This is a genomic window from Cohnella sp. GCM10012308, from assembly GCF_042649185.1.
In the GTDB taxonomy this organism is placed as follows: domain Bacteria; phylum Bacillota; class Bacilli; order Paenibacillales; family Paenibacillaceae; genus Cohnella.
In genome coordinates, this window is record NZ_JBHRYU010000048.1 from 1 (window position 1) to 47,353 (window position 47,353).

31 protein-coding genes are annotated in these 47,353 nt (G+C 56.1%); 29 read left to right on the top strand and 2 right to left on the bottom strand.

The genetic code is table 11. The features are described from left to right. Positions 1-385 precede the first annotated feature (385 nt). The 3 genes from ACFOTD_RS31845 (at position 386) to ACFOTD_RS31855 (ending at position 7,185) form a co-directional block, all read left to right on the top strand. The gene (locus tag ACFOTD_RS31845) at positions 386-5,572 is read left to right on the top strand and encodes an Ig-like domain-containing protein (RefSeq protein ID WP_378124002.1); all 5,187 of its coding nucleotides are present in this window, start codon (positions 386-388) and stop codon (positions 5,570-5,572) included. Positions 5,573-6,456: 884 nt separating this feature from the next. Next, on the top strand, positions 6,457-6,828 hold the full coding sequence (locus ACFOTD_RS31850; protein ID WP_378124004.1) for an iron chaperone: 372 nt from the start codon (positions 6,457-6,459) through the stop codon (positions 6,826-6,828). A gap of 144 nt (positions 6,829-6,972) precedes the next feature. Next, a complete protein-coding gene (locus tag ACFOTD_RS31855) occupies positions 6,973-7,185 on the top strand; it encodes a hypothetical protein (protein ID WP_378124005.1) in 213 nt (70 codons plus the stop codon). A gap of 96 nt (positions 7,186-7,281) precedes the next feature. On the opposite strand, the gene ACFOTD_RS31860 is transcribed toward ACFOTD_RS31855, so the two are convergent. Further along, a complete protein-coding gene (locus tag ACFOTD_RS31860) occupies positions 7,282-7,629 on the bottom strand; it encodes a hypothetical protein (RefSeq protein ID WP_378124006.1) in 348 nt (115 codons plus the stop codon). Between the two features lie 175 nt (positions 7,630-7,804). Continuing rightward, a complete protein-coding gene (gene gdhA, locus ACFOTD_RS31865; RefSeq protein ID WP_378124007.1) occupies positions 7,805-9,184 on the bottom strand; it encodes an NADP-specific glutamate dehydrogenase in 1,380 nt (459 codons plus the stop codon). Between the two features lie 154 nt (positions 9,185-9,338). Between gdhA and gltC the strand changes: the two genes are divergently transcribed. The 26 genes from gltC to ACFOTD_RS31995 all read left to right on the top strand — a co-directional run bounded on the left by gltC (position 9,339) and on the right by ACFOTD_RS31995 (position 47,087). Next, positions 9,339-10,241: a glutamate biosynthesis transcriptional regulator GltC gene (gltC, locus tag ACFOTD_RS31870; RefSeq protein WP_378124037.1), complete on the top strand. Its 903-nt coding sequence runs from the start codon at positions 9,339-9,341 to the stop codon at positions 10,239-10,241. 69 nt (positions 10,242-10,310) lie between these two features. After that, positions 10,311-12,119 (top strand): cache domain-containing sensor histidine kinase, encoded by a 1,809-nt coding sequence (locus ACFOTD_RS31875; protein WP_378124009.1) that lies wholly within the window; start codon positions 10,311-10,313, stop codon positions 12,117-12,119. Then, entirely contained in the window at positions 12,116-13,204 is a 1,089-nt protein-coding gene (locus ACFOTD_RS31880; protein ID WP_378124010.1) for a response regulator, read from the top strand. Before ACFOTD_RS31875 ends, ACFOTD_RS31880 begins: the two co-directional genes overlap by 4 nt. A 97-nt stretch (positions 13,205-13,301) precedes the next feature. Then, on the top strand, positions 13,302-14,291 hold the full coding sequence (locus ACFOTD_RS31885) for an ABC transporter permease (protein ID WP_378124011.1): 990 nt from the start codon (positions 13,302-13,304) through the stop codon (positions 14,289-14,291). Between the two features lie 10 nt (positions 14,292-14,301). Then, complete coding sequence (locus ACFOTD_RS31890) at positions 14,302-15,183, top strand: carbohydrate ABC transporter permease (RefSeq protein ID WP_378124013.1); 882 nt, start codon at positions 14,302-14,304, stop codon at positions 15,181-15,183. Between the two features lie 66 nt (positions 15,184-15,249). Beyond that, positions 15,250-16,839, top strand: coding sequence for an extracellular solute-binding protein (locus ACFOTD_RS31895; protein ID WP_378124015.1), 1,590 nt, complete (start codon positions 15,250-15,252; stop codon positions 16,837-16,839). A gap of 135 nt (positions 16,840-16,974) precedes the next feature. Beyond that, the gene (locus ACFOTD_RS31900; protein WP_378124016.1) at positions 16,975-21,645 is read left to right on the top strand and encodes a polysaccharide lyase family 8 super-sandwich domain-containing protein; all 4,671 of its coding nucleotides are present in this window, start codon (positions 16,975-16,977) and stop codon (positions 21,643-21,645) included. A gap of 310 nt (positions 21,646-21,955) precedes the next feature. Continuing rightward, positions 21,956-22,633 carry a response regulator transcription factor gene (locus ACFOTD_RS31905; RefSeq protein WP_378124017.1) on the top strand — a complete coding sequence of 226 codons (678 nt, stop codon included), beginning with the start codon at positions 21,956-21,958 and terminating at the stop codon, positions 22,631-22,633. Further along, a complete protein-coding gene (locus ACFOTD_RS31910; RefSeq protein WP_378124018.1) occupies positions 22,630-24,009 on the top strand; it encodes a sensor histidine kinase in 1,380 nt (459 codons plus the stop codon). The genes ACFOTD_RS31905 and ACFOTD_RS31910 overlap by 4 nt, the downstream gene beginning before the upstream one ends. A 316-nt stretch (positions 24,010-24,325) precedes the next feature. Further along, positions 24,326-24,730 carry a hypothetical protein gene (locus ACFOTD_RS31915; protein ID WP_378124019.1) on the top strand — a complete coding sequence of 135 codons (405 nt, stop codon included), beginning with the start codon at positions 24,326-24,328 and terminating at the stop codon, positions 24,728-24,730. Between the two features lie 285 nt (positions 24,731-25,015). Continuing rightward, positions 25,016-28,411, top strand: coding sequence for an NEAT domain-containing protein (locus ACFOTD_RS31920; RefSeq protein ID WP_378124020.1), 3,396 nt, complete (start codon positions 25,016-25,018; stop codon positions 28,409-28,411). A 120-nt stretch (positions 28,412-28,531) separates the two neighbouring features. Further along, a complete protein-coding gene (gene isdE, locus ACFOTD_RS31925; RefSeq protein ID WP_378124021.1) occupies positions 28,532-29,491 on the top strand; it encodes a heme ABC transporter substrate-binding protein IsdE in 960 nt (319 codons plus the stop codon). A 33-nt stretch (positions 29,492-29,524) separates the two neighbouring features. Beyond that, a complete protein-coding gene (locus tag ACFOTD_RS31930) occupies positions 29,525-30,508 on the top strand; it encodes a FecCD family ABC transporter permease (protein ID WP_378124022.1) in 984 nt (327 codons plus the stop codon). After that, positions 30,498-31,319 carry an ABC transporter ATP-binding protein gene (locus ACFOTD_RS31935; protein ID WP_378124023.1) on the top strand — a complete coding sequence of 274 codons (822 nt, stop codon included), beginning with the start codon at positions 30,498-30,500 and terminating at the stop codon, positions 31,317-31,319. The genes ACFOTD_RS31930 and ACFOTD_RS31935 overlap by 11 nt, the downstream gene beginning before the upstream one ends. After that, positions 31,316-32,482, top strand: coding sequence for a heme uptake protein IsdC (isdC, locus tag ACFOTD_RS31940; protein ID WP_378124024.1), 1,167 nt, complete (start codon positions 31,316-31,318; stop codon positions 32,480-32,482). The genes ACFOTD_RS31935 and isdC overlap by 4 nt, the downstream gene beginning before the upstream one ends. Before the next feature lie 50 nt (positions 32,483-32,532). Continuing rightward, positions 32,533-33,501, top strand: coding sequence for an ABC transporter substrate-binding protein (locus tag ACFOTD_RS31945; RefSeq protein ID WP_378124038.1), 969 nt, complete (start codon positions 32,533-32,535; stop codon positions 33,499-33,501). Beyond that, positions 33,498-34,496: a FecCD family ABC transporter permease gene (locus ACFOTD_RS31950; protein WP_378124025.1), complete on the top strand. Its 999-nt coding sequence runs from the start codon at positions 33,498-33,500 to the stop codon at positions 34,494-34,496. The genes ACFOTD_RS31945 and ACFOTD_RS31950 overlap by 4 nt, the downstream gene beginning before the upstream one ends. Then, positions 34,493-35,602 (top strand): ATP-binding cassette domain-containing protein, encoded by a 1,110-nt coding sequence (locus ACFOTD_RS31955; RefSeq protein WP_378124026.1) that lies wholly within the window; start codon positions 34,493-34,495, stop codon positions 35,600-35,602. The genes ACFOTD_RS31950 and ACFOTD_RS31955 overlap by 4 nt, the downstream gene beginning before the upstream one ends. Positions 35,603-35,721: 119 nt before the next feature. Next, entirely contained in the window at positions 35,722-36,057 is a 336-nt protein-coding gene (gene isdG / locus ACFOTD_RS31960) for a heme oxygenase (RefSeq protein WP_378124027.1), read from the top strand. Between the two features lie 162 nt (positions 36,058-36,219). Next, entirely contained in the window at positions 36,220-37,941 is a 1,722-nt protein-coding gene (locus tag ACFOTD_RS31965; protein WP_378124028.1) for a sensor histidine kinase, read from the top strand. Between the two features lies 1 nt (position 37,942). After that, complete coding sequence (locus ACFOTD_RS31970; protein ID WP_378124029.1) at positions 37,943-39,523, top strand: response regulator transcription factor; 1,581 nt, start codon at positions 37,943-37,945, stop codon at positions 39,521-39,523. A 263-nt stretch (positions 39,524-39,786) separates the two neighbouring features. After that, positions 39,787-41,325 carry an ABC transporter substrate-binding protein gene (locus ACFOTD_RS31975; RefSeq protein WP_378124030.1) on the top strand — a complete coding sequence of 513 codons (1,539 nt, stop codon included), beginning with the start codon at positions 39,787-39,789 and terminating at the stop codon, positions 41,323-41,325. A gap of 167 nt (positions 41,326-41,492) precedes the next feature. Continuing rightward, the gene (locus ACFOTD_RS31980) at positions 41,493-42,314 is read left to right on the top strand and encodes an ABC transporter permease (protein ID WP_378124031.1); all 822 of its coding nucleotides are present in this window, start codon (positions 41,493-41,495) and stop codon (positions 42,312-42,314) included. Between the two features lie 19 nt (positions 42,315-42,333). Then, positions 42,334-43,221: a carbohydrate ABC transporter permease gene (locus ACFOTD_RS31985; protein ID WP_378124032.1), complete on the top strand. Its 888-nt coding sequence runs from the start codon at positions 42,334-42,336 to the stop codon at positions 43,219-43,221. Positions 43,222-43,241: 20 nt separating this feature from the next. Beyond that, positions 43,242-45,401, top strand: a complete 2,160-nt coding sequence (locus ACFOTD_RS31990) for a glycoside hydrolase family 3 N-terminal domain-containing protein (RefSeq protein ID WP_378124034.1) — start codon at positions 43,242-43,244, stop codon at positions 45,399-45,401. Between the two features lie 102 nt (positions 45,402-45,503). Further along, positions 45,504-47,087: an extracellular solute-binding protein gene (locus ACFOTD_RS31995; RefSeq protein ID WP_378124036.1), complete on the top strand. Its 1,584-nt coding sequence runs from the start codon at positions 45,504-45,506 to the stop codon at positions 47,085-47,087. Positions 47,088-47,353: the final 266 nt, after the last annotated feature.

A 47,353-nucleotide genomic window follows, 5' to 3' on the forward strand; every position in this document is an offset into this window, starting at 1 on the left:
GAAACCGTTCCTTTCGTAAATGGTTGCTCGACACTTCCATTTTACCAAAGAACGGTTTCTTTTTGTTTTACAAAAACAGGACTGCCCCGCAGGTCATTTTCATGACCCTTTTGGGACAGCCCCTTTTCGTTTTTTTGATTTAGATTACAAAAATTATACTAGTATTACTTGTTAATAAAATATTTCTATACTTTTTACATTTTATTACACAAGGAGGAGATTTAAACTATATGAATCAGTTACACCCATTTATAATTGGGAGTAGACCTAGCTGCGACAGAATCCGCGGCATAAAATAAAACAGCAAAGGTGAGTGGCGAAGATTAAACGGTTTTTGTCGATTTTACTCGTATTCAGTCTTCTGTTGGTAGGAGCGGTCCCCGTATTGGCAGATCCGGCAAGTCCCCCTCCAAGTGATGAAATACCAAAAACTTGGGATGCTCGCAGTCCGCTGCCGAGCGATATCCATTTAAATGCAGTAGCCACTGGCGGAACGACATCTGTAGCCGTAGGTACGGACGGTTTGATTTTTTCATCTAGTGGCAATGACGACGCTTTGGCGCCTCGTAATTCCAAGGTCGTTAAGGACTTGAACGACGTTATTTTTGCGGACGACAGCTTTGTAGCCGTAGGCGATGAAGGAACGATTTTGACTTCCGGCGACGGATCGGATTGGTCTTCTGAGAGCCTGCAGACTACCAGCAGCGTGAACGCAGTCGTTTATGGCAATGACACGTTTGTTGCGATCGGCGATGGCGGAAGCATCTTCATTTCCACCAATGGGTTGGATAGCTGGTCCGATAAATCCGATTCTACCGTTAACGTGAATTTGAACGCGATCGTTTTCGATGGCGATAAGTTTGTAGCCGTCGGCGATGACGGTACGGTGATCAGTTCGACGAACGGATCAAATTGGACGGCACCGGAGTCCATTTCAGTCGAGGACTTGAACGGGATAAGCTATGGCGACGATGTCCTTGTCGCAGTCGGGGACAACGGCGAAATTTTGAAAGCGCCCAAAGCTTTGGATGCCCCTTGGATAAAACAGGGCAGCTTTGATGCTGATTTTGATTTTAATAGTATTGCACACGGGGACAACGGATTTGTAGCGGTAGGCGATGCAGGCGTATTGGTAACATCGAGCGATGGGACCAATTGGACCGATGAAACAAGCGTTTTGGATGGCATGACCAGCGATCTGTTAAAAATTACGAATGTTGGCTTGGCCTTCTTTATTTTTGACTCCACAGGCAATATTATTGCGAACGTAGAAGGAGAATGGACGGCGTTCAGTGTCATCACCCCGAATACGCTGAACGCATTTATTTATGCTGACGGCACCTATATTACCGGAGGCACAGGCGGCTTCATCAGCACTTCCATCGATGGTGTAAGCTGGTCGAAGGCAAATAGCCGCACCGTGATGGATGTTAATAGTATTGCTTACGGCAAAACTGACGTTAATGCCCGCATATTCACAGCGGTTGGCTCCAGTGGCGGCATCCTGACTTCCAGCGACAATGGGGCTACTTGGTCAGAACCGACGCAGACACCAGAAGATACGGATTCACTTAACGGCATCGTTTACGGCAACCAATTCGTTGCAGTAGGCGATAATGGCAAGATTGAAACGTCTTCGGACAGCGACAGCTGGGAGAAGGTCACCGACCCCGACTTTGGGACAGAAAATCTGTATGCTGTCGCACACAATGGAGAAAAAGGTGCAAGCTCCGTTTATGTGGCCGTAGGCGATAACGGAACCATTTTAACCTCTATTAATGGCACCGACTGGTCTGAGCAAACGTCTGGAACCACCGAAGCCTTGAAAGGCATCGCCTTTGGCAGCGGCACGTTCGTCGCGGCAGGCGCGAACGGCACAGTCCTATCCTCTAAGGACGGCGAGACGTGGACGATTCAGAACGCCAATACCGATGCGGATCTGAATGGCGTATCGTTCGGAGACGGCGTATTCCTGGCAGCAGGCGCCGAAGGAAAAACGATCTACTCCGTCGATTTGGGCAAAACGTGGGTTCTGCAATCTCCCGCGGCTCCTGATATGACCAAGACGCTGAACGCCATTGGGTATGTTGCGGACGCTTATCGTCACATCGCGGTCGGCACCGACGGGACCATGATCGCATCCAACGCATTTTTAAGTAAACCATTGTTTGTAAGCTTCTCGCCTACCTATTCGGAAACAGGGGTTAAAGTAGGTGCGAATCTGGTTATTACATTTAATCAGACTGTGACGCAGGCTCCTAATAAAGCTTTTGCAATTTATGAAATTTTGGATATGGAAAACGAACTATACAACGAGTTTGACTCCATCCCGACGGACAGCGACCGTGTAACGATAAACGGCAATGTCGTGACCATCGATCCGGAGAAAGACTTTAGAGAGAATTCGACCTACCTTGTCTCGATAAAAAAGGATGCTTTCCTTAACGATGGAGGAAAAGCAAGTGACGACTCCCTTGATAGAAATTCGAAATGGATGTTTACAACGGAGTCCGCTGATTCAGATTCTCCGACGGTACTCGAGTATTCGCCTGCAGACGAGGATACCGATGTAGCTCTCGAAACCGATCTGAAGCTTACCTTTAGCGAGAATGTATACGCGAAGTTCGGCAATATCGAGATCTACGATAGTACCAACAACGACGAGCCGATTCAATCGATTCCCGCAGATGCAGAGCAAGTGCACATCGACGGCAGCGTGGTAACGATCGATATTGCCGATTTAAATTACGAAACGAGCTACTACGTAAAAATCGGCACGGATGTGTTTGAAGACGCTGCGCACAACGCTTATGCCGGGACCACGGACAGCGAAAAGTGGCGTTTTAAGACAATCGACGCACCGGATACGGACGCACCGACGTTAGAGAGCCATTCGCCTACGGGGGATAACGTTCTTGCTGATTCCAATCTGCAGCTCACTTTCAACGAGAATGTAAAGGCGAAAACCGGCAACATCGAGCTCTATAAGAGCTCCAACGATAAGGATCCGGTTCAAACGATTCCCGTTGACTCCGATGATGTGGATGTCGTTGGTACAGAGGTAACGGTTAAACTGGCCGATCTGGATTTCGCGACGAGCTACTTTGTAAAAATTGCGGCCGGTGCGTTTGAAGATGAGGCAGTCACCCCTAACGCCTATGCCGGCATCGACGACAAAACCACCTGGACCTTTACAACCGAGAATGTGCCTGACAAGACGGCACCGACGGTGACCAGCTTTTTGCCTACTAAAGGGGCAACTGGCGTAGGTATCGGCACCGATCTGACGCTTACATTTACCGAAAATGTAAAGGCAAGCGACTACGACATCGAAATTTACAAGAGTACGGATACTGAAACGCCAGTACAGTCTATCGTCGCCCTAAAAGCGAACATTCAAGGCAATGTGGTGACGATCCATCCATCCGCCGTGCTGGAATACAATACAAGCTATTTTGTGAAAATTGTTAATGGAACGTTCAGAGACGCTGCAGGCAACAAGTATGCCGGCATCACTGAGCCTGACGGCTGGCAATTTACCACAACGGCTGAGCCGGATACGACGCCGCCGACGGTCAGCACCTACTTGCCTGCGATCGAAGCAACCAACGTCGCGATCGGCACCAATCTGCAGCTGACCTTTAGCGAGAACGTAAAGGCTTCGGATGCCGACATTAAGATTTATAAGAGCACCGATGATGAGAACGCGGCAGAAACCATTTTTGCCATGTCCAATAAGGTCTCGATTGCGGGCAACGTGGTAACCATTAATCCGTCAGTTGATTTAGCGTACGACACCATTTATTTTGTAACGATTGATGCAGGAGCCTTCAAGGATCTCGCTGGCAACGACTATGCAGGCATCGAAGGCAACGCGTGGAGCTTCAAAACCGCAAGTGCGCCAATTGCGCCGGATACGACCGCTCCAACAGTAACGTCTGTTAGCCCGGCGGACAATGCAACGAATGTATCCGCAACTACGAATCTCTCGATTGTATTCAGTGAGAACGTCGTGGCGAAAAACGCTAACATTATCGTTAAGAACGAGAAGGACGATGCAGTCGTAGCGTCGATCAAAGCCAATAATACGGAGCTCGTCACCGTTGCGGACAAGAACGTCACGATTAAGACAAGCGATCTTCTGAAGAAGGGCGTCAGCTATTACGTGCTGATCGAAGCCGGCGCGTTCGCGGATACATCCGACAACAGCTTTGCGGGCATCTCGGACAGAACGTCGTGGAACTTTACGACCGAGTCCGAGCCGGTAACGCCGCCTTCTGGCGGAGGCGCGCCTTCGGGTCCGGTGACGGAGACGATTCCTGCGAACGTCGAGAACGGCGCAGCGCAAGGTTCGACGGTATCGAACGTCTCTATCAAGCGTACGACGGATGCGACTGGCGTAAAGAAAGACGATATTACGTTTACCGTGGATCAAGCATCCCAAACGGTTAGCCAGCTTAAGGCAGCCGGCTCTCATTCCGCCAAGATCATCGTTCCGGACGAGAAGGATGAGGTAGCGGAAACGAAGCTGGCGCTTCCGAAGGCTACCACGCAGCAATTTGCCGAAAATCAAATCGATCTGGACTTCTTCACCGTCAATGCTGAAGTGAAGGTGCCGAGCAGATCGTTGACCGGATTCGGCGACGACATTTACTTCAACCTGGTGCCGCTCAAAGCGCAGCAGCTGCGTACGGATGCCGAAGCTCGCGCGAAGGCGCAGGTTCAGCTCGTATCCGGCACCGCTAAGGTCACGCTGGTCGGTCGTCCGATGACGATCGATACCAACCTGCAAAACCGCGAAGTGACGCTCGTTCTGCCTCTTGACGCTACGTTAACGGCTGAACAGCTGCAGGACCTGGCGATCTTTATCGAGCACAGCGACGGCACCAAGGAACTGGTTAAGGGTCAGATCGTTCCTTACGGCCAGACCGGCAAGTCCGGCATCAGCTTCACGGTCAATAAATTCAGTACCTTTACCGTCGTTCTCGTAGAAGGACTGAATCCGGCAGTAGAAGTGAAGGCCTACATGACCGGATATGCGGACGGTACCTTCGGACCGGGCAAGAGCATCACCCGTGCCGAAGCGGCAACCATTATCGCTCGCACCTTCAAGCAAACGGCAGCCGGTGCGGCTACGGCTTACACCGATGTCGCTGCCGATCATTGGGCGGCTGACGCCATCGGCCAAGTATCCCAAAGCGGCATCATGAAGGGGTACGCGGACGGCAGCTTCAAGCCAAACCAAACGATTACCAGAGCTGAAATGGCGACCATGCTGGCCCGCTTGATCACTGGCGTCGCAGGAAATGCAGCCAGCTTCAGCGATATCGCGGGGCACTGGGCGCAAGCGGCGATCGAGTCGACGGCCAAGGCGGGCATCGTCACCGGCTATGAAGACGGAACCTTCCGTCCGAGCCAAACGTTAACCCGTGCGGAAGCCGTCACGATCATCAACCGTGCGCTGGGCATCGCTCCGCTCACCACTGCGGCGCAAAAGTGGACGGACGTTCCTGCCCAGCACTGGGCATACGGCAACATTCAAGCGGCTTCCGTGGACCATATCGTAAAATAATCTTTAACATGGAACAGCCCTCCACTATTCGGGCAAATCCTTATTACAAGGTTACCCCCCCTTGCGCGCGCGCAAGGGGGTTTTTCTATGTGCAAGCGGGCCGCTAAAAGAAGTCTCATTCATCGCCATAAATCACTAAACGAACGAGAGCCAGGTCGGAGGTTGCCGACGTTCGCGGGTGGCACGGCCTGCGCGGCCTGCACGGCCTGTATGGACACGGATACGGCATGCCGGACGTTGGGAAGGCGGGCGCATCGGTATCCTCAGTCAGGCTAGCAGCGGCGATTCTCGCCGCCCTGGACGGCAGCGACTGGATCCGTCCGTTCAGCGAATCCAAGGCGTGCACGGGGGACGACACTAACCAGCTTCAAGGCGAACGCCGCTGCCGACGTCACTGCGCGGACAGGGTTGTTAAATCACAGGCAGTCAAAAAACTGCATTTATACATGTATTTTCTGCCGACTGGCGCCACGTGATGAAATACCTGCAGAATATACAGGTAAACTCAAAACAAAAGCCGGGAATCAGGCTGATTGCGGAAAATGCCTGCGTATTTGCATCTTTTCCTCTCAAAGGGGCCGACATCGGCAGAAAAAGATGTATATTTGCAGGCATTAAGCGAAGAGAACGGTACGGGCGACGGTTAACCGGCTCAAGGAAGCGGCTGTCGGATGAGCCATCGCCAGGCGTTCCGCGTGAATCGAGCTTCGCATATCCGTTAAACCAAAAGGAACCGGCAGGATGGTTTGTGATTTCGCTGACGTTTTCGTATTCTGCGAAACGAACGCAGCATTGCGTTTCTCGCAGATAGAACGATAGAATAGTAGCGATCGGAAATAATGTTCATGTCGCGAATAAGAGACGAGCGATGCGGAGGGATTACAGTGGAAGCTTTTGCCGAGTATTTAGCGCGCATCGACGACCCGTCCCATCGGGCGAGAGTCGAAGAGGTTTTCGAGTGGATTCTCAAAAAATTCCCCAGCCTCGTGCCCAAGATCGCATGGAACCAGCCGATGTTCACCGACCACGGCACGTTTATCATCGGGTTCAGCGTCGCCAAGCCGCATATGGCCGTCGCCCCGGAAAAGGCGGGCATGCTGCGATTTGCGGACGACATCGTGCAGGCGGGGTATTCGTCCACCAAGGAGCTCGTGCGGATCCGTTGGAACGACCCGATGGATTATGCGCTGCTGGAGAAAATGATCGCGTTTAATATGGCGGATAAAGCGGATTGCGAGACTTTTTGGCGTAAATAGAGAAGCCCGGGCGTACGATGCGCCGCGGGCTTTCTCTCTTATCATACCATTCCAATGCGAATGTAGCAGGCTTGAAGAGACTTCCAGGTTTCGTATATGCTGATAGAGCAAGGCAACGAAAGGATAGAAGGAGGTGAAGGAATCATGGAAAAAATGATGATGAACATGATGACGATGACCTGCATGGAAGACATGACGGCCAAGATGAAGTCCATGCAAATGATGATGGACGAAATGACGAAGGCGGACATGATGGGCATGATGGACAAGGAAATGATGATGTCCCGCCTTCAGCAATGCGACGAAATGATGACGATGATGATGGGCATGATGAACGCAGTCTCTTCCGCTAAGTAAGCGTCGCGCCGAATCGGCCATCCGACAATGGCCGTCCCGAACGATTCTTATGGCGGGCCGAGCAGACGGCTGCAGGCCTGCTTTTGTTTTGTCTACTTACGAACTCAACGCTTCCTTGAACGCCCTCATTTTTTTCCCGATCTCCACTCTAATTCGCTTTAACGTCCAGATCTGCTCCCACAATTGCTCGCGGCTTGCTTGTTCGCTCTCGCTCTGCAGCTTGCGATACAGGAAGATAAGCGTCTGATTGACATCGTTAAAATAAGAGATGAGCTCGTCGCGCTGCTGCATGCGCAGCTCGGTCCGTTCGTCGTAAGCCGGAGCGCTCAGCTCCGCCAATATCTTCTTCTGCCAATCCTCGTCCTTAATGGAGACTGCATAATTATACAGATCCAGATAATCGTCGATCCGCTTTTCACGCTGCGCCTTAATCCCGTGACTCATGATCGAAAACTCCTGACGTTTTTCATTTTGTTTTTATACCGACAATTATACTCGGATAAATTGGGATTTCAAGTGCCAATTCATTTAAAAAGAAACACTCCGCCGGACGAGCCGGAGGAGTGCTGGAAAATGGTTGCCTTAAGTAAACGGATAAGTTCAGCGGTGGAACGGGACCTTAAACGCCTTGCGCGAGCATAGCGTCGGCGACTCTGACGAAACCGGCGATGTTGGCGCCGATGACGAGGTTGCCGGGGATGCCGTATTGCTCGGCAGCCTTGATGCATTCGCGGTAAATGTTGTGCATGATCGTCTGCAGTCTGCCATCGACTTCTTCCATCGTCCAGGACAGTCTGGCGCTATTCTGGGCCATTTCCAGCGCGGAGACGGCTACGCCGCCCGCATTGGCGGCTTTGGCCGGCGCGAAGAGCACGTTGTTGTCGAGAAAGACGTCGATCGCTTCCAGCGTGGAAGGCATGTTGGCGCCTTCGCCGACGGCTTTGACGCCGCCTTGCACCAGCAGCTTGGCGGAGGCTTGATCGATTTCGTTTTGCGTGGCGCAAGGCAGCGCGATGTCGCAAGGAATCGACCAGATGCCGGCGCAGCCTTCGACGTAGACGGCGTCTGGATGCTCGAGGACGTAGTCTTTGCAGCGCTTGTTTTCAACTTCCTTGAGCCGCTTGATCGTATCGAGGTTGATGCCTTCCGCATGATAGATGTAGCCGGCGGAATCGCTGCAGGCCACGACCGTGGCGCCGAGCTGGATCGCCTTCTCCATCGCGTAGATCGATACGTTGCCGGAGCCGGAGACGACGACCTTGCTTCCCTTGAATCCGGAGCCCGCGTCTTGCAGCATTTCCTCTACGAAGTAGACCGCGCCGTAGCCGGTCGCTTCCTTGCGGCCCAGGCTGCCGCCGTAGCCGATGCCCTTGCCGGTAAGCACGCCGGCTTCGTAAGCGCCGACCAGCTTCTTGTATTGGCCGAACATGAAGCCGATCTCGCGCGCGCCGACGCCGATATCGCCCGCCGGAACGTCCTTGTCCGGTCCGATATGCTTGCTGAGCTCGGTCATGAAGCTTTGGCAGAAGCGCATGATCTCGAGGTCCGATTTGCCTTTGGGATCGAAGTCGGAGCCGCCCTTGCCGCCGCCGATCGCTTGGCCGGTCAGCGCGTTTTTCAGGATTTGCTCGAAGCCGAGGAACTTGATGATGCTGGCGTTGACGGAAGGATGGAAGCGCAGGCCGCCCTTGTAAGGGCCGATCGCGTTGCTGAATTGGACGCGGAATCCGCGGTTGACTTGAACCTTGCCTACGTCGTCGACCCACGGTACCCGGAAAGACAGGATGCGGTCGGGCTCGACCAGCCGGTCAAGAACGGCGTTCGCGATGTAGGCCGGGTTCTGGGAGAGCACCGGAATCAGGGAAACAAAGACTTCTTTGACGGCCTGATGGAACTCGGGCTCGTTCGGATTGCGCTTCTTCACGGTCTCGAACAAACCGTCGACATATTCGTGCGCTTGCGTTGCATGCGTTTGTTCGATTTTTTCGAGGATGCTCATGCGTCCAAAACTCCTTTTTAGGTGCAATGGCCAAAAAGCCATTTCGCTTTTTTATAGACTGTAGTTTAATATTATGATCGAAGTCGTTAATCGCTCCAATATTCAGTTCCGATGAAGTTGATGCGTTTTGCGCATGAAGGAGAGGCGATTCGTCCTGGAAATCAGGCAAATGCGATATTTTATGGAAGTTGCCAAGCGCGAGCACGTGACGGATGCGGCCAACGCGCTGCACGTCGCGCAGTCGTCGGTGAGCAGGCAGCTGCTGCAATTGGAGAGCGAGCTCGGGGTGGACCTGTTCATCCGCGAGGGCAGAAGAGTAAAGCTGACGCCGACCGGAAAGCTGTTTCTGGCGCGCGTGGAGCAGATCATGCATATGATCGGGGAAGCGAAACGGGAGGTGCAGGAGTACCTGGAGCCGGAGAAGGGGACGATTCGCATCGCGTTTCCGATCAGCCTGGCCGCCCACGTCATGCCGACGGCCATTTACGCGTTCCGCCAGCGGTATCCGGAAGCCAAGTTCCAGATGAAGCAGGCGCTCTATCGCGATCTGATCGACGGCGTCATTTACGGCGAGTCCAACCTTGCCTTGATCGCGCCGCTGCCGGCGGAGGAGAAGAAGATTCGCTCCAAGCTGTTGTTCACCGAAAAAATCGTCGCCCTGCTGCCGATCCACCATCGGCTGGCCCGCCAGCCCGCCATACGGCTGTCGGAGCTGAAGGACGATCCGTTCGTCACCTTGCCGGAGGGGACGATCTTCCGCGAGATCGTGCTGAATGCATGCCGCGAGATCGGGATCGTGCCGCATATCGCGTTCGAGGGCGACGATATCGATGCGCTCAAGGGGCTCGTCTCCGCGGGTCTCGGCGTGGCGCTCATGCCGGAGGTCACCCTGGTGGACATCATCCCGCAGTCGACGGTGAAGCTTCCGTTGATCGAACCCCAGGTGTCGCGCACCGTAGGCATCATCTCCCCGACGCAGCGCAAGCTGCTGCCGACGGAGCAGCTGTTCTATCATTTTCTCTCCGATTTTTTCGCAGATTGGAATCGTATTCCATAATCCCGTTATCTGGATTAAGATAGAGCATAGCGCATCTATTTTATCCTTGCGATTCGGGAGGTGGCAGGCTTGTACCGGAGGCTGCGTCATTCACTGCAGTGGAAGCTGGTGGTCTTGATTACTGCCATCATTGCGTTCGTGACCGCGGTGATCGGCACGGTGAATTACCGCAAGAGCATCGGCGCGATCGATTCGGACGTGACCCGGTTCAGCAATCAAATCCTGACGCAGGCGAACTTCAATTTAAGCAGGTATATCGAAGACAATGAACATTTTTTTCAAATGCTCGGGACCGCCGCGGAATTCCGCGATTGGTCGACGGCGACCAACGCAAGCGCTTACCATATCTTTAGAAACTACAAGTTTATGGAGACCAAGTATATCGAGCCTTTCTTCGCCTATCATCCGGAGCTGCTGTCCATCGTGTTCTATAGCAGCGACGGCTACCAGAGCATCTATAGAAATCCCGATAAGGCGGACGAGATGCTGAAGACCGGCTATGCGATGGATCGGGAGCCATGGTTCGGACATCTCCCGTTCGCAGGGTCGATCACGAGATCGGTCAAGCTGAATACCACTTACGTGAATCATACCGGCGCCGCCCAGCGGATCCCCGTGCTGACCTATTTGCAGCAGTTCAGCTATGGCAACGCATCCTCCTATTTGCAAATGGATATTTCCTTGAAGTCCACGCAGGCCATTCTGGACGCCGTCAAGCTCGGCGATACGGGAAGTACGTTTATCGTGGACGGCGACGGCGCCGTCATCACCGCCCATGAGCAGGGACTGGTGGGCAGCCCGATCGACGGCCAGCTTCAAAGCGTGCTGAACCGCAGCGAGTCGGGCTCCTATTACGATAAGCACACGAAGCGGATGATCGTGTACCAGTCCATTCCGCAGACCGGGTGGAAGATCGTATCGCTTATTCCTTATCGCGATCTGGCCAAGAGCATCGTCAGCATACGGAACTGGACGACGCTCATGACGATCGCCGGCATCGTCATCGCCAGCGTGCTGGTGTTCTGGGTCGCAACCTCGATAACGGCACGTCTGAAGGCCCTGCGAAAAACGATCGGCTTGACCCGGATGGGCCGATTGGACGTCCGCGTCGACGCGAAAGGCAGCGATGAGGTGGCGGAGCTGGGGATGGCCTACAATCATCTCCTCGATAGGATCGATGCCTCGATCGAGCAGCTCGCGGAATCCCGGATCGTGCAGCAGCAAGCGATTCTGTCGGCCCTGCAATCGCAGATCAACTCCCACTTTTTGTTTAACGCGATGGAATCCATCAATTCCATGGCCAACCTCGCCCGGCATCGCGGAATTATGGATACGGCGGTTGCCTTGTCCAATATGCTGCGCTACACCTCCAACTACCAGCAGTCTCTGGTTCTGCTCGAGGACGAGCTTAAGCATGTGTCCGACTATATGCATATTATCGGCATTCTCTATCGCGATGACGTGAAGTTTGGCATCGAAGTGGACGAAGAGCTCAAGGAGGCGCGTTCCCTGAAGGCGATCATCCAGCCGTTCGTAGAGAACAGCATCAAGCACGGCTACGAGACGACGGCCGAGCCGATGGTGATCGGCATAAAGGCAATTCGGGACGGCGAGGCATACGTGCGCATCGAAATCGAAGACAATGGTAGCGGCTTCACCGAGGAGAAGTTGGCGGAGTTGCAGATGGCGCTGTCGCTCGAGCAGCCGGCGCAGGCTTTTATGCAGCTTTCCCGCATTGGCGTGCTGAACGTTCATTATCGGCTGCGAACCTTTTACAAGGATAGCCGGTCCGGCGTCTCCCTGTCCGTGACGGATAGCGGCGCAACGCAAATTGCCATCGTATTCCCGTATTACTCAAAGGATGTGTATCCGCTATGATCCGTGTATTGCTCGTGGATGACTCGCCGCTCATTCGGGAGAGCCTGACCCAATGCGTCGAGGAAATCGGCGCTTCTACGGTCGTAGCCGGGACCGCGGCCAACGGCGAGAAGGCACTCGCCTGGCTGGACGGTCACTATGCCGACTTGTGCATTACCGACATCCGGATGCCGGTCATGGACGGCCTGGCATTGATCGACCGGATCAACGGGCAATATCCCTGGATGGTTTGTTTGGTCATTTCCAGCTACGACGATTTTGAATACGCCAAGACAAGCATTCAGCTCAAGGCGCTGGACTACATTTTGAAGCCGGTCGACACGCGTTTGCTTAATCGTTCCCTGCATGCGGCTGCCGACCGTCTCCGGCAGGAGAGGATGAGAGACGCTTCTTCCGTCATGCTCCGCAAGCTGCCGCATCACAGGGCTTTCCTCGACCGCTGGCTGAACCAGATCCGCACGCTTCATACGGAGACGCTGCCGCTGCTCATCGTCGATACGCTGGATTTGCTGGAGTCCTGGATCGGCGAAAAGTACTACCTCTTGAACGCGTTGTCCCACGTCTGGCTTCAGATGCTGATCGAAGAGCTGGCGGAGGACAAGCTGCAGCTTGAGCTGGAGGAAGGTACGGATCCGGAGCTTGGCCACCGGACGCTCATGCTGTCCGACGTCCGCAGCCACTTCCGTATTTGTGCCGTGCACCGGCTGGAAGAAGGTTCGGGCAAGCTGGTTGAAGCGATGCGCGGCGTCCGGGATACGCAGTCGATGCGGAAGATCGAGTCGGTAAAAAGCTACATTCAGGCGAATCTGTCCAAGGACATCAATTTGCAGGAGCTCGCGGACCGGGTCGAAATGAACAAGACGTACATGTGCACGTTGTTCAAGCAAGAGACCGGAATCACGGTCTGGAGCTACCTCGTCGCGGAACGGATGCGCAGGGCGCGCAGCCTGCTGCTCGAGACCTCCGCCAAGGTGTACGAGATCGCCGGCGAGATCGGGTACGAGGACGTTCCGTATTTCTCCCAGACTTTCAAGAAGTTCTATGGCATGACCCCGCTGGATTACAAAAAAAGGATGAAATCGTAGCCTCAATCCGAATATACCCCCTATAAATCGAAAGATAGACTTCTACTGCGTTTTTCGCCCTTTCCCTATAATGGCTGTAGGAGGTGGGAAGCGCATCATGAGCGAAAAAAACATGCCGTATGCCGGCGTACGCCGGGAACTGCCGGCCGTCAGTCGTTCCAGCGGCATCGAACGCCCCGCGAGGGAATCGCTCGCCAGGTTCATAAGGAAGAATTGGCCGCTCTACGTAATGGTTTTGCCCATGATGGTCTATTTTCTAACGTTTAAGTACGTCCCCTTGCTGGGAAGCGTAATCGCTTTCAAAGACTACAACATTTTTGAAGGCTTCATGGGGAGCGAATGGGTCGGCTTCCGGTGGTTTAAGACGCTAGCGACGCAGCCGAGATTTATGTCGATCTTCTGGAACACAGTTATCGTCTCCTTTTACCAGATCGTGTTCGCCTTCCCGGCGCCGATCGTGCTGGCGCTGCTGCTCAACGAGGTTCGCAGAACCGCCTACAAGCGCACGGTTCAAACGCTCGTCTACCTTCCCCACTTTTTGTCCTGGACGCTGGTCTACGGAATGGCCTACATGATGTTCTCGACGCAATCGGGCCTGTTCAATCAGTTGCTCGGCCATTTCAATCTGGATCCGATTCCCGTGCTGCAGGCGCCGGAATATTTCCGGACGCTCGTGGTGGGCGCCGGGGTGTGGAAGGAAATGGGCTGGAGCACCATTATTTTCTTGGCAGCGCTGACCGGCATCTCTCCTACGCTGTACGAAGCGGCGCAGATCGACGGCGCCGGCCGCTGGAAGCAAATGCTGCATATCACCATGCCGGGATTGATGCCCGCCATCGTGATCTTGCTGCTCCTGAAGATCGGGAACGTGCTGGACGTCGGTTTCGAACAAATCTACGTATTCCTGAGTCCCATGACTTATTCGGTGGGGGAGGTATTGGACACCTATTCTTACCGTCTCGGCATCGTGAACGGCCAATTCAGCATCACGACGGCAATCGGACTGTTCAAGTCGATCATCGGCTTCGCGCTTCTGGTCAGCGTCAACAAACTGAGCAAAAAAACTACGGGCGAAGGCTTGTACTAAGGAGGCGTCTATGCGCATTCAATCTTCCTTGGGAGAGCGGACGTTCGATGCTGCGAACTATGTGCTGCTCGGAATCGTCAGCTTCATCGCTTTAATTCCGATTCTGCACGTCGTGGCCGGCGCATTCAGCTCTTCCCAGGCTATTATTCACAACCGCGTGTTATTGTGGCCGGTGGAGGCGACGTTGGACAATGTCCGGATGGTCGTCCAGACGGGCACCTTCTGGAAAGCGGCATGGATGACCGTGAAGGTCGTCTTCGTCGCCACGGCGACGAATATGATCCTGACCATCCTGGGCGCGTACCCGTTGTCCAAGAGCTGGCTGAGAGGGCGCAGGTTCATCATGCTGTTCGTCGTCTTCACGATGGTGTTTCAAGCGCCGATGATCCCGACCTATCTGGTCGTCAAGATGCTGGGACTGCTCAATACGATGTGGGCTCTGGTCATTCCCGGCGCCATCTCAGCGTTTAACCTGATTTTATGCCTGACCTTTTTCCGATCGCTGCCGGAAGAGCTGTTCGACGCCGCCAAGGTCGACGGGATGGGCGAGTTCAGGGTCGTCGCCCGGATCGTCGTGCCGCTGTCCTTGCCGATTATCGTCACCTTGCTGTTGTTCTATTCGGTCGGCCACTGGAACGCCTATATGGCTCCGCTGCTGTATCTGAACGACAGAAACATGCAAACGCTTCAAATGTACATATTCTCGCTGATCTCCCAGGGCAACAGCAATGATATCGTTGCCGCTGCGGCCGGCGAAGCCACGATCTCGCTCGTTCCCGCCGCCATCGAGATGGCCACGATCGTGTTGGCTACGGCGCCGATCGTCATGCTGTACCCCTTCGTTCAAAACTATTTCATCAAGGGAGCCACGCTCGGCTCCGTCAAAGAATAACCGGCAAGCGCGATGAAGACGGAGCGTCTTCATATAGATGCATCATTCCATGAGGAGGTCACAAGAATGTTAAACAAACAAAAGGGGTTGCTCGGCGTCTTCGCGGCAACGATGGTATTCACGATGTCCGCGTGCGCGTCGGAAAAGACGGGTTCCTCCGCCTCGACCGCACCGGCGTCTGGCGGATCGCCTTCAGCTTCTTCCGCTGCTTCAAGCAGCGCGCCGGCCGAGCGGGCTTCCATTCGAATCTTCACGTCGGACTTCAGCCAGCCGGTTCCCGGCGGCGCGACGATGGACAATCCGACGCTGAAGTATCTGGCGGACAAGACGAACGCCAAGCTGGACGTCGTCTTTCTGCCGCATACGCAGATGGACCAGCAGCTCAGCACCAAGTATGCGGCAGGCGACATTCCGGACGTCGTCATGGGCTGGTACGCGGGAGGCGAGCTGTATGAGAACGACCAACTGCTCGAGCTTAACGATTATATCGATAAATACGGGCCCAACCTGAAAAAAGTCATTCCGCAAGCCGCTTGGGACGCGGTCTCGATCAATGGCAAGATCCTCGGCATCCCCGAGCCCGCCGGCGGCAACGTGACGGAGAACAGCATCATCTACATCCGCAAGGACTGGATGGATAAGGTCGGCTTGCCCGATGCGCCCAAGACGCCGGACGAACTGCTGACACTGCTCCGGGCGTTCCGGGACAAGGATCCGAACGGCAACGGACTGAAGGATGAGATTCCCTTCTCCTCTCGCGAGAATTTAACTTGGGTGAACAACATCTTCGGCATGTACGGCCAGAACCATACGACGGCCAAATACGAGAATAACGAGCTGCTGCCGGGCTTCATTACGAGCAACCACAAGCAGGGTCTCGACTTTATGCGGACGATGTACGCGGAAAAGCTGATCGACAGCGAGTTCATGACGAACAAGCGCAACGTGTGGGAGCAGAAAATTCAGCAAGGCATCGTCGGCATGTGGAACCATGACCCGTCCCTGGCGTGGGATTGGCAGGACCGGTTGAATAAATCGCTGCCGAACGAGCATCCCAACGTCATTGCGATTCCTACGCCTAAGGCCCCGGGCGTGACGGACGCAGGCTCGTTAAGAACCTCCACCAACAAGGTCTATCTCATTACAAAAAAAGCCAAGGATCCTGCGGCCGTGATCAAGTTCTTCGATTGGCTGGCGACGGAAGAAGGCCAGGAATTCGTCAACTTCGGCATTCCGGGAGATACGTATACCAAGGATAACGGGAAGATCGTCTACGACAAGCAAAAGGACGCCGACGCGAAGACCAGTACATGGAGATCGGTCGTCTTGAATATCGTCGGATACAATGAAGAGCTGCTCAAGATCAAGCTGGGCAACGATCAAGCGTTCGAGAAGCAGAAGCTCGCTTACGAGGTCGCCCGCGGCGAATCGATACCGAACCTGATGGCGGGCATGCCTGCGATCAAGACCAATCAGCCAGAAGTGCCGAACTTCGGCTATAACGCGATGCCGCTCTACCTGGAGACGGCCACGCAGATCATCATGGGCGAAAAGCCGCTCGATTCCTTCGACGACTTCGTGAAGCAATACAAATCCCTGGGGGGCGCCGACGCCATCAAGCAGGCTTCGGATTGGTATAACGCCACTAAAAAGTAAAAGAAGGGAGATGAAGGTTAAGGCGCAGGGGATAGCCGCGGTTGTTCCCTGCGTTTACTTCTATAACTTCAAGCTAGGCTTAAGCTCAGGCTCAGGCAACGCAAGCCCATTCATTCGAGAAGAAGAGGTGTAATCGTGAGAAAATGGAAAGCCAAGCTTAGCGCGTTATTGATCTTGACGTTGTTCGTTTCCTTCGTCGGCTCCTTCGCATCCGGAAAAGTAAGCGCTTCCTACGATGAGTTCGACACGATGCGGCTGAAGTGGCGGGAAAATTTGATCGGCGGCACCGGATACGACGTCAACGATCCGATCGTCTCACGCAAATTGAATGCCTTAAGTCAAACCACCTGGAGCACGATGGACAAGAGCGCCAACCGGACTTATTTGTGGAGCGAGCTCGCCAGCCCGACTTTGTCCACCAACGTCACGCAATCTTATCAGCGCATTAAAGACATGGCGGTCGCCTACTCGACCTACGGCTCAAGCCTTTACGGCAATCAGCAATTGAAGTCGGACATCATCGGCGCGCTGGATTGGATGTACGCCAACCGGTACAACGAGACGAGAGCTTACTACGACAATTGGTGGGATTGGGAGATCGGGTCCCCCCTGCAGCTGAACGACACGGTCGTCCTCATGTACGACGATCTGACGCCGACCCAGATCGCGAATTATATGAAGCCGATCGATCGGTTCTCCCCCGTGCCGGAGAGAGTGAACTACAATCAGCTAGTGAATACCGGCGCCAATCTCGTCTGGAAATGCAACATCATCGCCTTGCGCGGCATCCTGGTCAAGTCGGCCGCCAAGCTCGCTTCGGCAAGAGACGGGTTAAGCCCGGTATTCGATTATGTCGATGTCGGAGACGGATTCTATGAAGACGGCTCCTTTGTCCAGCATGACGTCTTCGCCTACACCGGCGGATACGGCGTAAGCTTGCTTCAGGAGCTCGGCAACGTCCTGTACATGCTGGACGGATCCTCCTGGGAACCGGTAGATCCGGATGCCGGCCGCGTGTATCAATGGGTGTACGACGCCTACGAGCCGCTTATCTACGATGGCGCGTTCATGGATATGACGCGCGGACGAGTGATCGTCCGCAGCTACGACCAGGATCACAATACGGGCAACAGGGCGATCGCCGCGATCGTGCGCCTGACGCAAATGGCTCCGGCAGCAGACGCCGCGCGAATGAAGTCGATGGTCAAATACTGGGTGCAAGCCGAGAACGATTTCGATTACTATAACGACGTCAATCTGACTTTGGCCCGTTTGACCTTGGACATCGTGAACGATCCGGCCGTTCAGCCAAGAGGCGAGTTGATCGCGAGCAAGGTGTATGCGGGCATGGACCGCGCCGTCCATCTCCGTCCCGGCTTCGGCTTCGGCGTGAGCATGTCCTCCAATCGGATCGGGACTTACGAAGCGACGGTTGGCGAGAATATGACGGCCTGGTACACCGGCTCGGGCATGACTTATCTGTACAATGGCGATCAGAGGCAATATTACGATTACTGGCCGACGGTGAACAAATACCGTCTTCCGGGAACGACGGTGGACACGATGCCTAGAACGGACAACGAAGGTACCGGATACCGAAGTCCCAAAACCTTCGCGGGCGGCTCGGAGCTGCTCGGGCAGCATTCGACGGTCGGCATGGACTACAAAGCTTACGGAAGTTCGTTAACGGCCAAGAAATCTTGGTTCATGTTCGATGACGAAGTGGTCGCGCTGGGCGCGGGAATCAGCAGCACCGATAACCGAACGATCGAGACGACGATCGAAAACCGGATGCTGAACAAGCCCGTCTTCACCAAAGGGATCGATCCGGCTTCTCCCGCCGCGCTTCCGGTCGGCGCGGAGCCTCTACGGCACAAGGTGTATGCGGTAACGGACAGCGCGAACGACAAGATCCTCCGCGAAGGCTCGTTCGACAATAACTTTGGCACTCGCTGGTCGGGCCTCGGCAAAGGCCAATGGCTTCAGTTCGACCTGGGTAAGATTCAACCCGTCGGCTATGTCGGCATCAGCTTCTATGTTCAGAATACGAGAACTTCCGCGTTCGATATCCTGGTCTCGACGGACAACGCGAACTGGACGACGGCATTTAGCGGCAGCTCCAGCGTCGTTGCCAACGACTCGATCATCCAGGTGTTCGACTTCCCGGACGTACAGGCCAGATACGTCAAGATCGTCGGTAAAGGCAATTCCAACAACGACTACAACAGTTATAACGAGGTGCAAATTTACGCGCCTTCGGGGGCCGGCAATCCGATTATTCCGCCTTCCGTCACAGCGCTCGCCGTCACGAGCGTGACCGATGTCACGTATGGCACTCCCGTCCCGGTCGCCGCCGACTTCGACATCTCGACCTACTGGACGGCACAAGCGGATGGACAGTCGCTGGTGCTGGATATGGGCCATGATGTTCAACTGGGTTATGCGGGAATCGCATTTGCAGACGGCCGGCTGCATTCGTATCCGCTGGATATCGAGACCTCCCAGGATCAATCGGTATGGTCGTCCGTATACAGCGGCGCCAGCGCGGGGCAGACCTCGGAGATCCGCGCGTACGATCTCGCGGATTCGACGGCCAGATACGTCAAACTCACCGTACATCCCGACGAAGCGGGGGACCCGGGGAAAGTATCGGAGATTCAGCTGTACGCGCCGAACGCGCTAGGGTCCGTCCTGGATCCGCTGCACGATACGCGGGTTGCCAAAGGGGATGAGCAGTTCATCGTCAACGGCGTCTCCAAGCCGGCCGTTCTAGGTTGGGAGGAGGAGATGAGCAACGTTTCATACGCCTACCTGGAAGGGACGGGGGGCTATTATTTCCCGGAACCGGCCACGATCAAAGGCCAGCGCGCCGCGTCCGTAGGCAAGTACTCGCAGCTCACGACGGCTGGCGCGACGACGGATGTGAGCAAGAATTACTTGACGATGTGGTACGATCATGGCAAAAGCCCGGTCAACAAGGATTATTCGTATGTGCTCCTGCCCAACAAGTCGGCAGCGGAGACGGCGTCTTACAGTTTGAATCCGGATGTGGAGATCGTCGCGAATAACCGGAACATCCAGGCCGTTCGGGAGAAAACGACAAACGTATTCGGCGCCAACTTCTGGCAGCCGGGCACGGCGGGGAGAGTCACGGCTTCGAACGCCTCTTCGATCACGCTGAAGGACGAGGCGGGCGAGCTGGACGTGGCCGTATCCGATCCTACGCAGCGCCAGACGAAGCTTACTTTCGAGATTTTCAGAAAAGGGCTGTCCGTACTGGCGCAGGATTCGACCGTTACGGTGCTGCAGCTCAGCCCTACGATCAAGTTTGAAGTAAACACTGATCAGTTGAACGGTCGTTCGCACGCGGTCCGGTTCCAATACGACGACAGCGTGTCCACGCCTCTGCCGACGCCATCGGAGATCCCGCCGGTCAATCCGCCCGCGGAGCCGAAGCCGGACGTGATGACGACGGTGGATGTGCTGGACGATTATACGCAAGTCTATGCGCACAGCTCTACGCTGGACTTCGAGCGGGGAACGCCGAACTACTTCAATGGGGATACGTCCCGGGCCATGCGGACTTCCCCGCGCACGACGGGCGAATATCTCGTCTACAAGGCTGACGAGGACAGGGAGATGACCGACTTCGAAGTGACGACGTGGTTCCTTCCGGCGGAAGCCAAGACAGATTTCCAGATTTACACTTCGCCGGACGATCTGACCTATACGTTGTATACGCCGACGAAAACCTCTGAACTCGCGGGATGGCAGAAAGTAAAGTACAGCGGTTCTTTGCCCGAAGGAACTAAATTCTTGAAAATCGTCTTCCGGCTCAATTCCGCTTATAAGTGGAATCCGCAGATTGGAGAAGTGAGATTCACCAGCAAAAAGCTAACGACATCCACACCTCCGTCGGTCAGGGAGCACACGATGAACGATTCTTTAAACGACTTCAGCAACGTTTTCGCGAGCAGCGCGAATCTCGCGTTCGAAGCCGGCAACCCGATTTACTTCAACGGGGACACGTCGCGCGTCACCCGGAAGACAGTCAGTGCCGGCTCCGGCGAATACCTCATTTACAAAGCGCCCTACAATATGGATATGACGGACTTCGACGTCACGACTTGGTTCCTGCCGGCGGAGGCGAAGACGGATTTCCAAATCTACACTTCGCCGGACAATGACGTCTATACGTTGTATACGCCGACCAAAACGTCGGAGCTCACGGGGTGGCAGAAAGTAAAGTATAGCGGTTCGCTGCCGCAAGGCACCAAGTATCTGAAAATCGTCTTCCGCCTGAACTCCGCTTACGCCTGGAATCCGCAGATCGGCGATGTTCATATTACGAGCAAAGTGCCGAGCATCACGGTAACGGACGATTTGAACGATTACAGTCATATGTACGACCGCAGCGCGCATGTGTTGTTCACCGGCTCCAACGCGGAGCATATCGGCAACGATGCTTCAAGGCTGGTCAGGACGACAAACACGGCGGAATACGTGGTTTATAAGGCTGAGGCGAATATGGATTTGTCCCGTTTCACGGTTAAATCCTGGGTTTTCCCCTACGAGACGGTGGACGATCTCGAATTTTACGCTTCGCCGGACAACGCGACGTACACACTGTTCACGCCGGCCAAAGCGGCGGTGCCGACGCCGGGCAATTGGACTGAAGTGAACTACAGCGGGAACTTGCCGGTCGGTACGCAGTATCTGAAGATCGTTTTTAAGCCTTCGCCGACGAACGCCTGGAACCCGCAGATCGGTACGTTGAGTCTGACCAGCCACATTATGTATCCTTAGCGCAGCTATGCTGACAAACACTCCGACGGCGCAGCCGGAAGAGTGTTTGTTTTTTTACATCATCGAATAGGTTGCGGGATCTTGCTTGATTCGAGAGGAGAAGCGTGCTGTCGCGAGATTTGTAATCTCGCATTCATGCAATGTTCACAATATCGGTCTAATCTGAAGAAAGCCTGCAAATGATTAAATATACGTTGATAATGAGAATCAGTATCGGTAAAATGAGAATTAATCTCATATATGAGAACGAAAGAGGCGTTTCAGGAATGACCGTTAACATATGCGGCTGCGGGCGGGTGAAAACGGGCGTATGAAGCAATTGCTGGTTACGGACGACGATATCCATCACCGTTCGCTGCTCAATCACTTCATGACGCGGCAGGGCTATCGGGTGATCGAGGCGCAGGATGGCGAGCAGGCGATCGAGGTGCTCAAGGAGCAGGCGATCGATCTGGCGATCGTCGACGTCATGATGCCGAAGGTCGACGGCTGGACCTTATGCGAGCACATCCGCGACAGCTACGATATTCCGATCATCATGCTCACGGCCAGAGAACAGTTGGCGGATAAGGAGCGGGGGTTTCTCAGCGGCACGGACGACTACATCACCAAGCCTTACGAACTGCAGGAGTTGCTGTTCCGGGTCAAAGCGCTCTTTCGGCGTTATCTGATTCCGTCGAGCGGCAAGCTCAGGCTGGGCGAGCTCGTCATCGATCTGCAAAACTATGAAGTCATCGACGGAGACAGCGTCATCGTCCTACCGCTCAAGGAGTTCGAGCTGCTGGCGCAGATGGCGCAGTATCCGGGCCGTCTCTTTTCCCGCGACGATCTGATACGGCTCGTATGGGGGCAGGACTACGTGGGCGACGAACGAACGGTGGACGTACATATCAAGCGCTTGCGCAAAAGGTTCATCGGCAGCGAACGGCATTTTTCCATCCATACGGTCCGCGGGATCGGCTACAAGATCGAGGCTGCCGGCTCATGAAGTCGCTGTATTTCCGCGTTTTCGTCATTATTTTGTATACGGTGGCGCTGAGCAGCGTGCTCGGATTTTACGTATCGAACGCGTATTATCATTGGAAGCTCAAGCCGCTGCACGACGCCAAGATGATCGGCATTGCGGAGGACGCGCGGACGTTCGTCGAGCAATACCCCGAGGCGGTCGGAGATTATATGCGCAATGCGTCCTCGCTCGGCTACCAGATTTATTTGACCGATCGTACCGGGCGCGAGTTTTATTTCGGGCATTCTTTTCGCAAAAAGAACCTGGCCGCGGACGTGCGCGAGCAGGTGCTGGCGGGGAACGTCTATCACGGCATCGCCCATTATCCAGATTCGCCGTTTTTGACGGGATACTTCGAGAACGGCTTAAGCAACACCGTAGGCGTCCCGCTTCAAATCTCCGGGGTGAATTACGCGATGTTTTTGCGGCCCGACGTCCGTCTGCAGTTTGGGGAGCTGCGCGTCTTTTTCGCGCTTATTTTCGTATTTACGGTCGCCTTCAGCATTCCGAGCTTCCTGCTCAGCACGCGCTACCTGGTCCAGCCGGTCACGCAATTGACCGAAGCGACCAAGCGCCTCGCGCAGGGCGAATACAAGATTCGGCTGAACACGAACCGAAGAGACGAGATTGGCCAATTGGCGCGTCACTTCGAGACGATGAGCCGGGAGCTGGAGCGGTCGGACCTCGCCAAGCGGGACTTCGTCGCGAACGTATCGCACGAGATTCATACGCCGCTATCCTCGATCCAGGGCTTCGCGGACATTTTGCAGCAGCCGGAGCTGGACGCCGCTAAGCGAATCGAATATGCGGACATCGTCGGCCAAGAAGCGCGGAGGCTGGCGGAGATGAGCCGGCAGCTGCTGCTGTTGTCGACGCTCGACCGTGCCGACGGCGAGCGTCTGGACAAGCGGGAGCACCCGCTGAGACGGCAGCTTCAGCATGCGCTGCGGCTGATGCAGTGGCAGCTGTCGGAAAAGCAGCTGTCGGTCAAGCTATCGGTGCCGCCAAGCCTTACGATACGCGGCGACGAGGCGCTGCTTCACCAGGTCTGGACAAACCTGCTGTTCAACGCGATCCGTCACATTCCGGACGAGCGGTCGATCGCGGTTCGCGCGCTGGAGGCGGGCGGAGCCTGCGTCGTCGAGGTGTCCGATACCGGGGACGGGATACCCGAGGAACAGCTGCCGTATATTTACGACCGCTTCTATCGGGGAGACGGCTCCCGCTCCCGGTCTTCGGGCGGCACGGGGCTTGGACTGTCGATCGTGCAGGCCATCGTCCACAGGCACGGAGGGACGATCCAGGCGTTCAGCCGCATCGGCGAGGGGACGACCTTCCGGGTGACGATACCCGGTTAGCGAGCGGAAGCGGCTGATGCGTTCGCCAAAATTGTAATTTATTGTTCACTGTCCATTCATAATTCGTAGATAGGCTAGCACTAGAATGGGCACGTGCGTCAATTAGGGAAAATAAAACATAAGTAAAAAATTATAGAAAAAAATTGATTGACAGTTTGGATTTTATTGGGTTAGTATCAAACTCGTAACTGATAATGATAATCGTTATCAGAATTGGAAAACGGGAGGGATGCCTCAAACTCGCTGCTGCTGCAACGTCGTCCAGGTTCGCAACAACGAAGCAAAGCAATCATCCAAACTTTTAAGGAGCGTGCAAATGATGACAAAAACAATGAAACGTTCGGTATCCTTCCTGCTGATGATGGTGTTCGCGCTGGTCATGGTCGTTCCGGCCTTCGCGGCGACGCACACCCATGCCTATGAGTTCTACTACGACGGCGAGTACCACGAGCACTCGAGCGGCTACATCTCGGGCGACGCTTCGATCGACGACACGGCAGGCACGGTCACGCTGAAGCTGCAAGGCGGCAACTACTTCCCGCAGATCAAGATCGGCGCGACGTCTTACAACGGTTCTTATAACGCGACGACCGGCCTGACGACGTTCGTACTGCCTGGCTCCGACGCAGCGAACTTCGATATCTCGCTGCACGTAGTCGTCGCGATCGGCCCGATCACGGTTCATGACACCTGGTATGACCTGGAAGTGCACTGGCTTTAATGTCCTGACGACCTGAAAGAAGCAATCGAAGAATTTTTAACGCGCCGGTACGACATCCCGCTCCAGGGAGCGTCGTACCGGTCCTCTCATGAATGAGGCTCGATCTGGAACTAACCATGCAGTGAAAAAAAGTTGGACCCGACCATCGAAATCAACGCGGTCCGGCGCGGACGTCGACGGCTGACCCAGAAATGGCATCGGACTCTCGCTTTCAAACCGGCACGTTTAATAGCGCTGATGCAGGGAACTTTCCCTGAAAATTTAAAAAGACAGGAGATCGTACAGTTGAAAACGCGGATCAGAAAGTGGGCACTGGTCGCCCTGGCGGCGCTGCTGCTGCTCAGTCTCCCGCAGCTGGGGACGGCTGCCGGCAGCACGGCGACGGTTAAGGACGGGGAATATACCGATGTGCCTTATAAATACTTAAAAGACGGAACGACCGACACATCGGCAGCCAATGAATTCATGTGGGTCGAACATTCCGGCCGGCTGGTCGTGGGCAACGGAAAAACGACATTCTACCATAAGGTTCCAAACGCTAGCGCAAATTGGATCGTTTACCTCGCTTATCGCAAGGCAGGACAGCCTAAAGCGACGATCTCCGGCAATGTCGTGACCGGCATGGAAGGCTACCAGCCGTTCAGCCGCTCGTCCGGCGGACAGCTTGAAGTATCCGCCGAGCTGGAGCAAGGGGCGGATACCGTCGACGTATTGATGCATATCATCGTTCCCGGCATCGATTACGACAACTGGTACAACGCCCAGTTGAAGTTCGAAGCCGCCGGATTGCCCACGGAAACGGGCGGCGAGCCCGGCGGCGAGGCTCCGGTATACACGCTCGAGCAGCTGAACGATCAGATCTCGGCGGCGCAGGCCGTATACGGCAGTGCGGTCGTCGGCGATGCATACGGCCAGTATCCGTCCAACTCCAAGGTGCTGTTCAATCTTCAGATCGGTTCGGCCCGGGATAAAGCGAACAACCCGAGTTCGAGCCCGGCCGAGATTTCGTCGGCCTACGTCGATCTGACCCACGCAATCAATACCTTCAAGGCTTCCGTTAAGCAAGCCGACAAAACCGAGCTTAGGGAAGCGATCGCCAAGGTTCAGGCGCTGTACGACAAAGTGCAGGCTGCGGGCATCGTAGGCGCGGCGGACGCGGCGTCTCGCGCGGCCCTCAACGGAGATGACGACCCGGGCAACGATGTGGACACTTATCTTAATCCCGTCGTCTCGGCAGGCGAATACCACAAGGACGCGCAATCGATGATTGCCAGTGCACTAACGTCCGCTAAAACGACAATGGACACAGTGACCGCTACGGACGCGACGGTAGCCTCGCGGGTCAAAACACTCAAAAGCAGACTGGATTCTTATACAAACTATTATTACAGGCTTAATTCAGATCCGCTGCCGATTTATGTTCTGAGCAATCCGACGTTAGCCACTGAACAGTCAAAATTTGCTTCCGATTTTGTCGGCGTAGCATACCAGCTTTATAACGATGTAGATGGCACGAAGTACGCGAACGTACCGATGAAGCTCTCTGTCACAGGCGCTGCTTACATGTCTGTGGCCCTCAACTCCGGATATACGATGCCAACCTATGATGAATTTGTTGATTATTACAAAGCGGTCAAGCTGCTGTCATTCGCGGACTACAGAAAGACGGTATTCCAGTTTAAAACACATTCGTATCCGAACAGCGACGGCATTTCCTATCTCCGCTATTTCGTGGGCGGCCAAGAGCGCGCCGTCTATATCAGCTACAACTACAAGGAATTGAACGGCCTGCAAACCCGTATCGCTGCGGCGCAGGTTCTGCACGACAAGGCAGAAAGCAGCGGCGGCGCGTATAAGCAGGACAAGGCGGCACGAGATGCGCTTCAGGCAGCCATTACGGAAGCGAAAGCAACCGGCGACAACCTGGCATCCATCTATTCAAAGATTGTGAGCGCAGACAGCGTGCTTGCTGATGCAGTCGTAGATTTCCTTCAAAGCGCGGCTTACGCGACTTCCTTTACGGCTGCCGAAGCCGATGGGGACGATTTCTCGCCGGTCGCCGCCTACCTGGACGGCAAGGCCGATATTTCGACGGCATCGGGCGTCTCTTATGCTCAATTCACGATTAAAAACAGCTCGAAGGTGACGGCTGTACGCGTTAAAAACGGCGCTGCCTTCGTCGATGCCGAGCAGACGGGCGCCGATGCGCAGAACGATACCCGTCGCGTCAAAATCGAGGTTCCGGATCTGGCGACGCTGACGACCGTCCAGCTCGTCGCTGACGGAACGACGTTCGATGCGCGGCTCAACTGGAGCGACGTCGACAACAAAGCGCTTGATGCCAAGGTTGCCGCCGCGAAGAGCGAGCTCGCCGCCGCAGTCGTCGGCACCGCAGCCGGCCAATATCCGGCAAGCGCGAAGACGGCGCTGGAGCAAGCCGTCGCAACGGCCGGCAAGGAAGCGACTCGGCTGGCCAGCACGCAGGCGCTGAGCGATGCCGCGGTTAAGACGCTGGACGATGCGATTAAGACGTTCCGCGCTGCGGTTAATGTTTCCGGCGGCAACCCGGGCACCGGTGCAGGCACAGAGCTGACGGACGGCAAGTATCAGATCAGCTTCACGATTCTGAAGCAAGGAACGGAAGAAACGTCGATTATGGACGATTATGCAGCTCATCCGGGGCGGCTGCTAGTGGAAAACGGCAAGAAGTACGTGTATATCTGGCTGGCTCAAAGCAAAGAGATTACAGCCTTCACCGTAGGCGGCTCGTCAACGGAAACAGTAACGAGCGACGCGGCAGGCAATACGAGATGGGTGCGATTCCCGGTGAACGACCTTACTGCTCGTTTGAACGGATGGGTGAAGATAGACTGGGCTGAAATTAAGTATTTCCATGATTATAACGTGCAAATTCAGCTTGGCAGCTTTACGAAGGTTGCTGAATGGGGAGGGGAATACTTCGGATCGAGAAGGCCGCTTGTTTTGCCTGACGGTGACAAGGAAGAGTCCGAAACGGATGGCGGCGGCAGCGCAAACGGCGGCGGCAGCTCCGGCGGCACGGATGAAAATCTCGGCGCGGAGTTCTTCGATACGGCGAAGCACTGGGCCGCGGCTTCGATCAGCCGCGCGGTCAAGCTCGGCATCGTCAACGGCTATTCGGACGGCAACTTTAAGCCGAACGCAGCGATCAGCCGCGTCGAGTTCGCGGTGCTGCTCGGCAGAGCGCTGGACCTGCAAGGCGAGGAAGCCGAGCTAAACTTCAAGGATGCGGCCGATATTCGGCCGTGGGCGGAATCGTTCATCAAGCAGGCAGTCGCGGCAGGCATCATCGGCGGCTTCGAGGACGGCACGTTCCGTCCGGCGAAGGAGATCAGCCGTCCCGAGCTCGCTGTCATGATCGTCAGGGCGCTCGGCATCGCGCCTGAAGCGAATGCGTCGCTCGCGTTCGGGGACGCTTCGCAAATTCCGGCTTATGCCCGCCCTTACGTGGCGGCGGCCGTCAAGCTGGGACTGATCCAGGGCGGCAGCAACAATCTCTTTGGCGCGAAGTCTCCGGCGACGAGAGCCGAGGCGATCACCCTCGTGCTGCGGGCGCTGGACTACGCAGAAGCGGATGCAAAGGCGAAGAAGGAAGCTGAGGCTGCCGGCGCCAAGGCGGAGAGCGAAGCCGCCAAAGCATAAGGCAAGCAGCTTTATCGCGGCGGTTAACCGAGGCAGGCATGCCGCCGCGCGCATTCACTCATAGCAACGGACAGAGGACCCTTGACGGTGTCCTCTGCCGTGTTTTAATCGGGAGGAATTATGAACGCGACAAAACGTGGAATGACCGGCATCGCCTTGCTGTTGGTCTGGATGGTACTGCTGGCCGGCTGCGGCGGCGCGAACGCTGCAAAATCAGGCACGCCCGCGAGCCCTGCGGCGAGCGCGGCTGCAAGCGGGTCCGCAAGCGGCTCCGAAGAAGCGGATCCGTCAAAGAGCGCGGAGGCGCCGGAATACCGGATCGTCTCGACGACGGTGGCCGTGACGCAGATGCTGGATGCGCTCGGCGTCGATCTGGTCGGCATTCCGACAAGCGCGAAGACGCTGCCGGAGCGATATGCCAAGGTGACCAAGGTCGGCAATCCGATGAGTCCGGACATGGAGCTGGTCAAGTCGCTTCGGCCGACCGACGTACTGTCGGTCACGACGCTTCAGTATGACCTCGAGCCCACTTTTAAGCAGATCGGCTTGAACGCTTCCTTCCTGGATCTGACCAGCCTGTCGAGCATGCAGAAGGAGATCCGGGGGCTAGGGACCAAGTTCGGGCGCGAAGCGGAGGCCGAAAAGCTGGCGAACAGCTACAACGATACGCTGGCGAAGCTCCAGGCGGAAGCGGCCGGCAAGGAAAAGCCGTCGGTGCTGATCCTGCTGGGCGTCCCGGGCAGTTATCTGGTGGCGACCGAGCATTCGTACATCGGCGACCTCGTCCGGCTGCTCGGCGGCGTCAATATCGTGCAAGGAGAAAAGGTAGAATACCTGGCTTCCAACACGGAATATTTGCAGCAGGCGAATCCCGACGTCATCCTGCGCGCGGCGCACGGCATGCCGGTGGAAGTGGTCAAGATGTTCGACGAGGAATTCAAGAAAAACGACATCTGGAAGCACTTCAAGGCCGTCCAGAACGGGCGCGTATACGACCTCGAGGAAGAGCTGTTCGGCACGACCGGCAACATCGCGGCGAACGATGCGCTGGAGGCGCTGTACAAGAGGCTTTATCCGTAATCGCCGTTTTTGAAAGGAAAGAGGAAATCGATCATGTCGAAAAAGACGCTTTATTTTGCCATCGTTACCGTCCTGCTGATCGCCGCCGTCGCGGCTTCCATGATGCTGGGCAGCATCAAGGTCGGATTTATCGAGCTTGTGCAGGGTCTCGCGCGCGGGGATAACGAGAATGTCAATGTCATTCGCGATTTGCGCTTGCCGCGTATATTCGTATCGATCTTTACGGGAGCGGCGCTTGCGGTATCCGGCGTGCTGCTGCAGGCGGTCATGCGCAATCCGCTCGCCGACGCGGGCGTGATCGGCATCTCGTCGGGCGCCGGCGTCGTGTCGCTCGCGATGGTGACGATCTTCCCGAATTTATTTTTTTGGATGCCCTTCTTTTCCTTCCTCGGCGGCGCGCTCGCCTGCTTGCTCGTCTATGCGCTGTCGTGGCGCTCTGGACTTAATCCGATGCGGCTCATCCTGGTCGGCGTCGCGATCAATGCGACGTTCACCGGCCTCGGGCAATCGTTTAACTACCGGGGCAGCTACGCCGTTACGTCGGTCAACCAGGCCGTCAGTTCCATTTTCACGATGAAAACGTGGGAGGACGTCCGCATCTTGGGCGTGTACGGCTCGGTCGGGCTGGTGCTGGCGCTGCTCGTATGCGGCTGGTGCAATACGCTGGCGCTGAACGACCGGACGGCGGGCAATCTCGGGTTCCGCGTCGTGCGGGCGAGACTGATCATCTCCGCGATCGCGGTGCTGCTCGCTTCGGTGGCGACGGCCGTCGGCGGGCTGATCGTTTTCGTCGGCTTGCTTATTCCGCATATCGCGCGGCTGCTGGTCGGCTCCGATCATCGGGTGCTGATCCCGTTTTCCATGCTGTCGGGCGCCCTGCTGATTCTGGCCGCCGATACGCTCGGACGCACCGTCCTGGCGCCGACCGAGATTCCCGCTTCGATCATTATGACCGTCATCGGCGGACCCTTTTTGATTTTCATGCTGAGAAAGAGTGATCGCGCCTATGGAGCTTGACCGGATTAAATATTCGTACGACCGCAAGACGGATCAGCTAAAGGAAGTGACGGCGACGATCGACGCCGGACGAATGACCGGCATCATCGGTCCCAACGGCAGCGGCAAGTCGACGCTGCTCGGCGTGATGGCCCGCAGCATCGCGCCGCAGAGCGGCTCGGCCGTGCTCGACGGCAAAGCGCTGGCGGCTTATAAGCCGCGGGAGCTGGCGCGCAAGCTGGCGGCCGTGCATCAGCACAACGGCGCGCCCGCAGACCTTACGGTCGAGCGGATCGTCGCCTACGGCCGCCTGCCGCACCGCAAGCTGCTCGGACAGCGCGACGCGGAGGACGAGGAGGCGGTGGATTGGGCGATCGCCTGCACCGGGCTGACCGAGAAGCGCAAGCAGCGCATCGGCGAGCTGTCCGGCGGAGAACGGCAGCGCGTATGGATCGCGATGGCGCTGGCGCAGAAGACGCAGGTGCTGCTGCTGGACGAACCGACGACATTCCTGGATATGTATTACCAGATCGAGCTGATGGAATTGATTCGCGGATTAAACGTCGACCATGGTCTGACCATCGTCGTCGTGCTGCACGACATGAATCAGGCGGTACGCTACTGCGACCGGATCATCGCGATGAAGGAAGGACGCGTCGTGCTGCAGGGACCTCCCGAGGAAGCCGTGACGGCGCAAACGATCAAGGACATCTACGGCGTGGAAGCGCTGGTTCGGCGCGACGAGGAGGCAGGCATGTACATCGTGCCGCTGCGCGCGGGCAGCGCCGCTTCCGGACAACGCCGGCAAACGATAGAGGAGGCTATAACTTGAATTCGGCAATGAAAAAGAAAGCAGCATGGACATGGATCGTCGCGCTCCTATTGGCGCTTGGCCTGCCGTTCTCGGCAGGACGAGCCGAAGCGGCGCAGACGGACGGCACTTATACGGTAGACTACCAGATTCTGCAAGCGGAAAACGATTCGGTGTCGATGGCCAACGATTATTGGGAAAAGCCGGCCACCGTCGTCATCGACAACGGCAACGTTCAAATTCAAATGACGATCAATCACAGTCAGTGGGTGACGGAGTTCAAGGTGCCGGGAAGCGGCGGCGGCTACGTCAATACGCGCATTTTGAGCAAGGATACGAAGGCCGATACCAGAAAAGTCGTCTTCGCGGTGTCCGAGCTGCCGTCGTCGCCCATGCTGTCGAAGATACACGTGACGGTGCCGGACATCGACTACGACCACGACTATACGATTCGGTTCGAATTTAAGGCGGATTCGCTGAAATTGGTGAAGGCGGGGGCAGGCAAGCCTGCTGCGTCGACGCCGGCCGCGACGGCGACGCCGAAGCCGCAGGCCAGCGCAGCGCCGACGGCGAAGCCGCAAGCGAGCGCGGCAGCGACGGCGAAGCCGCAGGCGAGCGCGGCAGCGACGGCGAAGCCGCAAGCGAGCGCGGCAGCGACGGCGAAGCCGCAGGCGAGCGCGGCAGCGACGGCGAAGCCGCAGGCGAGCGCGGCATCGACGGCGAAGCCGCAGGCGAGCGCGGCAGCGACGGCGACGCCGCAGGCCGGCGCGACCGCGACGGCAACGCCGGACGCGAATGCCGCAAGCGGCGGCGGGCAGGCGTCGCCGGCAGAGCCGTCCGCATCGGCAACGTCATCGGCAGGCGCGGCGTCTGGCGGCGATGACGCCGCGGAATCGCCGTCGGCGGAGCCGTCTGCCAGCGCGTCTGCGCAAGCGGCTGACGTCGAAGCGAGCGCCGATGCCGCGGCAGCCGATCCGGGCCAAGCGGACGCTTCGGCCGAAGCCGTGTCGGCACAAGCGGGAGCCGGCGCCGAGACGGCAGCGGGAGAGACCTCCGGCGCGCAGCCGCTGGCTTCGGCGAAAAAAGAGAATAACGGACTCATCATTGGATTGGCGGCCGCGATCGTGGTATTAGCAGCAGGAGGCGTATGGTGGTGGAGAAGAAGTCGGCTTCAAAAACGTTAAGCAGGTATCAATTAAGCCGTCCGGTGCGGCGAATCGCTTGGACGGCGTTCATGCTGGCGATTCCGCTTGCGCTGGCAGGCTGCGGCGGACAGCCGCAGCAGGCAGCAACGGCGGCAGCCGCCGGCCAAGGAAAGCTGGTCGTCACGGACTTTGCCGGGCGGGAGGTCGCGCTAAAAGGCGTGCCCCAGCGCATCGTGACCCTCGGCAACGGCGAGACGGACATCGTTTACGCGCTCGGGGGCCAGGTGGCGGGGCGTCCGGATTCGGACGTGCCGCTCCCGTACGAGGGCGCGGAGCAAGCTGCCCGTATCGGCACGGCGCACGAAGTCGATCTGGAGCGGATCGCGCTGCTGCATCCGGACGTCGTGCTCGGCAACGATCCGATGAACGTCAAGGATATTCCGACGCTCGAAGGCATCGGCGCCAAGATGGTGCTGACCAGCGCCAACTCCATCGACGAGATCGAGCGGCAGATCAAGCTCATCGGGCAGCTGCTCGAGCGCTCGTCGCGGGCCGACGAGCTGATCGCGGGCATCGAAGAGAAGCGGACCGCGCTCGCCTCGAAGGCGGAGGCGGGCCGGCCGCGGGCGCTGCTCGTCTACGGCGCGCCAGGCACGTTCATGGCGGCGCTGCCCACCTCGCTCGGGGGCAATCTGCTCGAGGCCGCGGGCGGCTACAACATCGCTTCGGATTACCCGCGGCTGCAGAGCTATCCGCAGTACGCGCAGCTGAACGCGGAGCGGATCGTCGATTCCGACCCCGAAGTCATCTTTATCATGACGCACGGCAATCCGGAAGAAGTCGCGGACAGCTTCGTCGCCGAGATGCGCAAAAACGCGGCCTGGAATAACGTTGCCGCCGTGCGCGCCGACCGCGTGGAGGTGCTGCCGGCCGCGCTGTTCGGCACGAATCCCGGCACGCGCGTCGTCGAAGCGCTGGAGCTGCTCCGAGGGAAGCTGGACGCCTACGCCGCTGAGTTATCAGGCACAGCTGTCGCAGGCCAAGGCGGTTCGACATGAGCAAAGCGGACCGGACGCGCAGAAGGCGGATCGTCGTGCCGCTGGCGCCATTGCTGCTGTTGGCCGGCATCGTATTCGGCCTGGCGGTCGGCTCGGTGCCGATTCCGCTGCATGATATTTTTAATATTTTGATGGGCAGCTCGCACTCGCAATACGAGGTCATCCTGATGGACGTCCGGCTGCCGCGCGTGCTCGTGGGCGTGCTCGTCGGCGCCTGCCTGGCCGCTTCCGGCGCGCTGCTGCAGGGAATCATGCGCAACCCGCTGGCCGATCCCGGCATCATCGGCGTCTCCGCCGGCGGCGGCCTTGCGGCGGTCGTAACGCTCGTTCTGCTCCCGCAGCTCAGCTATCTGTTGCCTCCGGCGGCATTCGCCGGCTCGCTGGTCGCGGCGCTGCTCATTTATTCGCTGTCGTGGGACAACGGCACTTCGCCGGTCAAGATCGTGCTGGCGGGCGTCGCGGTGAGCGCGCTGCTCGGCGCGGTCATGAACGGCATCATGGTCGTGCACAGCGACCGGATCCAGGCGGTCATCCCGTGGCTGGCCGGCGGGCTGAACGGACGCAGCTGGCATCATCTGTCCTTCATGCTGCCCTATGCGCTCGCCGGGCTCGCGCTGACCATGCCGGCGATCAAGCCGGCCAACGTGCTTATGCTGGGCGACAAGACCGCCAGGCTTCTCGGCCAGCGGGTCGAGCTGCAGCGGCTGCTGCTGCTCGCGCTCGCGGCGCTGCTCGCCGGTACGGCCGTCAGCGTGGCAGGACTCGTCGGCTTCGTTGGTCTCGTCGTGCCGCATGCTGTCCGCCTGCTCATCGGCGACGACTACCGCTATCTGATGCCGGTATCGATCGCCGGCGGCGGCGCGCTGGTCGTCATCGCGGATACGATCGCCCGTACCTGGTTCGATCCGGCGGAGATGCCGGTCGGCATCCTGCTCGCCTGCATCGGCGCGCCGTTTTTTCTCTATTTGCTGCGTAAAAGGAGCGGGGTGCGATGAAGGCTATCGAGACGAAGGCGCTTCGCTTCGAAGCGGAGCCGTATTGTCAGCTTGAGGTGGATGCCGCCGTGCTGGAAGGCAAAGTGACGGCGATCGTCGGCCCGAACGGCTCGGGCAAGTCGACGCTGCTTAACCTGATCGCCGGCCTGTTGAAGCCGGCCGGCGGCACGGTCATCGTCAATGGCCGGCCGGCCGCCGACTACACGCGGCCGGCGTTCGCGACGACGCTGGCGATGCTGCCGCAGTCGCGCGAGGCGCTGCCCGAGCTGACGGTTCGCGAGCTGGTCGCCTTCGGCCGGACGCCGCGGCTCGGCCGGTTCAGGCAGCGGCTCGGCGAAGAGGACGAGCGGGAGATCGATTGGGCGCTCCGGCAGATGAGCATGCGGAGCTACGAGGACCGCATGGTCCATACGTTGTCCGGCGGCGAGCGCCAGAAGGCGCTGATCGCGATGGCGCTCGCCCAGAAGACGGGCATCCTGCTGCTCGACGAGCCGACGACTTATCTGGATATCGCGCATCAGCTCGAGCTGATGCGCGTGCTGAAGAAGCTGAACAGAGAGGCGGGCCTGACGATCGTGATGGTGCTGCACGATCTGCAGCAGGCGGCGGCCTTCTGCGACGAGCTGATCGCGATCAAGGCGGGGACGATTGCGGCCCGCGGCGCACCGAGCAGCGTCATCACGTCCGCCTTCCTCCGCGAGGTCTACGAGATCGAGGCCGAGGTGCGCTTCGACGAGCCCTACCCGCTGATCATCCCGCTGCCCGAGCCGATCGCCGAAGAGGAAGCGGTCATGGTGGCGACGGATACGTACCGGGTGGCCAGCGGCGAAGGCGAGCGGTTGGTTGCGTACTGGAGCGCCCGCGCCGACCTGGCCGCCATGCCCGGCTTCCTCGGCATGGAACTGCTGCAGTCGGAGAAGAAGTCGGTAGGCGACGAGATCTCGGTTATCACGCGCTGGCGGACGGCTGCCGATGCCGATGCATGGCGCGAGGGGGCAGCCGGTTATGCGGCGGACGCCGCTTTTCCCGCAGAGATTGCGATCCGATCGCACGAGTCCTCTCTCCGGCTGGTCAAAGTGCGCCGCATGCCCTTTCAGCGAAGATAAGTCGGGACTTTTGCCCGCGTTTGTAATTTGTTGTTCATGCGCCATTCACACTTGGAACTTACATTTATAGCAGGAATGCGCGGTGCATAACGCTGAACATTTAAAGGGAGGAAAAAATAATGGTTATCGTAACGAACGTATCTCATATCACGAAGGGCAACGGCGACAAGCTGATCGAGCGCTTCAACAAAGTCGGCAAGGTGGAAGGCATGGACGGCTTCCTCGGACTCGAGGTCATGCTGACCGAAAATACGAAGGAATACGACGAAGTCACCGTCAGCACCCGCTGGGAGAACAAGGAATCCTTCCAAAATTGGACGAAAAGCGAAGCCTTCCGGGAATCGCACAGCCACCGCGAAAAGCCGGAATACATCATTTCCAACAAGATCAATTTTTACGAGGTCAAAGTCGTCAGACAGCCACTGCCGGAAGCGCCCCAGGCGTCCGCTTCCTGAGCTTGGGAACCGTGACCAATCGAATCGACGAAAGCGAAGCCCGGCCTGCGCCGGGCTTTTTTGCCGTCGCCGTTCAAGCCCGCCGCACCGATTAATGATTGACACGGTTGTGCGCTTATATAATGATAAGTGGACACAATCCGACAAGACGGTGATCGCAACGTGATAAAGAGACTGCATCTCTCTTCCAAGAAGCAAGTCGTACTCATTATGATGATCTTCATCATTCCGCTCATCTTGCTGCTGACCGTTTATAACGTGTATGTCGTCAGGGTGCTGAACGACAAAATTGAGCAGACGAATCGCAATTCGGTACTGCTGTACCAGAACGCGTTCGAGAAGAACCTCGGCAATGCCGACGTGTTCATGTCCAATTTGGTGTCGAGCGATTTCAGTTTTCTGAAGCTGATGTTCGAGCTGGATCCGATCGACCTGCAAGTTTACGCGCAAGACCTCATGACGAAGTATCAGGGTTACTTCCATACGAACGAAAATATTGGCGGCATGTTCGTGTATTCGAAGGCGAATAACCTTTTCTATAAAACGTACAGTAAAAATTATTCTCACGTCGTGCGCGAAGGCGCCGAAAGCTATCTGAAAAGCGTTTTTCAGACGGAAGAAAACTACCGGTCGAGAGGCTGGTTCCCTCACGAGATCGACGGCAAATATTATTTGTTCCGCATACTAGGCAGCCGGGATACATTCGCCGTCAGCATGATCGACTTCGACAACGTGGCCGTCCCGCAAAACTTCAGCCAGAACCAGGGAGACGGATTTTTCGCCTTCGCCAACCGGGACGGCATCCCCCTGACCTCTATCGACGAGATCCGGCAAAAAGGCATAATCATCCGCGGAAATACCGACTCCTACTATCTTTCCGGCAGCACCCAGAAATATTTTATCGTCCAAAATTACTCCGCTTCGACCCGGTTGAATTATATTTATATCATGCCGCACCGCGGGTTCATGTTTTATTTGGACACGGTACAGATCGCTTTCCTGGTCGGCTCGGTTTTTATTTTATTGTTGATGTTCATCTCGTTCCTGCTGCTGGAACGTTCATATTTCAAGCCGCTCGCACGCATGATATCGACTATGAAAAAAGTCAAAAAAGGCAACTGGAGCGCCATCATGAGCACGAGCTACGGCGTCAGCGAATTCAGGCTGCTGAGCCAAACGTTTAACGAGATGATGACAGAAATCAAAGATTTGAAAATCGAAAGCTATGAGAAAGAAATGAAAAAGCAGCAGGCGGAGCTTCAGTTTCTCCAGATTCAGATCAAGCCGCATTTTTACTTGAACGTCCTCAAAAATTTGTTCGGCATCGCGGAGCAGCGCAAATACGATCAAATTCAGGAGATGATCCTGCTGCTGTCGCGGCATTTGCGCTATATGTTCCAGGAGAACGACTCGCTCGTTCCGCTTGCAAGCGAGATCTCCAACGTGCAAAATTATGTTCAATTGCAGCAGATGAGCGCCGCGCACGAGCTGGTTTGCAAAGCGATCGTGGACGAGCGATTGACGGAATTTCCAATTCCGCCGCTCTCGATCCTGACGTTCGTCGAGAACGCGATCAAGCATGCGGTCTCGATCCGCAAGCAGCTTCAAATCTCGATTAAAGCCGGACTGCTCGAAAATGGCGAAGAAAAATACGTCAATATTACGATTAAAGACAATGGAGCGGGTTTTTCGGACGATATGCTTGCCCGGCTGAACGATCCGGACCGCTATTCTTCGAAATCGCATGTCGGCATTTTGAACGTGATCCGCAGATGCCACGTGATTTATCAAGGCAAAAGCACGTTTTTGTTCAGTACCTCGGGCGGAGCGTGCATCGATATTTTCATTCCATTTCGCATGAATGAAGCGAAGGGGGAGCTATGACGTGATCGTACTCATCGTTGATGATCAGACGCAAGTGGTGAACGGGTTGTTTTTCGGCATCGATTGGGCGAAGATCGGCGTGAAGGAAGTGCTGAAGGCTTACAATGCTTACGAAGCCCGCGAGCTGCTGGGCAGCCGGCCGATCGACATTCTCTTGTGCGATATCGAAATGCCGGCGGAAAGCGGTCTGAGCTTGTACCAGTGGACCCGCGATAAAAATATCGATATCGAATGCATTTTCCTGACGGCCCATGCAGATTTCGGTTACGCGAAAACGGCGATGCAGCTGGGCGGTTTCGATTATATTCTCCAGCCGGCGCGCTACGAGACGATCGAGGCTACGATAATCAAAGCGATGCAAAAAATCAACCTGAAAAACGAAACGAAAAAATATTACGCGTACGGCAAGCTGTTTCAGCAAAACAAGGAAATACTGCTCGATAATATTATCAAGGACTGGATTTTTCTCCGGAAAAAAGATACGGCGCGCTTGTGCCAGGATCTGAAGCAGATCCACGTTTCCCTGGATCCGAATGACGACGTCTATCTGGCGGCTGCGGAAGTGTTCCGCATGAAGGAATCGATGGAGTCCTGGCGCCACGGCCTGCTCAAATTTTCGATCGGCAATATCGTCAACGAGCTGTTTGCGCATTACGGACAGCAGGTGCTGGTCGTTCAGATCGAGGAAGAACGCTTCTTGTTTATCGTGTACTCGCCCGATCGGAAGCTGATCGACCAAGAAGGCGTCGCACGGCAGCTGAACAAGCTCATCGAGGTGTACCGCGCCTATTACGGCTGCGACTTGGCTTGCTATACCGGACCGAAAGCAGGCATGCCGGAAACGTCCGAACAGGCTGCGCTGCTCCTCGGGATGATGCAGAACAACGTCTCTATGACGAGCAAGGTATTCCACTTAAACGATCGCGCCGAGCAGCCGCCCGCTTCGAATCCGATCCCGAACATGCGAATTTGGAGCAAGCTGCTCGAGCAGGGCGATACGGAAGTCGTCCGCGACCAAGCCTTCGAATCGTTGAATCGGCTGGCCGTCGAAGGGAAGATTAACGCGGCGTTTTTAAAGAGGTTTTACCAGCAGTTCATGCAGATGCTGTACACGACCGCGGAAACGATGGACATTCGGCTCGAGCGGATCTTCGAGGACGAGAGCAGTCTGGAAAAAGGGCTGAACTCGTACGCGAACGTGGACGACATGAAGGAACTGATCGTGTATACGACGCGGTTTTTCAGACAGTTTCCCGATTCCCAAAAAGAAATAAAAAACCAGGTCGACGTCGTCATTCAATACATCCGCGATCATATCGACCAAGATATCCGGCGCACGGATATCGCGCGCGAAGTGTATTTGAATCCGAATTACCTTTCCCGGTTATTCAAGTCCGAGACGGGTATGTCGCTCAAAGAATTTATCGTGATCGAAAAAATGAAGCTTGCGCAAGCGATGCTGAAGTCGACCAAGCTGCCGATCAGCATTATCGCCATGAAGGTCGGCTATGCGAACTTTTCCCACTTTTCGCAGGTTTATAAAAAAACCTGGAACGTCACGCCTGCCGAGGATCGCCAATAATGATAATGCGGGATGCCCTCCATCGGCTTGCGAGCCTGTCGGAGGGTATTCGTTTTAAATCGAATCCGTTACAAATGAATCGAATGCGTCACAAATCAAACAGTGGAAAGTTACATTTTCGATAATGGCGGCCGAGCAGGCGACGGACAGGATTAAAAGTGACAATGACCGTTACAAGTTCAGTAGAGCCTTAGTCCTGCCTGCGGCTAAGATATAGATGTGCTTCATTACTCAGTTAAAGGGTCGAAGGGAGTCTACAGGAAATGAAACAGAAAAGAAAATTGGCTTTGCTCTCGGTTTTAACTTTGTCGACGGCGTTAATGTCCGCATGCGGAAATAACGGCAATAACGACAACGGCAATGCCGGCGCGAGCGCAAGCGCGGCACCGTCCCAAAGCGCCAAGGCGTCCGCCGGCGCGTCTTCGGAAAAACCGTATACCGTCGATCTTATGATGGTAGGCGACGGCAAAGAAGAGGACATTAAAGCGGTAGAAGAAGCGATCGACAAGATTGCGGAGCCGCTGATCAACGTCGACGTCAACATTACGCGCGTCGGCTTCGGTTCCTTCCAGCAGCAGGCGAATCTCGCGCTATCCTCCGGCGAAAAGATGGACCTTTTCGTCACCTTTGCGCTCGACATCAACACGCTCGCGAACAGCGGCCAGATTCTCCCGATGACGAAGCTGCTCGAAAGCCACGGTCAGGACATCCTGAAAAATCTGAGCGAAGGCGATCGCCGCGCGGTATCGATCAACAACGAAATCTACACGATACCGACCGCGAAGGAAAAAGCGACGAATTACGGCTTCATCATGCGCAAGGATATCGCCGACGAGATCGGCGCAAAGCCCGAGGACGTAACGAACCTCGACCAGCTGGAGACGATCATGGCCAAAGCGAAGGAAAAGCATCCGGACATGTATCCGATCGGTCTGGACTTCACGAATGTCTATCGTCCGAATACGGAAGACAACCTGGGCACCGGCGCAGGCATCATCGACGCCATGGGCGAAAGCACGAAAGTCGTCAACATGGTCGAGACGGACAGCTACAAAGACTTTATCGACCATATGTACAAGTGGTCGAAGAACGGCCTGGTCATGCCTGACGCGCCCAACAACTCCGAGAGCCGCGTCAGCCTGCTCAAAGCCGGCAAAGTCATGGGCGGCTTCAGCGGCCTCAATCCGGGCAACGTTGACGACATCGCGAAGCAAGTAGGCCAAGCGTTCACCGTGTTCCCGCTGACGAAGCCGTTCTCCGTTACGGGCCACGTATCCGGCATGGGCTGGTCGCTCGCGAGCGGCAGCGAAAATCCGGAAAAAGCGATCGCGTTCCTGAACCTGGCGCATACGAACCCCGACATTTCGAATCTGCTCGTGTACGGCGTCAAGGACCGGAACTATGTGATGGTGGACGAGGCAAAGGGTGTCATCGATTATCCGCAAGGCGTGGACGCGAGCAACACAGGATGGATGTCGCTGCCGTGGGCAACGCCGAACGCTGCGATCGGTTACATCTGGAAAGGCGAGCCGGAGGACAAGTGGACGTATCTGGAAGAATACAACAAATCTGCGCACCAATCTCCGGCGAAGGGCTTCCGCTTCGACCCCGAGAGCGTAGCGAACGAAATCACGATGGTGAGCAACGTAGACGCGAAGTACGCGCTGGCGCTGGAGACGGGCACGCTGGATCCTGCAAAAACGCTTCCTAAGTATATGGACGAGCTGAAGAAGGCGGGCGTCGACAAGATCATCGCCGAAAAGCAAAAGCAATTCGACGCTTGGCTGGCCGCAAATAAATAATCCTGCTTGGATAGGATAGGAACGGTGGAGGAGACCATGAAACTGGAAACAACGATGAATCCATCCTTGGCGAAAAAAAAAAGATAAATAAATTCCTCGGCTTTATTCCGCTCTACCTGATGCTCATTCCGGGATGTATTTATATCTTTATTAATAATTACATCCCGATGAGCGGTCTCATCATCGCCTTCAAGAAGGTCAACTACCGGATCGGGATCTGGAAAAGCCCTTGGGTCGGATTGAAAAATTTCGAGTTTTTGTTCAAGACGAACGAAGCCTGGACAATAACCCGCAATACGATCCTGTACAACCTCACCTTTATCGTCCTCGGCACCGTCATTGCGGTCGGGGTGGCCATGCTGCTCAACCAGATTCGCCGGGATTCGGCGAGAAAGTCTTATCAGACCGTCATCTTGCTTCCTCACTTGATCTCGATCGTCGTCGTGAGCTATCTCGTTTTCGCCTTCCTGAGCTCGGAATCGGGCTTCGTGAACAACAGCATCCTGGAGCCCCTCGGGCTTCATCCGATCTCCTGGTATTCGGCCGCGAAATACTGGCCCTATATCATCGTCATCGTGGCCATTTGGAAATCGTTCGGCTACAGCTGCATCATTTATTACGCGACGCTGGTCGGCATCGACAAGTCCTATTACGAAGCCGCGGTGATCGACGGGGCGAGCCGCTGGAAGCAGATGAAGCACATTACGCTTCCCGGACTCAAGTCCATTATCGTCATCCTGACGCTGATGAGCATCAGTAAAATCTTTTATTCCGATTTCGGGCTATTCTATCAGATTCCGATGAACAGCGGCGCTTTGATCGATGCGACGAATACGATCGATACGTACGTGTACCGGGGACTGACGAAGCTGAACAACGTCGGAATGGCATCGGCCGCCGGATTTTACCAATCGATCGTCGGGTTTCTCCTCGTAATCATAGCGAACTATATCGTCAAAAAAATAGATGAAGACAGCGCCTTGTTTTAGCGGAACGGAGTGATGGGGCTTGGTAGATAACAATAAAGGCTTTCAGGTATTTGCGCATGTCATGATGACTTTGTTGGCTTTGTTTTGTTTGCTTCCCTTCGTGCTTCTTATCGTCTCGTCCATTACGGACGAAAAAGCGCTGATCCATAACGGGTACTCGTTTATTCCCGCGTCGCTCGATTTCTCGGCTTACAAATTTCTGCTGGGCGATTCCAACTCGATCGTCAAAGCATACGGCGTTACCGTCCTTGTCACGGTGATCGGGACGGCGACGAACCTCGTCCTGACGACGCTGATGGCGTATCCGTTGTCGAGAAGGGAACTGCCCGGAAGGAACGTTTTCTCGTTTTTCATTTTCTTCACGATGCTGTTCAACGGCGGTCTCGTGCCGTCGTATATCATGTGGACGCAATACTTCGAGATTAAAAATACAATATGGGCCCTGATCGTTCCGGGGATGCTGCTTTCGGCGTTCAACGTCATCATGATGCGCACGTACATTATGACGAGCATACCCGGCGAAGTCGTCGAAGCCGCGAAAATCGACGGAGCGGGCGAGTCGCAGACGTTAATCAGAGTCGTTCTGCCGATGTCCATGCCGATCATGGCGACGCTTGGCTTGCTCGTGGGCCTGTCCTATTGGAACGACTGGCTGAACGGTTTGTATTTTGTTACGGACGAGAAGCTGTTCAGCATTCAGGTGCTCTTGAACAAAATGCTGCTGGACGTCCAGTTTTTAATGAGCAGCGCCTCTACCGGTCTCGGCAGCGGCTTGTCCGCAAGCCTGCCGTCCACGGCGATGAAAATGGCCGTAGCGGTTCTTGGCATTTTGCCGATCATGGCCGTATATCCGTTCTTTCAGCGGTTTTTCGTTAAAGGCGTCACCGTAGGCGCGGTTAAAGGTTAAGCATGGAAGGCAGTGAAGTTGTGACAAAACCGTTTATCCTCGACTTGGTAAAGCGCATGTCGTTACGGGAAAAAGCCGCGCAATTGACGCAATTGACGCCGCTCTATTTCGGACTTGACGACGATGTGGACGTCACGGGACCGCTCGGAGAAAAAAAGTTGAACGCCGAAGACATCAAGCATATCGGCAGCGTGCTCGGCGTCTATGACGCGGCCAAGTTCATGAAGCTTCAACGCAAGCATTTGCAGGAAAACCCGTACGGCATTCCGCTGCTGAACATGTGCGACGTGACGCACGGCTTGCGCACGATCTTTCCGATTCCGCTTGCGATGGCATGCAGCTGGGATATGGAAGCCGTGCGGCAAAGCGCGGTCGTGGCGGCGAGAGAAAGCGCCTACATGGGCATCCATATCACCTATTCGCCGATGGGGGATGTAGTTCGAGATCCCAGATGGGGGAGAGTGATGGAGTCTCCCGGGGAGGATACGCATCTGGGCAGCCGGTTCGTCGAGCAGATGATCGCGGGCTATCAAGGAGACGATCCGCGGCAGCCGGAACGGGTCGGCGTTTGTTTCAAGCATTTGGCGGGCTACGGGGCTGCCGAAGGCGGCAGGGATTACAACACCGTAGATCTTTCCAGGGGCGTTTTACGTGAATATCATCTGCCGATCTATTATGCGGCGGTATGCGCCGGTGCGGTCATGGCGATGACCTCCTTTAATACGATCGAGCGCGTGCCGGCGACGGTCAACCGATGGCTGCTGCGGGACGTATTAAGAGGGGAATGGGGGTTCGACGGCGTCGTCGTCTCCGACTTCAATGCCGTGGACGAAGTCATCGCGCACGGCGTCGCGGCGGACGGCAGAGAAGCGGCGGCCAAGAGCGTCGCGGCAGGTCTCGATATCGAAATGATGTCCACGCATTACCTGAACGAGCTGGACAAGCTGGTCGCCGCGAATCAGGCGGACGAGGCGCGAATCGACGAATCGGTCATCCGCGTGCTGGAGCTGAAGGACAATCTCGGCCTGTTCGACAATCCTTATAAAGACTGCGACCCGATCAAATCGGAGGAAGTGAACCTGTGCCCGACGCACCGGCAGGCGGCCAGAGAAGTCGCGCGCAAATCGATCGTGCTGCTGAAAAACGACGACGGCGTTCTTCCTTTGTCCAAACGCGGAACGATCGGATTAGTCGGTCCCTTCGCCGAATCAACCAAGGTGCTCGGGGGATGGTGGGCGCTCGGTCAAGAGGAGGAGTGGGTGTCGCTCAATGAAGGCTTGAGAAAGGCGGCCCCCCGACTCGAAATTCTGGCGGCCATGACGGGCGAACTGGCGCGAACCAGAAACGGAGGCGACGTGGCAGACGAGGTTGCGTACGCGCTGTACAAGCTGCACCCGTGCGATACGGTGCTTGTCGCCGTCGGCGAGCATCCAGAGGACACCGGCGAGGCTTGCAGCAAAACGAGCCTGCAGCTATCTTCAAATCAAAGAAAGCTCATCCAGGCGTTATCCGAAGCGGGCAAGAAAATCATTACGATAATTTTTAGCGGAAGGCCTTTAGAGCTTGCAGAAGTTCATGCGCGCTCTCATGCCGTCGTGCAAGCCTGGTTCCTCGGCAACGAATCCGGCAATGCGCTGGCAGATGTCCTGTTCGGGGACTATAATCCCTCCGGCAGATTGGCAATGAGCTTCCCACGATCCGTGGGGCAGATTCCCGTATACTACAACCGCTTGAACACGGGACGGCCGCAAAAGTCGGAAGCGGACCATGACTTTGTGTCCTGCTACCTGGATTCTGCCAATGCGCCGCTCTATCCGTTCGGATATGGCTTAAGCTACGCACGATTCGAATATTCAGGCTTGAAGCTTGCGGACGAGCAGTCGCTGACGGTCGCCGTGCAAGTTGAAAACATATCGGACGTTGACGGTATCGAAACGGTGCAATGGTACATTCGCGATATCGCTGCGAGCGTTAGTCGTCCGGTCAAGGAATTGAAGCATTTCGAGCAGGTATCGCTCTCTGCGGGCGAAAAAAAGACGCTTCATATGAAGCTCACCAACGAGATGCTTGCGTTTTATCCGGAAACCGGCTCCGAAAAGGCGTTCGAGCAGGGATTATTTGAAATCATGGCGGGCAGTCATAGCGAAAGCTTGACAAGCATAACGATCTTCCTCAAATAATTCCAGGCTCCAGTATTCATTCCATTCAAGAGGGCAACCGCCGGTTGTCCTTTTTGTCATGCGAACGTCTGATGTAAACTAGAGGAAGGAAGGGGGAAGGCGATGAAACGAACGAAAGGCGCATGGAGATTCGGTATCGCAGCCGCGGCAGTATTGCTGCTGGCCGCATGCAAAAATTACGGGCAGGAGCACGTCGTGCCTCCGCAGCCGGGAGCCTCCTCCCCGCAAGCAAGGCAAGGCGCAGCCGGCGACCCATCCGAAGATAATCGCATCGAACATGTCGATCTTCAATTTTATATGCTGGGCATCGCGCCGCCGGACATGCCGCTGATCCAAAAGGCCGTCAACGAGATGGCCGAAGCGGAGCTGAACGCATCCGTCGCCTTTAACTTCATCGCGTGGACGGACTACGATCTTAAGTACAAGCAGCTGCTGTCTTCGGGCCAGTCCGTCGATTTGCTGTTTACGGCCGACTGGGTGCAATATCAGACGTACGCCAAGCGAGGCGCTTTTATGCGGCTCGACGATCTGCTGCCCGCTGCGTCGCCGGAGCTGGCGCGCTTTATCCCCGAGGAGATGTGGGATGCGGTCCGGATCGACGGAAGCATTTATACCGTGCCGTCGACCTTCAAGGAATACGTGACCGGGGGCTTCGTATGGCGGGAGGACTTGCGCGAGAAATACGGACTGCCGAAGCCGGTCGATATCGCCACCTTCGAAGCGTATCTGGCGGGGATCAAGCGGCATGAGCCCGAGATCCAGCCGATCGCGATCGGCGCCGATGTGCAGAACGCGCTGGCTTTCTCGCAGCTGGACGTGACCCGGCATTCGATCGGCGCGATGCCGTACGGCATGCTGGCCACCTATGCGAACCCGGCGGATATCCGGTCGTATTGGGGATCCCCGGAGCAGCTGGCGGATCTCAAGCTGTTCAAGCGTTGGTCGGATCTCGGTTATTTTTCCGATAACGAACTGAATACGTCCGAGTTCAATCAAAACCGAATTATCGACGGCTCCGCCGCTGCGATGTTCGGCGACAACCTGATGCGCTACTATGAAGTGCAGAGCAATATGCAGGCCGCGCATCCGGACTGGCGGCTCGGCTACTATCCTTTTCCGATGGCCAAAGGCTATTCGACGCCGGTCCATCCGACGCACAACGGCTTCGCGATCCCCAAAAGCGCGAAGCATCCGGAGCGTGCGCTTGCCTTCTACGAGAAGCTGGTTACCGACGAGCGTTATAACCGCCTGACCGAATACGGGATCGAAGGCGTCCATTATTCGATCGAAGACGGCTACTATCGCATGATCGGAGATACGTCGAGCAATGGCTTCCCGCGCGAGGCGATGAACGGCTGGGCATGGCGCAATCCCGCGTATATGCTGTTCACGCCGGGCTACGACGAGATTCAGGCGACGTTCCGCGAGCTGGACCGGATTCAAAAGCCTGACGTCTACACCGGGTTCGTCGAAGACGATACGGCCTATCAAGCCGAGAAGGCTGCGCTGGATCGGGTGCAGAAGCTGTACTTGTACCCGCTGCTGGCCGGACGGGTGGACGACGTGGAAGCCGGACTGGCGACGTTCATGCGAGAAGCCGAGGAGGCGGGGCTCGACAAAGTGCAGGCGGCATATAAAACGCAGTGGCTGGCGTATTTGAAGGAGCTAGGTTTGGCCGGAAGCTGAGGATCCCAATAGGAATTCCAAGCATGCGATGTCTGCGATCGCATGCTTTTTTTGGATGTCGCCTGGTTGGCGGATCGAAGAAGCTGCAGATATACAGGTATTTTCTACCGACTCGAGACACCCGATCAAATACCTGCAAATGAAGTCAATTTCATAAACATTTTTTTCCAGTATAAATCCGAACTTTTAATACGAAATAGAATCTCTGAGATTCGGAAATAATCCCAAAACCGAACGTTATTCGCCAAATCTTATGAATAAGTTTG

Excerpts from the sequence above, each read along its gene's own strand:
- gdhA (WP_378124007.1), bottom strand. The coding sequence starts at position 9,184 with ATGAGCATCCTCGAAAAAATCGAACAAACGCATGCAACGCAAGCGCAC.
- ACFOTD_RS31905 (WP_378124017.1), top strand. The coding sequence starts at position 21,956 with ATGAAGCAATTGCTGGTTACGGACGACGATATCCATCACCGTTCGCTG.
- ACFOTD_RS31915 (WP_378124019.1), top strand. The coding sequence starts at position 24,326 with ATGATGACAAAAACAATGAAACGTTCGGTATCCTTCCTGCTGATGATG.
- ACFOTD_RS31860 (WP_378124006.1), bottom strand. The coding sequence starts at position 7,629 with ATGAGTCACGGGATTAAGGCGCAGCGTGAAAAGCGGATCGACGATTAT.
- isdE (WP_378124021.1), top strand. The coding sequence starts at position 28,532 with ATGAACGCGACAAAACGTGGAATGACCGGCATCGCCTTGCTGTTGGTC.
- ACFOTD_RS31975 (WP_378124030.1), top strand. The coding sequence starts at position 39,787 with ATGAAACAGAAAAGAAAATTGGCTTTGCTCTCGGTTTTAACTTTGTCG.
- ACFOTD_RS31945 (WP_378124038.1), top strand. The coding sequence starts at position 32,533 with ATGCTGGCGATTCCGCTTGCGCTGGCAGGCTGCGGCGGACAGCCGCAG.
- ACFOTD_RS31895 (WP_378124015.1), top strand. The coding sequence starts at position 15,250 with ATGTTAAACAAACAAAAGGGGTTGCTCGGCGTCTTCGCGGCAACGATG.
- ACFOTD_RS31950 (WP_378124025.1), top strand. The coding sequence starts at position 33,498 with ATGAGCAAAGCGGACCGGACGCGCAGAAGGCGGATCGTCGTGCCGCTG.
- ACFOTD_RS31885 (WP_378124011.1), top strand. The coding sequence starts at position 13,302 with ATGAGCGAAAAAAACATGCCGTATGCCGGCGTACGCCGGGAACTGCCG.
- ACFOTD_RS31980 (WP_378124031.1), top strand. The coding sequence starts at position 41,493 with ATGAGCGGTCTCATCATCGCCTTCAAGAAGGTCAACTACCGGATCGGG.
- ACFOTD_RS31890 (WP_378124013.1), top strand. The coding sequence starts at position 14,302 with ATGCGCATTCAATCTTCCTTGGGAGAGCGGACGTTCGATGCTGCGAAC.
- ACFOTD_RS31855 (WP_378124005.1), top strand. The coding sequence starts at position 6,973 with ATGGAAAAAATGATGATGAACATGATGACGATGACCTGCATGGAAGAC.
- ACFOTD_RS31930 (WP_378124022.1), top strand. The coding sequence starts at position 29,525 with ATGTCGAAAAAGACGCTTTATTTTGCCATCGTTACCGTCCTGCTGATC.
- ACFOTD_RS31995 (WP_378124036.1), top strand. The coding sequence starts at position 45,504 with ATGAAACGAACGAAAGGCGCATGGAGATTCGGTATCGCAGCCGCGGCA.
- ACFOTD_RS31880 (WP_378124010.1), top strand. The coding sequence starts at position 12,116 with ATGATCCGTGTATTGCTCGTGGATGACTCGCCGCTCATTCGGGAGAGC.
- ACFOTD_RS31935 (WP_378124023.1), top strand. The coding sequence starts at position 30,498 with ATGGAGCTTGACCGGATTAAATATTCGTACGACCGCAAGACGGATCAG.
- ACFOTD_RS31910 (WP_378124018.1), top strand. The coding sequence starts at position 22,630 with ATGAAGTCGCTGTATTTCCGCGTTTTCGTCATTATTTTGTATACGGTG.
- isdG (WP_378124027.1), top strand. The coding sequence starts at position 35,722 with ATGGTTATCGTAACGAACGTATCTCATATCACGAAGGGCAACGGCGAC.
- ACFOTD_RS31955 (WP_378124026.1), top strand. The coding sequence starts at position 34,493 with ATGAAGGCTATCGAGACGAAGGCGCTTCGCTTCGAAGCGGAGCCGTAT.